49 protein-coding genes and 1 tRNA gene (2 of these 50 cut by a window edge) are annotated in these 57,671 nt (G+C 72.7%); 20 read left to right on the top strand and 30 right to left on the bottom strand.

Going from position 1 to position 57,671, the window contains the following annotated elements; translation table 11 throughout:
- The 7 genes from secD to R3E98_04030 all read right to left on the bottom strand — a co-directional run.
- Positions 1-604 carry the start of a protein translocase subunit SecD gene (gene secD / locus R3E98_04060; GenBank protein ID MEZ4422558.1) on the bottom strand. 1,016 nt of this gene lie to the left of the window's left edge, so only the first 604 of its 1,620 coding nucleotides appear in the window; its start codon is at positions 602-604; its stop codon lies off the left edge, out of view.
- Between the two features lie 161 nt (positions 605-765).
- Complete coding sequence (locus tag R3E98_04055) at positions 766-1,851, bottom strand: porin (protein ID MEZ4422557.1); 1,086 nt, start codon at positions 1,849-1,851, stop codon at positions 766-768.
- Between the two features lie 179 nt (positions 1,852-2,030).
- The gene (locus R3E98_04050) at positions 2,031-4,118 is read right to left on the bottom strand and encodes an ATPase, T2SS/T4P/T4SS family (protein ID MEZ4422556.1); all 2,088 of its coding nucleotides are present in this window, start codon (positions 4,116-4,118) and stop codon (positions 2,031-2,033) included.
- Positions 4,119-4,285: 167 nt separating this feature from the next.
- Positions 4,286-5,050: a HEAT repeat domain-containing protein gene (locus R3E98_04045; GenBank protein ID MEZ4422555.1), complete on the bottom strand. Its 765-nt coding sequence runs from the start codon at positions 5,048-5,050 to the stop codon at positions 4,286-4,288.
- Positions 5,047-6,444: a HEAT repeat domain-containing protein gene (locus R3E98_04040; GenBank protein MEZ4422554.1), complete on the bottom strand. Its 1,398-nt coding sequence runs from the start codon at positions 6,442-6,444 to the stop codon at positions 5,047-5,049. The genes R3E98_04045 and R3E98_04040 overlap by 4 nt, the downstream gene beginning before the upstream one ends.
- Before the next feature lie 30 nt (positions 6,445-6,474).
- Complete coding sequence (locus R3E98_04035) at positions 6,475-7,167, bottom strand: hypothetical protein (GenBank protein ID MEZ4422553.1); 693 nt, start codon at positions 7,165-7,167, stop codon at positions 6,475-6,477.
- Positions 7,164-7,703 carry a sigma-70 family RNA polymerase sigma factor gene (locus tag R3E98_04030; GenBank protein MEZ4422552.1) on the bottom strand — a complete coding sequence of 180 codons (540 nt, stop codon included), beginning with the start codon at positions 7,701-7,703 and terminating at the stop codon, positions 7,164-7,166. Before R3E98_04030 ends, R3E98_04035 begins: the two co-directional genes overlap by 4 nt.
- Before the next feature lie 239 nt (positions 7,704-7,942).
- Here R3E98_04030 and R3E98_04025 point away from each other — a divergent pair, with 239 nt between their 5' ends.
- The 5 genes from R3E98_04025 (at position 7,943) to murB (ending at position 14,217) form a co-directional block, all read left to right on the top strand.
- Positions 7,943-9,364 (top strand): FesM, encoded by a 1,422-nt coding sequence (locus R3E98_04025; protein MEZ4422551.1) that lies wholly within the window; start codon positions 7,943-7,945, stop codon positions 9,362-9,364.
- 168 nt (positions 9,365-9,532) lie between these two features.
- Positions 9,533-9,865 (top strand): PadR family transcriptional regulator, encoded by a 333-nt coding sequence (locus R3E98_04020; GenBank protein MEZ4422550.1) that lies wholly within the window; start codon positions 9,533-9,535, stop codon positions 9,863-9,865.
- Positions 9,866-9,867: 2 nt separating this feature from the next.
- The gene (locus R3E98_04015; GenBank protein ID MEZ4422549.1) at positions 9,868-12,540 is read left to right on the top strand and encodes an ABC transporter permease; all 2,673 of its coding nucleotides are present in this window, start codon (positions 9,868-9,870) and stop codon (positions 12,538-12,540) included.
- Positions 12,541-12,628: 88 nt separating this feature from the next.
- Complete coding sequence (locus tag R3E98_04010; protein MEZ4422548.1) at positions 12,629-13,153, top strand: hypothetical protein; 525 nt, start codon at positions 12,629-12,631, stop codon at positions 13,151-13,153.
- A 113-nt stretch (positions 13,154-13,266) separates the two neighbouring features.
- Complete coding sequence (gene murB / locus R3E98_04005; GenBank protein ID MEZ4422547.1) at positions 13,267-14,217, top strand: UDP-N-acetylmuramate dehydrogenase; 951 nt, start codon at positions 13,267-13,269, stop codon at positions 14,215-14,217.
- On the opposite strand, the gene R3E98_04000 is transcribed toward murB, so the two are convergent.
- From R3E98_04000 to R3E98_03975, 6 genes are all read right to left on the bottom strand, one after another.
- Positions 14,201-14,860, bottom strand: a complete 660-nt coding sequence (locus R3E98_04000; GenBank protein MEZ4422546.1) for a hypothetical protein — start codon at positions 14,858-14,860, stop codon at positions 14,201-14,203. The genes murB and R3E98_04000 overlap by 17 nt on opposite strands.
- Entirely contained in the window at positions 14,857-15,411 is a 555-nt protein-coding gene (gene rfbC / locus R3E98_03995) for a dTDP-4-dehydrorhamnose 3,5-epimerase (GenBank protein MEZ4422545.1), read from the bottom strand. The genes R3E98_04000 and rfbC overlap by 4 nt, the downstream gene beginning before the upstream one ends.
- A 13-nt stretch (positions 15,412-15,424) precedes the next feature.
- On the bottom strand, positions 15,425-16,030 hold the full coding sequence (locus R3E98_03990; protein MEZ4422544.1) for an LON peptidase substrate-binding domain-containing protein: 606 nt from the start codon (positions 16,028-16,030) through the stop codon (positions 15,425-15,427).
- Between the two features lie 154 nt (positions 16,031-16,184).
- A complete protein-coding gene (locus R3E98_03985) occupies positions 16,185-17,549 on the bottom strand; it encodes an MATE family efflux transporter (GenBank protein MEZ4422543.1) in 1,365 nt (454 codons plus the stop codon).
- 139 nt (positions 17,550-17,688) lie between these two features.
- Positions 17,689-18,117, bottom strand: a complete 429-nt coding sequence (locus R3E98_03980; protein ID MEZ4422542.1) for a hypothetical protein — start codon at positions 18,115-18,117, stop codon at positions 17,689-17,691.
- Entirely contained in the window at positions 18,087-19,220 is a 1,134-nt protein-coding gene (locus R3E98_03975) for a hypothetical protein (GenBank protein MEZ4422541.1), read from the bottom strand. The genes R3E98_03980 and R3E98_03975 overlap by 31 nt, the downstream gene beginning before the upstream one ends.
- Here R3E98_03975 and R3E98_03970 point away from each other — a divergent pair.
- Positions 19,215-20,915 (top strand): HAMP domain-containing sensor histidine kinase, encoded by a 1,701-nt coding sequence (locus R3E98_03970; GenBank protein ID MEZ4422540.1) that lies wholly within the window; start codon positions 19,215-19,217, stop codon positions 20,913-20,915. The two genes, R3E98_03975 and R3E98_03970, sit on opposite strands and share 6 nt — an antisense overlap.
- A complete protein-coding gene (locus R3E98_03965; protein ID MEZ4422539.1) occupies positions 20,912-22,246 on the top strand; it encodes a sigma-54 dependent transcriptional regulator in 1,335 nt (444 codons plus the stop codon). Before R3E98_03970 ends, R3E98_03965 begins: the two co-directional genes overlap by 4 nt.
- Before the next feature lie 11 nt (positions 22,247-22,257).
- Here the strand turns inward: R3E98_03965 and R3E98_03960 are convergent, their stop codons facing one another.
- From R3E98_03960 to R3E98_03935, 6 genes are all read right to left on the bottom strand, one after another.
- Entirely contained in the window at positions 22,258-22,704 is a 447-nt protein-coding gene (locus R3E98_03960) for a Rieske 2Fe-2S domain-containing protein (GenBank protein ID MEZ4422538.1), read from the bottom strand.
- Positions 22,705-22,788: 84 nt separating this feature from the next.
- Positions 22,789-23,256, bottom strand: coding sequence for a Rieske (2Fe-2S) protein (locus R3E98_03955; protein ID MEZ4422537.1), 468 nt, complete (start codon positions 23,254-23,256; stop codon positions 22,789-22,791).
- Between the two features lie 80 nt (positions 23,257-23,336).
- Positions 23,337-23,834: a hypothetical protein gene (locus R3E98_03950; GenBank protein ID MEZ4422536.1), complete on the bottom strand. Its 498-nt coding sequence runs from the start codon at positions 23,832-23,834 to the stop codon at positions 23,337-23,339.
- Between the two features lie 4 nt (positions 23,835-23,838).
- Positions 23,839-24,465 carry a hypothetical protein gene (locus tag R3E98_03945; GenBank protein ID MEZ4422535.1) on the bottom strand — a complete coding sequence of 209 codons (627 nt, stop codon included), beginning with the start codon at positions 24,463-24,465 and terminating at the stop codon, positions 23,839-23,841.
- Between the two features lie 215 nt (positions 24,466-24,680).
- Complete coding sequence (locus R3E98_03940; GenBank protein MEZ4422534.1) at positions 24,681-25,154, bottom strand: nuclear transport factor 2 family protein; 474 nt, start codon at positions 25,152-25,154, stop codon at positions 24,681-24,683.
- Positions 25,151-25,321 (bottom strand): hypothetical protein, encoded by a 171-nt coding sequence (locus tag R3E98_03935; protein ID MEZ4422533.1) that lies wholly within the window; start codon positions 25,319-25,321, stop codon positions 25,151-25,153. The genes R3E98_03940 and R3E98_03935 overlap by 4 nt, the downstream gene beginning before the upstream one ends.
- An 86-nt stretch (positions 25,322-25,407) precedes the next feature.
- On the opposite strand from R3E98_03935, the gene R3E98_03930 reads away from it, so the two are divergent.
- From R3E98_03930 to R3E98_03915, 4 genes are read left to right on the top strand one after another with little or no spacing between them, the layout of a single operon-like run.
- The gene (locus R3E98_03930) at positions 25,408-27,369 is read left to right on the top strand and encodes a PQQ-binding-like beta-propeller repeat protein (protein MEZ4422532.1); all 1,962 of its coding nucleotides are present in this window, start codon (positions 25,408-25,410) and stop codon (positions 27,367-27,369) included.
- Complete coding sequence (locus R3E98_03925; protein ID MEZ4422531.1) at positions 27,366-28,481, top strand: glycosyltransferase family 4 protein; 1,116 nt, start codon at positions 27,366-27,368, stop codon at positions 28,479-28,481. The genes R3E98_03930 and R3E98_03925 overlap by 4 nt, the downstream gene beginning before the upstream one ends.
- On the top strand, positions 28,481-28,963 hold the full coding sequence (locus tag R3E98_03920) for a DUF4442 domain-containing protein (GenBank protein MEZ4422530.1): 483 nt from the start codon (positions 28,481-28,483) through the stop codon (positions 28,961-28,963). The genes R3E98_03925 and R3E98_03920 overlap by 1 nt, the downstream gene beginning before the upstream one ends.
- 49 nt (positions 28,964-29,012) lie before the next feature.
- Positions 29,013-29,993, top strand: coding sequence for a nitronate monooxygenase (locus R3E98_03915; GenBank protein ID MEZ4422529.1), 981 nt, complete (start codon positions 29,013-29,015; stop codon positions 29,991-29,993).
- A 10-nt stretch (positions 29,994-30,003) separates the two neighbouring features.
- On the opposite strand, the gene R3E98_03910 is transcribed toward R3E98_03915, so the two are convergent.
- Both R3E98_03910 and R3E98_03905 read right to left on the bottom strand, forming a co-directional pair.
- Positions 30,004-30,540 (bottom strand): DUF1648 domain-containing protein, encoded by a 537-nt coding sequence (locus R3E98_03910; protein MEZ4422528.1) that lies wholly within the window; start codon positions 30,538-30,540, stop codon positions 30,004-30,006.
- The gene (locus tag R3E98_03905; GenBank protein MEZ4422527.1) at positions 30,537-31,088 is read right to left on the bottom strand and encodes an N-acetyltransferase family protein; all 552 of its coding nucleotides are present in this window, start codon (positions 31,086-31,088) and stop codon (positions 30,537-30,539) included. The genes R3E98_03910 and R3E98_03905 overlap by 4 nt, the downstream gene beginning before the upstream one ends.
- A gap of 196 nt (positions 31,089-31,284) precedes the next feature.
- Between R3E98_03905 and R3E98_03900 the strand changes: the two genes are divergently transcribed.
- Positions 31,285-32,904: a D-aminoacylase gene (locus R3E98_03900; GenBank protein ID MEZ4422526.1), complete on the top strand. Its 1,620-nt coding sequence runs from the start codon at positions 31,285-31,287 to the stop codon at positions 32,902-32,904.
- Between the two features lie 130 nt (positions 32,905-33,034).
- Positions 33,035-36,508, top strand: coding sequence for a peroxidase family protein (locus R3E98_03895; GenBank protein MEZ4422525.1), 3,474 nt, complete (start codon positions 33,035-33,037; stop codon positions 36,506-36,508).
- 5 nt (positions 36,509-36,513) lie between these two features.
- On the opposite strand, the gene R3E98_03890 is transcribed toward R3E98_03895, so the two are convergent.
- Complete coding sequence (locus tag R3E98_03890; GenBank protein ID MEZ4422524.1) at positions 36,514-37,521, bottom strand: hypothetical protein; 1,008 nt, start codon at positions 37,519-37,521, stop codon at positions 36,514-36,516.
- Positions 37,522-37,919: 398 nt separating this feature from the next.
- Positions 37,920-39,155, bottom strand: coding sequence for an endonuclease/exonuclease/phosphatase family protein (locus R3E98_03885; protein MEZ4422523.1), 1,236 nt, complete (start codon positions 39,153-39,155; stop codon positions 37,920-37,922).
- 249 nt (positions 39,156-39,404) lie between these two features.
- Here R3E98_03885 and R3E98_03880 point away from each other — a divergent pair, with 249 nt between their 5' ends.
- The 3 genes from R3E98_03880 to R3E98_03870 all read left to right on the top strand — a co-directional run bounded on the left by R3E98_03880 (position 39,405) and on the right by R3E98_03870 (position 43,027).
- Positions 39,405-40,037 (top strand): ECF-type sigma factor, encoded by a 633-nt coding sequence (locus tag R3E98_03880; GenBank protein MEZ4422522.1) that lies wholly within the window; start codon positions 39,405-39,407, stop codon positions 40,035-40,037.
- Between the two features lie 27 nt (positions 40,038-40,064).
- Positions 40,065-42,848, top strand: coding sequence for a protein kinase (locus R3E98_03875; protein ID MEZ4422521.1), 2,784 nt, complete (start codon positions 40,065-40,067; stop codon positions 42,846-42,848).
- Between the two features lie 106 nt (positions 42,849-42,954).
- Positions 42,955-43,027: transfer RNA gene (locus tag R3E98_03870), tRNA-Ala, on the top strand.
- Between the two features lie 32 nt (positions 43,028-43,059).
- Here the strand turns inward: R3E98_03870 and R3E98_03865 are convergent.
- Positions 43,060-43,353: a hypothetical protein gene (locus R3E98_03865; protein MEZ4422520.1), complete on the bottom strand. Its 294-nt coding sequence runs from the start codon at positions 43,351-43,353 to the stop codon at positions 43,060-43,062.
- 309 nt (positions 43,354-43,662) lie between these two features.
- Between R3E98_03865 and R3E98_03860 the strand changes: the two genes are divergently transcribed.
- The 3 genes from R3E98_03860 to R3E98_03850 all read left to right on the top strand — a co-directional run bounded on the left by R3E98_03860 (position 43,663) and on the right by R3E98_03850 (position 47,493).
- A complete protein-coding gene (locus R3E98_03860) occupies positions 43,663-44,256 on the top strand; it encodes a hypothetical protein (protein ID MEZ4422519.1) in 594 nt (197 codons plus the stop codon).
- A gap of 163 nt (positions 44,257-44,419) precedes the next feature.
- Entirely contained in the window at positions 44,420-44,764 is a 345-nt protein-coding gene (locus R3E98_03855; protein MEZ4422518.1) for a helix-turn-helix transcriptional regulator, read from the top strand.
- Positions 44,761-47,493, top strand: a complete 2,733-nt coding sequence (locus R3E98_03850) for an ABC transporter permease (protein ID MEZ4422517.1) — start codon at positions 44,761-44,763, stop codon at positions 47,491-47,493. The genes R3E98_03855 and R3E98_03850 overlap by 4 nt, the downstream gene beginning before the upstream one ends.
- Positions 47,494-47,742: 249 nt before the next feature.
- Here the strand turns inward: R3E98_03850 and R3E98_03845 are convergent, their stop codons facing one another.
- From R3E98_03845 to R3E98_03830, 4 genes are all read right to left on the bottom strand, one after another.
- Positions 47,743-49,035 carry a hypothetical protein gene (locus R3E98_03845; GenBank protein ID MEZ4422516.1) on the bottom strand — a complete coding sequence of 431 codons (1,293 nt, stop codon included), beginning with the start codon at positions 49,033-49,035 and terminating at the stop codon, positions 47,743-47,745.
- Positions 49,036-49,765: 730 nt separating this feature from the next.
- Positions 49,766-51,001: a DUF222 domain-containing protein gene (locus tag R3E98_03840; protein ID MEZ4422515.1), complete on the bottom strand. Its 1,236-nt coding sequence runs from the start codon at positions 50,999-51,001 to the stop codon at positions 49,766-49,768.
- A 1,294-nt stretch (positions 51,002-52,295) separates the two neighbouring features.
- A complete protein-coding gene (locus R3E98_03835) occupies positions 52,296-53,312 on the bottom strand; it encodes an acetamidase/formamidase family protein (protein ID MEZ4422514.1) in 1,017 nt (338 codons plus the stop codon).
- 107 nt (positions 53,313-53,419) lie between these two features.
- Positions 53,420-53,893 carry a hypothetical protein gene (locus R3E98_03830; GenBank protein MEZ4422513.1) on the bottom strand — a complete coding sequence of 158 codons (474 nt, stop codon included), beginning with the start codon at positions 53,891-53,893 and terminating at the stop codon, positions 53,420-53,422.
- A 520-nt stretch (positions 53,894-54,413) separates the two neighbouring features.
- On the opposite strand from R3E98_03830, the gene R3E98_03825 reads away from it, so the two are divergent.
- A complete protein-coding gene (locus tag R3E98_03825; protein MEZ4422512.1) occupies positions 54,414-55,622 on the top strand; it encodes a VCBS repeat-containing protein in 1,209 nt (402 codons plus the stop codon).
- Positions 55,623-55,724: 102 nt separating this feature from the next.
- Here R3E98_03825 and R3E98_03820 read toward each other — a convergent pair whose 3' ends face one another.
- Together R3E98_03820 and R3E98_03815 are read right to left on the bottom strand one after the other, a co-directional pair.
- A complete protein-coding gene (locus tag R3E98_03820; protein ID MEZ4422511.1) occupies positions 55,725-57,467 on the bottom strand; it encodes an amidase in 1,743 nt (580 codons plus the stop codon).
- A protein-coding gene (locus tag R3E98_03815; GenBank protein MEZ4422510.1) for a hypothetical protein crosses the window boundary here: on the bottom strand, positions 57,464-57,671 show its 3' portion. 47 nt of this gene lie beyond the right edge of the window; 208 of the gene's 255 nt are visible here — the last part of the coding sequence; its start codon lies beyond the right edge, outside the window — the gene reads right to left on this strand; the stop codon is at positions 57,464-57,466. Before R3E98_03815 ends, R3E98_03820 begins: the two co-directional genes overlap by 4 nt.

Here is a 57,671-nt window from a genome sequence, read left to right as displayed (position 1 = left end):
CGCCGCGCGCCAGGAGTGAGGTGAACGGGCGCAGATTGGGGGCCTGGTCGGCGGCAGCGGCCGTGTCCACGGCGGCGGCGGCGTCCGTGGCGGCCTGGGCGCCCGCGCTGTCCCCGCCGAACAGCAAGGACTCGATGGAGGAGGGCTCGTCCTCGACGGCCCGGCCCATCTCCCGCAGGGCGTCCTCCCCGAGCGCGGCCACGATCTGCCGATCGATCCGCGGCAGGGCCGCCTCGATCTCCTCGGTGCCCAGCACGAGCTTCCACTCGAGGAAGGCCGACTGCTGGATGATGTCCTTGGCCCGGTTCTCGTCGGAGATCCCCGCCAACTCGACGATCAGGCGCTCCTGGCCGACGCGCTGGATGAGGGGCTCCTCCACGCCGAACTCGTCGATCCGGGTGCGGATGATCCGCTCGGCCCGCTCGATCAGGTCGGCCTTGGCATCCGAGGAGAGCGTTCCGTCCGGGTCGTCCACCTCGAGGGCCAGGTGCATCCCCCCCTGGAGGTCGAGACCCAGCTTGAGCCCGCGCGTGAACAGGTAGCCCCCCGCGACGGCCAGCGCCGCCAGGATGACCAGGATCCGTGCCTGAAGCGTGTTGAACATTCGACGCCCGTCTCCCAGGACCCCGGCCCTGGGGCCCCCGAACGAGTGGTGGACCGACCGCTCCGGACGGCCTCGGGTCGACCGACCGGAGCCGGTTAAGCTCGCGGGGTTCCCGCGCGCGTGTCAACGCGAGCCGCCGAGCCCCGCGAGCCGGCCCCGGCTCAGAAGTACACGAAGCTCATGAGCTTGAAGGAGACTTCCGTGTCCCCGCCGCCGGGATGGTAGACATCCATGTTGACCGCCACCCGGTTGCGGCCGCAGGTGGACCCTCCGCAGCCGCTGTTCCGCAGGTAGAGCATCAGCCCCGGAGTCCACAGGGCTCCGCCGTCCTCGGGGTTGCCGCGGTCCGCGTCGGCCACGCTGATCCGGGCGGTCGGCTCGATCCCGGACAACAGGGCGTGCTCGTCCCCCAAGGCGATGTGGTACGCCGCCATGACCTGAGCGGTCCCGAAGCGGGGCCCCGCGCCCCCCGCCGGATCGGCCAGCTTCCAGTTGTCCCCCCAGGAGACCGCCGCCAGCAGGAGGGGCCCACCCCGGTAGCGTCCGAAGCGGGCGTCGATGGAGAGCGCGTCCGCATAGCGATCGTCGTCGTCGACCCGGAAGTCGTGGGCGGCCCCGGATACGCCCACCGTCCAGCCCCGGCCCGCGTTCACGGCCACGCGTCCCGACCAGGACTTGGCTCCGTTGATGTCGCGCGCGTTCAGGCCCTCCCCGTTGGTCATCGCCGCCTCCCAGCTCACGCGCTCCCCGATCCGCCCATCCACGTGGACGCCGACGTCGCGCGCGGCGAACTGGAGCTGCTCGGTCAGGCGACTCCACGTGCAGAGCCGCCCCACGCCCGGACAGAGGTCCAGGCCGGGGATGCGCCCGTCCCGCTCGACGATGGGCAGCTCCGTGCTCGACTCCAGCTCGAACAGGTCGAACGAGCGCTTGAACTGCCCCACGAGCACCCGCAGTCGCGGGGAGAGCGTGTAGCGGACCCAGGCGTCTTCGAGGTGGGTCGTGCCGCTGTACTCCGGCATGATGCGGGCGTCGATCCGGTCCCCCAGGCGGGCGTCCACCTCGATGCGGGCGCGGCGCAGGAAGAAATCGGCTTCGTCACCCTCGGCGACCGAGCTGGTGATCAGCTCGGTGTGGAGGCGGCCGCCGATGGTGAGATCACCGCCGCGGGCCTTGAGGGTCTGTGCGGAGAGAGGAGCGGGAACGAGGACGAGGAGCGCCAGGAGGGCCCGTCGTGCAGCGCGCATGGTGGATCCCGTGCGGGAGGACCGTGGGGGCGGCGCGGAACCTCCGTGCCGTCGCGACGGGCCGCACGTTACTGGACCGTGGTATCGATGTCACGACGTGGATACGTGTCCGTGACCATCCGTCACGGGTCTGTTACATGTGCGCCCCGTGGACGGAGCGCTCCGACCGAGAGGGGAGGCTAGAGCGCGCTACGCCGCAGCACGGCCCGCACCCGCGCCAGGAAGCGCGCGGCGTCCGCGGTCTTGTGGACGTAGTCGTCCGCACCCGCCTCCAGCAGCTCCGTCTCCAGGGCTTCGTCCCCTTCCCCGGTCCGCACGAGCACGGGGATGGCGCGCGTGTCGGCCGCCCCACGCACGCGCTCGAGCACCTCGCGGCCCCGCATCCGCGGCATCGCCAGGTCCAGGACGATGAGCGACCACGCGGCATCGCGCTTGAGGAGGTCCATGGCTTCCTGGCCGTCGGCCACCTCCTGCACCTGGGCCCCGCTCCCCTCCAGGAGCGCCCGCATCATCGTCCGGTCGGCGTCGTCGTCGTCCACCAGGAGGATCCGCGGAGGAGCGCTCGGCTCGTCGATGTCCTGATCCTCCATCCCCTGCCCCAGGACGCGCTCGACCTCCTCCAGCGTGGTGAGGCCCTGCGCCACCCACTCCAGGCCCACCGTGTGCATGGGCCGCATGCCCCCTTGTGTCGCCAGGTGCGTCAGGGTCGCCTGCCCCTTCCGCAGCTCGATCGCCTCCTGCATCCGGAGCCCGATGGACAGGACCTCCAGCACGGGAAGGCGGCCCCGGTAGCCGGTCTGGCCGCACTCCGAGCAGCCCACGGCACGCACCGTGGGCGCCACACCGTACCGGGACGCGAGCATGCGCTCCTCGTCGTCGATCTGGTCGGGCGCCAGGCGCCGGACGCAGTGCGGGCATACCCTCCGCAGCAGCCGCTGCGCCACGCAGCCCCGCACGGCGGAGGCGATGGTGGAGTAGTCGAGGCCCAGGTCCGCGAGTCGGGTGACGGCGCCCACGGCGTCGTTGGCGTGCACCGTGGCGAGCACCAGGTGCCCCGTCAGGGCGGCCTGGGCCGCCACCTCGGCCGTCTCCTTGTCGCGGATCTCCCCCACCAGGATGATGTCCGGGTCCTGGCGCAGGATGGCGCGCAGCGCGGACGCGAACGTGACGCCCTGCTTGACCTCGACCTGGGTCTGCGTGATCGAGGACAGCTCGTACTCGATGGGGTCCTCGACGGTCATGATGTTGACGGTGCCCTGGGCCAGCTCGCGGAGGACGCCGTAGAGCGTGGTCGTCTTGCCCGAGCCGGTGGGCCCGGTGACCACCACCACGCCGTCGCGCACGGCCATGAGCTGCCGTAGCCGCGCCAGCTCCGGCTTGGGCAGGGCCAGATCCTCGAGCGTGAACAGCCGGTTGGAGTCCAGGATACGGAGCACGCACTTCTCCGCCCCGCCCGCCGGGATGGTGGACACGCGCAGGTCGTAGACCTGGTTGCGGATCTGCACCCGGGCCTTGCCGTCCTGGGGGCGGAGCCGATCGGCGATGTCCAGCTTCGACAGGATCTTGATGCGCGAGATGACCCGGTTGAGCGGCGCCATCGGCAGATCCATGTGCTTGCGCAGGACGCCGTCCACCCGGTAGCGCACCGCACCGATGGTGCGACCGGGCTCGATGTGGATGTCGCTGGCCCCGAGCACGATGCCGTCGCGCAGGATGAGGTTGGTGAGCTTGACCACCGGGGTGGCGGTCGCGTCCTCCTCACTGATGAGCTCGGGGCTCGCGTCCTCCACCAGGCGGACCGAATCCTCCACGTCACCGTCGAGCGTCCCCAGGATCCCCTGCACCGCCCGGTTGGGGGAGAAGCGCTGGTCGATGGCGTCCTGGATGGCCGACGGCGGTGCGATCCGGAAGACGGGGGTGCGGCCGGAGCGGAAGCCCACGACCCGCTCGGCCTCGACGTCGGTGGGGTCGGCGGTGGCCACGACCAGGTGCCGATCGGTCTCCTCCAGCGGCAGGATCAGGTGCCGGCGGATCAACGCCTCGGGCAGCAGCGCGGCGGCGTGGGCCTCGGCCCGTTGCAGGGGCGCCGTCTGGAGGCGGAAGTAGTCGGCCACGTAGCCCGCCAACTGGTCGTCCGTGATCCCCAGCTGACGGGTGACGACCCGCCAGGCCTCCGCCGTGGGGACGGCAGGGGCGATCTCGAGCTGGTCCGTCCCGGCAATACGTTCCCGGCGGACAACCCGAAGGAGCCAGTGGCCTTCTTTCAACGTGACCAGAACAAAAGGGGGAGTTGCAGGTGCGCGACTGCGGGGGACGACCGTGCCCGGCCCGGGATGCGCGCTTCCCCGGGAGACCCCGACCGACCCGCGAACGTTACCCCCCAAGCAAAGAAAGCGCCACAGATCCGGGGCCCGGCGCGGTCCCCTCCGGACCCCTAGGGCCGGCCCAGCACGCGCTCGAAGACCTCGAGGACGCGGGGGTCGTCGATCTGGGCGAGCCAGAAGAACGCGGACGACCGCAGCTCGGGGTCGCCCTCCGCCAGGGCGATGTCGGAGAGCGGAGGGATGGCCTCGTCGGGGTCGCGTTGGGACAGCGCGAAGACCGCCGCCTTGCGCACCTCCAGCTCCGGATCGTCCGTGGCCAGGCCGGTGAGGCCGTCGAGGGCCGCGTCGGAGGCCTCCTGGCCGAGCCAGAAGACCGCGTCCTTCCGGACGGAGGAGGGGCGCTCCCGGTCCCGCGCGAAGGCGAGCAGCCGGGGCCAGGTCTCCACCCCGTCCGCGAGGACGGCCGCCTGCAGGGCCCTTCCCGCCTGCCGGGGGTCCACCCGGTCCACCAGGTCGAGCAGCCAGTCGGCGGCCTCCTGGGGTGGGAAATGCCCCAGGGCCCGGCCGCGCGCGGGCTCCCCGGCACCCTCGATCCCGGCCCGGAGGCGCACCACCCGCCCGTCCTCCAGGCGCAGCTCCACCTGGATGGGGCCCTGGACACAGCGACGCCGGTCGCCCCGGTCGCTCCAGTTCCAGCTCCAGCTCAGGTCGTCGCCCCGGCCGCAGCTGCGCACGCCCGGCCGCGCGTCGTAGCTGAAATGCACGTCCCCGTCCACGCCGCGCACCGCCTCCTCGAGGGACTGGGCTCCGGCCCCGGCTGGAACGAGCAGCACCGCGAGCGCGCACGCGCCCGTCCACCGCGGCGCGCCCCTCATCGCCGGATCAGCTCCAGCAGGAACTCCGGGATGCGGGGGTCGTCCATCTGTCCCAGCCAGAAGATGGCCTGCTCGCGCAGCTCGGGATCGTCCTCGGAGCGCGCGACGTCCATCAGCGCATCCACCGCTTCCGGACCCCGCTGCTGGGCGAGCCCGAAGATCACGGCCTCCCGGATCTCGGGATCGTCACTGCTCCTGAGGATGTCGACCAGCTCGCTGGCGGGGATGCCGCTCTGGGACGCCCAGAACAGCGCGTCCTTGCGCACTTCCGGCGGTTGCCGGCGGTCGAGCGCCACGTCCGTCAGGAACTCGCGCGCGCCCGGCTCGGACCGCTGCGACATGGCGAACAGCACGGCCTTCTTCAGCTCGGGATCGGCCATCTCGGCAAAGAGCTCCCGCAGCGCCCCGACGGCTTCGGGTCCACCGCTCTGCCCCATCCAGAAGATGGCCCGGCCCCGCGCCTCGGCCGGCACGTCGCTGCGCCGCGCGTACTCTCCCAGCACCTCGGCAGCGCGGGGATCGTCGTGCTGCGACAGCGCGAAGATCGCCTGCTCCAGGATCTCGGGATCGTCGGAGTCCTCCAGGAGGTCCAGCAGCGCGGTCACCGCCTCCGGGCGATCGACCTGGGAGAGCCAGAACACGGCGGCCTTGCGGACCTCGGGGTCGGGATCGGGATCGCGCGAGGCGAGGTCGAGCAGCGCGTCGACCGCCTCGTCGCCGCCGTGCTGCGCCAGGATGAAGATCGCCTGGGCCCGCAGCTCGGCACCGCAGGCGTCCCGGTTGGCGAGCACCTCCCGCAGGATCGGGAGCGCGCGCTCCTCGTCCATGTTCAGCAACGCGGACAGGGCGGCCGCGCGCAGCTCCTGGTCGGAGCGGTCGCACGCCTGCTGGGCGCGGTCGAGCACGGCGTCGCGTGAGCGGGCATCCCCGAGCCGCGCCAGCTCGCCCTGGATGCGGCCGCGCAGCGCACGGGCGTCGGGCAGCGTACCCGCAGATCCATGCTCCGCGGCCTGCCGGTCCAGCAGCTCCAGCGCCCGCTGGTGCGACTCGCGGGCACGGGCGCCGGAACGCTCCTGTCCCAACCGGTAGAGCGCGAAGGCTTCGTAGTAGTAGGTATCCGGCGTGAACGCCGACGATGGGAAGCGGCGGCGCAGCTCCTGGAACTGCGTGGCGGCCGCTTCGAACTCGCGCCGGTTGAGGGCGCTGCGGGCGCGCCGGTAGAGGCTGTCGCCGGGCACTTCCTGCGTGGTGCCGTACTCGACGAAGCGCACCTCCGCGGGCACAACCGGCCCCCGCCAGGCCTCGGCTTCCGGCTCCTGGGCCGCGATGCGCATCCCTCCGAGCAGGGTCCACCCGGCCAGCGCCATCGCGGTGCAGATCTGTCGTCCCATCATCGTCCGTCCCCTTCCTGGGTTCGATCTATGTCAGTCGTCCGCGCCGATCACCGGCGGGAGCAGTCGTCGGATGCGCGGCAGCACCTGTTGCTCGCGCAGTCCCTCGCGGAACGTCTCCACCTCCACACGCTCCACCGCTTCGCCCCGTGTGGCGGTGAGCTGCACCACCTGCGCGAGGACCAGCTCCAGGTCTTCCAGCAACCGCCGGAGCTCCGGATCCTCGGACGCCGGCGTGTCGAGCAGCAGACGCGTGTCGGTCAGCAGGCGCGTGCCCCAGGCGGAGACGTCTCCCCCCTCCACGGCCGTGGTGTCGAGCGCCGAAAGGAACTGCTGGGTCTCGGAGAGGTGCTCGAAGGCGGCGAAGCGGAGCACCCGCTCGGACGGCCCGGCCGGAGCGGCCCGGGGCGCCCCCGCCGCCGGCCCGACCCCGGCCACGGGGGCCGCCTGCGGCGGAGCCGTGCGTTGGACCGACCAGCGACCCAGCCCCACCCCCAGGGCCAGCACCACACTCGCGGCGAGGACGCGCCACACGAGCGAGGCGCCACGCCGTCCCGATGCGCGCGCAGGCGGCGCCGACGCGGGAGCGGCGGTCTCCTCCAGGCGCGCACGTACTCCCTCCCACATCGCCTCGCGAGGTGTCGGCGGCGGCGGGTGGTAGTCGGCCCGGGCCTCCTCCACCAGCGCCTCCAGCTCGGGATCCAGACCTTCATCGCGGTGCGTCACGTCACGTACTCCTTGGCGGCGTCGCCCAGCAGACCGCGCAGGGCGGCCCGGGCGCGCGAGAGCCGCGCCTTCGAGGTGCCGAGCGCGATCCCCAGCGCATCGGCGATGTCCTGGTGCGGATAGCCCTCCAGGTCGTGCATCAGGAAGACGGTCCGGTAGATCTCCGGCAACCCGTCGATCGCGCGGCGCAGACGCTCCCGCAGACCGGGATCGCCGACCCGCGCGCTCGTCCCGTGGCCGTGCGGATCCAGCTCCGTGTGGCGGGCGTCGAGGCGCTTCACCTTGCGTGCTCCGTTGATGGTCACCGAGACCGCGATCGAATGCAGCCACGTGGAGAACCGCGCGTCCCCGCGGAAGTCGTCCAGGCGTTGGAAGGCGCGCACGAACGTGTCCTGCGTGTATTCGCGCGCCTGTTGCTCGTCGCCCGCCATCCGGTACGTGAGCCGGAAGATCCGGTCCACGTGCGCGTCGTAGAGCGCCCGGTAGGCGCCCTCGTCTCCGTTCCTGGCCCGCTGGATGAGCAGCTGGTCGTCCACGTCCCGCTTCCGATGCGTCGGTCTTGTCCGTCCACCCGTGGGACAACGCGTCCCGCCGGAGGGTTGCGGGCGGTCCTCGGCGGGCGTCGTGGAACCGACGCCTCCGCTTGCCGGACCCGCCCCGACGCGTAGCATAGGCCCGGCGCCGGCGTCACGCCGCGCCCAGGAGCGCCGGGGGAGAGCCGGTCGCGGACCGAGGACGGGAGCGGATGGCGGGGCAGCGAGGACGAACGGACTTGATGGCGCTCCCCGTGTTGGGGCCGTTCCTGCGCTGGCGCCACGCCCGGACCGTGCTCCAGACCGCGCTCCTGCTCGTGGCGCTCCTCGTGGTGGTGGACGGCTTCACCGGGCCGGCGGACGCCAGCCGCAACGCGGCGGGCACGCTGCCCTGGGTGCAGTGGCGCGGCCTCGTGGTGGTGGCGCTGCTGGCCGTGGGCAACGTGTTCTGCATGGCCTGCCCCTTCATGCTCACCCGGCGTCTGGCCAAGCGGTGGAGCCGTCCCACCCGACCCGTCCCCTCCTGGCTCAAGGGCAAGGCCGTGGCCGTGGGCGTCCTGCTCCTCTTCTTCTGGTCCTACGAGGCGCTCGACCTGTGGGCCAGCCCGGTCTGGACGGCCTGGGTGGTGCTCGGCTACTTCGGCACCGCGTTCGCGGTCGACGGACTGTTCCGAGGCGCCGCCTTCTGCAAGCATGTGTGCCCGATCGGCCAGTTCCACTTCGTGCACGCGCCGCTCTCCCCGTTCGAGGTGACCGTCCGCGATCCGGGGCGCTGTGCGACCTGCGCGACCAAGGACTGCATCCGGGGCCGTTGGGCTCCGGGCACGGGACCGGGGGGAGGGTCGCTGCCGGTGCAGCGCGGCTGCGAGCTGTGGCTCTTCCAGCCCCGCAAGGTGGGCAACGTGGATTGCACGTTCTGCATGGAGTGCATCCACGCGTGTCCACACGACAACGTGGGCATCCTGGCGCGGCGTCCGGGGCTGGAGCTCGGGGGCGACCCCGTGCGCTCGGGCGTGGGTCGCCTCGGCGAACGCGGAGACCTGGCCGTGCTCGCCGTGGTCATGACCTTCGCGTCGCTGATCAACGCCCTGGGTATGGTGGCGCCCTTCGTGGCGCTGCAGCGGCGCTGGGCCGCCGCGTGGGGCGTGGCCCCCGGGCTCGTCCTGGCCGGTGCCCTGGTGCTGACGCTGGTCCTCGCGCCCCTCCTGCTGGTCGGCGCGGCGGCCGTCTGGGAACGCGCCCGCACGGGTCGGGCGTCCGCCTGGCGACGCTTCGTGTGGGGGTGGATCCCATTCGGTCTGTCCATGTGGGGCGCGCACCACTTCTTCCACGTGGTGCTGGGCACGTCCACGCTCGCGCCGCTGCTGGGCCGCTGGGTGCGAGCGGGGGCGATCGGAGGCGCCGGCGCGAGTCACGACCCGCTCTCCGTTGCGCACGTGGCCGCGTCCCCCGCCGCGTGGATCTTCCCGGTGCAGGTCCTCTTCCTCCTCGCCGGCTGTGCGTGGACCTGGCGCCTCCTGGGCCGGATCGGTGCCGACGTGCACGGACCGGCGCGCGCGGCCTCCGCGGCGCTCCCGTGGCGCGGGCTGGCCGTCCTCCTCCTCCTCGCCTCGATCTGGCTGTTGGCGCAGCCGATGGAGATGCGGGGGATGCTGGCGGGCTGAGGCAGGCTGCACCGGTCGCGCGCGCTACGCCCCGGCGTGCCGACGTCCGCTCCCGCCCCGGCGCTCCCGCGGACCGGCCCGTGCGGATCCGTCCCCCACCCTTTCATACCTTGACAGTCTAGGCATACGAGCCTCATTGTTACCCAGACCCTCTAGGCAAGGACGGAGATGACCACGGACGGACGCCGGCTCCTGCACGGCACGCTCGACACGCTCGTCCTCAAGACGCTCTCCCACGGACCGCTCCATGGCTACGCGATCGCGCGGTGGCTGGAGGAGCGCACCGGCGAAGCGATCGCGGTCGAAGAGGGGTCGCTGTACCCGGCCCTCTACCGCCTGGAGAAGAAGGGGTTGCTGCGCTCCGAGTGGGGCGTCTCCGAGCTGGAGCGCCGCGCGAAGTTCTACCACCTGACGGCCCGCGGCCGGGCGCGGCTCGCGACCGAGACCGAGGCGTGGCGGCAGTTCAGCCGGGCCGTCTCGTCGGTGCTCGAGACTCGCTGACGATGCGCGACGAGGGAGTGGGCCCGCCGGTCGAGCGCGAGGTGGACGAGGAGCTCGCGTTCCACATCGCGATGCGGGTGCGCGAGCTGACAGCACGCGGGTGGTCCGAGGAGGCCGCCCGCGCCGAGGCGCTGCGACGCTTCGGTGACATCGAGCGGGTGAAGTCGACCTGCCGTGACCTGGGACGGAGGAGGGACGGGCGGATGAGGCGGAAGCGGTGGTGGGATGAGACGACGCAGGACCTCCGGTTCGCCGTGCGCCAGTTCCGGCGCGACTGGAGCTTCGCCGGCGTGGCAGCGCTCACGCTCACGCTCGCCATCGGCGCCACGGTGGCCGCCTTCAGCGTCGCGTGGGGCGTCGCGGTGCAGCCGCTTCCCTATCCGGATGCCGACCGGATCGTGGACGTGTGGATGCGCTACCTGCCCCCGTCCGGCTTCGACATCCCGAAGTTCGATCTCTCCGGACCCGAGGCGCTGGACCTGGCGGAGGAGACGGGAAGCCTGGAGGCCGTGGCGTTCTATCGTGGGGGCACCCGCAGCCTCACCGGCGGGGACGCGGAACCGGAGCGCCTCGCGGTCGGTCGCGTCTCGGCGTCCCTGGTGCGAGTCCTCGGCGTCCCTCCCGCCCTGGGCCGGTGGTTCGAGGTGGAGGACGACCGGACCGGAGCCTCTCCCACGGTCGTCCTCGGACATGGATTGTGGACGGAGCGCTTCGGCGCCGACCCCGCGATCGTGGGACGCTCGGTGGAGTTGAACGGACAAGCCACCCGGGTGCTCGGCGTGATGCCCCGGGGCTTCGCGTTCCCGGACGAGGCCCGCGCCTGGGTGCCGCTCGGGCTGGACCGATCCACAGAGGGGACCCGAGGCGGTCACGGGGTACGGGTCGTGGCCCGACTGCGCCCCGATGCCACGCTGGCCGACCTGGATTCGGAGCTCACCGTCAGCAACGCGCGCTGGGCCGCGGCATACGAGCACAACGTCGCGCACTTCGCCTGGGCCACCTCGCTCAAGGCGGACCTGCTGGGCGATGCGCCGCGCATCCTGCGCATCCTGCTGGTCGCGGCAGGCCTGGTGCTGCTCATCGCCTGTGCGAACGTCGCCAACCTGCTGCTCGCGCGGGGCGAGCGTCGCTCGTTCGAGTTGACGCTGCGGACCGCGCTCGGGGCCGGACGGACCCGCATCGTCCGACAGCTCGTCACCGAGAGCCTGGTGCTGTCGGGCGGTGCCGCGCTGCTCGGCCTCCTCCTCGCGCACGGGGTCACGGACGCGCTCATCGCCATCGACCCCCGGGCGCTGCCCCGGCTCGACGAGGTGCGCATCAACGGCGCCGTCGTCGCGTTCGCCGTGGGGACGGGCGTCCTGACCGCCCTGCTCTTCAGCGTGCTGCCCGCCCTCGCGCTCACACGTCGTCGGGGGATCACTCCTGGCTCGGGCACCCGCGCGATCGGCAGCCGCGGTCGCTCCACGCTGCGCGACGGGCTCGTCGTCACCGAGGTCGGGCTGGGGCTCGTGGTCGTGATCCTCGCGGCGCTCGTCGGCCGCAGCCTGGAGCGCCTCGTGCGGACGGATCCCGGGTTCGACGCCGAGCGTCTCATGTCCTTCGAGCTCACGCTCCCCACGGCGCGGTATCCGAACGACGCGCAGACACCGATGGTCTTCGCGCGTCTCACCGAGCGTCTCGCCGCCGTGCCGGGGGTGACCGCAGTGGCGCTCGGCGATGCGCTCCCCTTCGGCGGCGCGGGCAATCGGTGGGACTTCGCCCTGGACGATCGGCCGCCCCGCGGGGAGGGAGATCTCGCGTGGAACGCGCGCGTGTCCATCGTCAGCACGGGGTTCTTCGAGACGCTGGGCATCCCGATCCTTGAGGGCCGGGGCTTCCTGCCCACGGATACGCCGGAGGGGGCGCTCGTGGGCGTCGTGAGCGAGACCATGGCGCGCACGTACTGGCCGGGCGAGAGCGCGGTGGGGAAACGCTGGGGCTACGAGAGGTCGGATGGCGACGGCACCCCGTACGTGAATTGGATCACCGTCGTCGGTGTGGCCCGCGAGCAGTACGCCAACCGCCTGGATGAGGAGACCGTCCCGGCCGTCTATCTGGCGCACCAGCAAGCGGCCCGTTCCGGATACTACTGGCCGCGCGGCCTCAGCGTGGTGTTGCGCGCACGAGAGGAGCCGCTGGCGCTCGTGCCGTCCGTGCGGGCTGCGATGGCGGAGATCGACCCCGATCTTCCGCTGGCCGATCTGCGCACCCTCGACGACCGCCTGCAGGCGTCCCTGGCGGCCCCGCGCCTGACCAGCCGTGTCTTGGGGATCTTCGGCGCGCTCGCCCTGCTGTTGGCGGCGGTCGGCATCTACGGGGTGGTGTCCTACGGCGTGTCCGGCCGGATCCGCGAGATCGGCGTTCGCGTCGCGTTGGGCGCGGGCCGCGCCCGCGTGACCGGCATGATCGTCCGGGAGGGGCTCGGGCCGGTCCTCCTCGGCGCCCTGGTGGGACTGGTCCTCGCGTTCTGGGCGACCCGTCTGGTGGAGGGGCTCCTCTACGGCGTCGCGCCCACCGATCCGGCCACCTTCATGCTGCTGCCGGTGGCGTTGCTGGGCGTGGGGGCACTCGCGTGCATCGTCCCGGCGCTGCGCGCGACCCGCGTCGATCCTGTCGAGGCGTTGCGCGAGGGCTGAGGGTCTCAGGCAGCCCTCTCCGGTAAGCGACGTGGCGCGGACCCCGTATCGCAGCACGGCGCTGACGCTCCCCTGCCCCGAGGTTCCGATGCCGTACGCGCGCTCGTTGCTCCCGACCCTCATCGCCGCGCTGCTGGTGCTCGCGGCCCCGGCCGCGGCGCAGCAGCCCGCGCCACCCACCTGCGCCGCGCCGGAGCACCGCCAGTTCGATTTCTGGGTGGGGACCTGGGAGGTGACGAACCCTGCCGGACAGGTGGTCGGCACCAACCGGGTCGACTCCATCCTGGCCGGATGCGCCGTGCAGGAGCACTGGGAAGGCGCCGGGGGGAACGTGGGCGAGAGCTACAACACCTGGGACCGGCGTCGCGGCGTATGGCACCAGACCTGGGTGGACAACGCGGGAACGCTGCTCCTGCTGGAAGGCGGTCTGGAAGGGGACGCCATGGTGCTCCGGGGCGAGACCCGGGGGCAGAACGGCGCAACGACGATGCAGCGCATCACGTGGCGCCGCGTCGACGGAGATCCCGACCGCGTGCGCCAGCACTGGGAGTCGTCCACCGATGGAGGCTCCACCTGGTCGACCCTCTTCGACGGGTTGTACACCCGCCGTTGAGTCCGGAGCGGCGTCTCCGCGCCGCGCTCGGGCGCCGCGCCACGGATCCTCGACGGCGGTCGCGGCCGGACCGCGCTCCCCAGGGCGGGTCGCGCCGCCTATCTTAGGCCGCCATGCCGACCCTCGCCCCCGACGCCGTCCAGCAGCTGAGCGCCGCGCTCGGCTCCGCCCGCCTGGAGCGGGACGTCCCGCTGGCACCGCTCACGACGTTCCGCATCGGCGGGCCCGCGGACCTGCTCTTCCGCGCGCGCACCGCCGACGACCTGGTCGACGCCGTGACGGCCGCGCGCGCCGCGGGCGTCCCGTGGTTCGTGCTCGGCAAGGGCGCCAACATCCTGGTGGGCGACCGCGGCTTCCGCGGCCTGGTCATCCGCAGCGAGGTGGGCGGCATCGAGTTCCTGGACGGGAACCGCGTGCGCGCCGGCAGCGGGGTGGAGACCTTCCCGGACCTCATCGACGCGACCGTGGCACGGGAGCTGGGCGGGCTGCACCACTTCGTGGGAATCCCCAGCACGGTGGGCGGGGCGCTGTGGCAGAACCTGCACTTCCTCTCCCCCGCCCCCGAGCGGGCGCGCACGGTGTTCATCGAGGAGGTGCTGGAGTCCGCGGATCTGCTGACCGAGGAGGGCGAGCGCCGCACGGTGGGGGTGGAGTACTTCGAGTTCGGCTATGACCAATCCGTGCTGCACCACCGCGCCGACATCGTGCTGAGCGCCACGTTCCGGCTGGAGCCGACGCCGCTGGAGACGCTACGGCAGGTGATGCGGGAGAACCTGATGTGGCGGGATGAACGACATCCCGATCTGTGGCTCTATCCCTGCGCGGGCTCGATCTTCCAGAAGATCGAAGGCATCGGCGCGGGCCGTCTGATCGACGAGTGCGGGCTCAAAGGCGTCGTGCATGGCGGCGCCGGCATCTTCCACAAGCACGCGAACATCATCGTCAATCTGGGCGGCGCCACGGCCGCGGACGTCCGCACGCTGATCGACCTCGCGCGCAACACGGTCCAGAAGCGCCTCGGCTACACGCTCGTGCCCGAGATCGCCTTCATCGGAGAGTTCTGAGCAGGTCGGCGTCGATGCGGTGACCGCCGGGATGCTCGAGTCGGCGGAACGCGATCCCCGCTCCGCGCAGACGTGCATCGTCGCGCGCCCGCCCGGCCTGCGGATGGGCCGGATCCGACGCCCCGTGGACCAGCACCACGTCCACCTCCCGCCACCGCGGCTGCACCGCGTCCAGGTCGAGGTCACCGGGAAGGCCTGCACCCCAGAGCACGAGCCGCGCGGGCGCGCCCCGGCCGAAGCTCAACCAGCGCGCCGCGGTGTGCACTCCCTGGGAGAAGCCGAGCACCGTCACGCGCTCCACCGCAGCCGGGAGGCGTTCCTGCCATACCCGGTCCAGGTACCGCACGTAGTCGCGGATCTCCGCGTCGCGATCCTCGCGCGTCATCCACGTGGCCCCGATGCGCGCCTCGGGGCCGTGCGGTCCGCCGTCGTCGTCCAGATAGAAGCGGGACAGCCCCTCCGGAGCGACGACGCGTACGCCCTGGTCGACCAGCGGCGCGAAGCGACGCAGGAAGCGGCCCGCGAGCTGACGGTAGCCGTGGAGCACGATCCAGGCGTCGCGCGCCTCCGCGGGACCCCACGTCCAGACGCGCGCGGTGCGCAGCACCTCGAGCGGAGCCGCGGAGGGTTCGCTCCCGCTCACGGCGTCGCCGGAACGTGCGCGGCGCTCGCGAGGTCCGGAAGGGCACGATCCCGGGACGACAGCTCCGGCTCGCCGTCCCACGGCCAATCGATGTCCACCGTGGGATCGTTCCAGACGAGGCCCCGCTCGAGCTCGGGCGCGTACTCCGCGGTGACCTTGTAGGTGAAGTCGGCGGACTCCGACAGCACCAGGTAGCCGTGCGCGAAGCCCGGCGGCACCCACAACAGGCGCGGCACGTCCTCCGACAGCTCCGCGCCCACCCAGCGCCCGAACGTCGAGGAGCCCGTGCGCAGATCGACCGCGACGTCGAACACGCGTCCGCGCGTCACGCGCACCAGCTTTCCCTGCGCGGCCGGCGGCAGCTGGTAGTGCAACCCGCGCAGGACACCCCGCGAGGAGCGTGCAAGGTTGTCCTGCACGAACTCGACATCCAGGCCCAACGCACGGAACCGGGACGCGCGCCAGCTCTCCTCGAAGAAGCCGCGCGCATCGCCGTGACGCACCAGGTCGATGAGCGCCACGTCGGGGATGGCCAGCCGGGTCAACCGCATCGCGCCGGCCCCGTCAGGCGCGCGAGGGAGGGCCGGCGTCGAGCACGGCCCGGAAGACGTGGTCCAGCCGGTCCAGGCGGGCGGCTTCCTCGCGCAGCTCGAGGAAGTCCTGCATCCAATCGGCATCGGCGTGCAGGGCCGCGGCCAGGCGGAACGAGACATCCGCGTCGGCGTCGAGGCCGTCGGGGCCGTCGGGTCCACTGGGGAGCCGCTCCAGCACCGCGCGGAACAGCTCCAGCGAGGTTTCGCGACGGCGCTTCAGGAACGCCGGCGCGACGCCGTCCACGTCCTCGTAGGGCTCCACGTCCGCCTCGTAGTACGGGGTGCCCGTCTCGACGCCGGCCACGATGCGGAACCGCTCGCTGCCGCGGGTGACGATCAGCGACCGGCCGTCCTCGAGCAGCTCGAAGGTCTCGATCTCGGCCACGCACCCCACCCGCCCCGGCTCGCTCAGGAAGGGCCCGCTGCGGTCGGGGTCGTGGAAGACGAGCCCGAAGCGGCGGTCGTACTCCAGGCAGCGTGCCACCATGCGGCGGTAGCGAGGCTCGAAGATGTGGAGGGGGAGCAGCCCCTCGGGCAGCAGCACGATCGGAAGCGGGAAGAGCGGAATCCGGGTCATTGCGTGGTGGTTGGGGTGGGCTGGCGCAACCTAGCGGGAAGGCGGGTGTGGAGGACAGCGTGCATCCGGGTTGCGTTCCCCGGCCCCTCGGGGCGGGGTCCGAACCCCACCGACGGCCGGTCCCGTTGCGGCGGCCCTGCGGGCGCCGCCGCACTCACCCGACCGACGGTGCCACCTCGTCGATCTCCAGGCGCTCCAGCGCGCCCCGGAAACGGATCCAGACCCGCAGGAGCAGGAACGCCGCCACCGCCCCGAGACCCACCGCCAGGCCCCACCACAGACCCGGTGCGCCCGCCGCTCCCTCGGTGCGGGACAGCGCGAAGCCGATGGGCAGGCCCACCGCGTAGAAGCCCAGCAGACCGGCGAACATCGGCACCGTGGTGTCGCCCACCCCGCGCAGCGTGCCGGCCGCGACGACCTGCAGGCCATCGACGATCTGGAACACCCCCGCGATAGGGATCAGGCGCACGGCGAGCGCCAGCACGCCGGGTTCGTCGGTGTAGGCGCGGGCCAGGAGGTCCGGCACGGCCAGGAAGAGGCCCGCGGAGACCACCATGAAGCCGGTCCCCACCGTGAGGCCGGCGCGCGCCGCGCGCCGGGCGCCGTCGGGGTCGCCCCGACCCACGGCCCGACCCACGAGGACCGCGGTGGCCTGGGACACGCCGAGGGGCACCATGAACGTGAGCGCCGCGAGGTTGAGCGTGATCTGGTGTGACGCCACCGCGATGGTCCCGAGCGTCCCCATCAGGAGGCCCGTGATGGCGAAAGCGCCGTATTCCGCGCCCATGTGGAGGCCCACGGGCAGTCCCAGTCGCACCATGCGCAGCACCGGCGCAGGCCGGAAGGCCTCCGGTCGACGCCGCAGCCAGGGCCCCACCTGCGGCCAGGCGAGGCCCACCACGCCGATCAGCATCACCCACCGGCTCGCGCTGGAGGCCCACCCGGTCCCGACGGCGCCCAGCGCCGGCGCACCGGCATGTCCGAAGACGAGCACCCAGTTGAGCGCCGCATTCAGGACGTTGGCCGCGAGCACGGTGACCACGATCGGACGCAGCACCCCCGCCGCCTGCAGCGCCTGGCGGAAGACCACGAACCCCAGGAACGGGAGGGTCCCACCCATCGCCGCCCGGCAATAGCCGGCTGCGATGGGCACGACGTCCGGAGGCTGATCGAGCGCGCGGAGCACCGGCTCGGCCAGGGCCAACAGGATCACGGCCACGGCCCCGAACACGAGCGCCAGGAGCAGTCCGCGCTGGACGGAGCGCGCCACGCCGGGCTCGTCGTCGGCCCCCACCGCCTGCGAGACCAGCGGATCGAGCGCGAACAGCGTCCCCTGACCGAAGATGACCGTGGAGAACCAGTACAGGTTGCCCAGCGCCACGGCTCCGAGATCGGCGGCCGAGACCCGCCCCACCATGAGGGTGTCCACGACGCCCATGGCCATCATCCCCACCTGCACCACCACCACCGGGGCGGAGAGACGGAGCAGCGATCGGTAGACCTCGGGCGTGGGCGACACGGGATCCGCAGCTCGGGTGACGTGCCCCTCGCCGGGGCGACGGGACCACGGGGAGTTTCCATCGACCGCGCGTGACGGCCCGCGGCGCATGGGGGAAGATCCGCCGTCGCTCGCGGGGGCGGTACCCCCCGGGGGAAGGTCAGAAGCAGCCCAGCACCCGGACGTCGGCCGGCAGGCCCCGGGTGCGCGCCTCCGCGACATAGCCTACGGCGCCGGACGTGCGTTCCACGAACAGCAGCACGGCCTCCTCGGAGGCCATGGTCGGAGGGGGCCGCGTGCCATGGAAGTAGCGGTCGTTCCAGTAGGCGGCCAGCGCCTGCACCGACTCGCCCAGCACGGCGCGGGAGAAGCGCTCCCGCAGCGGGGAGGACGCCGGGAGGTTGACCGGATGGGCACGGGTCCCATCCGGCCAGCTCCGCTGCCGCAACAGGAAGATGCGCCGCAGCAGCTCGGGGTCCGGCGCGACGTCCAGCGCGCCCGGGCGCGCGACCGCGCAGACCCGGGGCGCCTCCTGCCGGGGTCCGCCCGGAGGGACGCCTAGAAGAGCGAGGAGAAGGACAGGAACCATCCGTCCGGGATCCGGGTGGAGGGCCGCCGGGTGAACTGGCGCCCGAGCTTGACCACCAGACGGCGGTCGGGGCGGGCGGTGAGCCCGACGTAGCCCACGTCGGCGGTGCGACCGTCGATGGGGCGGTAGGACTCGACCCGCGCCACGGCCCACAGCGGGCCTCCGATCCGGACCGCCAGGCGCGCGAACGCTCCCCCTTCGGCGACCTCCTCCGCCGCTGCCCGCAGCCAGGTCCCCTCCAGTGCGAGCTGCGCCCGGGCCGACTCCCAGCGCAGATCGGCCCCGACCAGGGTGCGGCCTTCGGCCTCCTCTTCCCGTTCGGGGTCGTCACGGCGGAGCGCGTCGGCCCGCGTGCTCCACTGCGGACCTCCGCCCGCGTCCTCCTCCGGCGGCAGCGACCGCCGCAACCGAGCGATGCTGCCCCCCACCGTGAGTCCGGGGCTCACCTCCATGGCGACACGGCCTCCGGCGGCCCGCGCGAACGTGTTCTCCTCGTCCTCCTCCAGGTCGCCGTCGAGATCGACACCGGGCGCCCAGAACGTGGCCCAGCCCCAGTCGCGCCCCGCGATCACGCCTTCGCCGGCGAGCAACACGCCGGTCGTGCTCTTGGCGAAGGGTCGATACGTGGTCAGCGGACGCGTCGGGCTCCACGTGAGCGGGTCGGCATGCAGCTCGTTCCACTGTCCCACCGGCGTCAGGAAGCGGCCCACGCGCAGCCGCAGGGATTCGCGCGCGGAGAGCTCCACGTAGAGGCGCACCGGGGACAACCAGGCGTCGGCTTCGCGCCCGGTCCAGGTGGACGTGGTGCGCTTGGCCATGTCGAGCTCGACCAGATAGCTTGCGCGCCGCGACACCTGGCCCCAGCCGATGAGCGCGGCCACCAGCTCGCTGACCTCCGGCCGCTCGACCTCCTCGGGGTGCTCGGGGCGACTGAGCGTGAGGGCCGCCCATCCGCCCAGCTGCAGCGGGCCGTCTCCGACGACGGGTGGGGCCGGGAGTTGCGCGTGGAGCGGCGGGGCCCCGCACAGCGCGGCCCACGCGGCGCATCCGACCAGAGCCCGCCGGATGCGGCGGAGGACGGAGGGCTCGAAGCGGCGGTGCACGATCTGGATACCTCGGACAGTCGGGTGGCGAACGGGTCGCCCTGGATGACCTCGCTCGGTGGCCGGCTCGCGATCCTGCTCGCGGGCTTCATCGTCCTCGCTACGGTCGGCGTGGTCGCCCGCGAATATCGCGTCGGTCAGGAACGCCTGGTAGCCGAGACCCACCGCGCGCTCGAGTCCGTGGTCGACGTGGCCGCCGAGCGCCTGACCGCGTCGCTCCGCCAGCGTGAGCGGCTGGCGCGGCTCTGGGCCGAGATGGAGACGTCGCAGGATCTCGCCGTGGACGACATCGACAAGCGGGTCGCCGAATCGCTCGCCGAGCTCGCCGCGACGCTGGGGGGCGGGACCGAGGCAGCGGCCGTCGACGTCCGGGGCGCCCGCGTGCTCGCCGCGTCCGATCCCGGGCGCCTCGACCCGGCCACCCGCACCCCGTTGCCGGGCTGGGTGCGCGCCACGCTCGGCACCGTCCCGGCCGGCGTGCACCTGCGCTCCGACGGCGTCGTCGCCACCGCCGACGTCCGCTCGCGTGTCGATGCCACCCCGCTCGGCCGCATCGTGCTGTGGACCCCCTTGCCGGCCTTCCTGAGGGCCGAGCTGCCGCTGGACCTGTCCACCACCCGTCTCGAGGACGAAGAGGACCACGTCCTGTACCGCGGAGACGCGCTCGACGACGACCCGTCGGCCTGGCTGTGGGGAACGCGAACCGCGGCCACCGCGGCCGGTCCGCTCCGGATCTCCACGGGCCGCGCCCGCGCCGACGTCGTCCGTGCCCTGGCCGCATCCGGACGACAGCTGCTCACGCTCGCCGCGCTCTTCCTCCTGCTGGCGCTGCCGGCCGCCCTCCTCGTGAGCCGCTCCGCTACCTCCAGCCTGGGGCGTCTGACGGTCGCCGCCCGCGAGCTCGACGCGCAGCGGCCCGGCCCCCTCCCCACGCCCTCGCGCTGGGCTCCGGCCGAGGTCCGGGTCCTCGCCGATGCCATGGGCCAGATGCTCGAGCGGCTCGAGGGCGCGCGCGCAGAGCTGGCCCGCACGGAGTCGCTCGCCGCCATGGGTGTCCTGACCAAGAGCCTCGCACACGAGATCCGCACGCCCCTGTCCGTCTTGAAGGCCGGGACGGAGATGCTGGACCGCTCCGCGGGCACGGGTCCTCGTGAGCGGGAGGTGACGCAGATGCTGCAGGCCGAGGTCGGGCGCCTGGCCCGCCTCGCGGACGACCTGTTGGTCTTCGGCCGCCCCTCCACGCCCGCGCCCCGCGCCGTCGACCTCGAAGGCGTGGCCTCCGCGGCGCTCGCCGTCCTGGCGTCCGATGCCGAGGAGAAGGGCGTGCGCCTCGCGCTGTCCGGCGGTCCGACGCCGGCGCACGCCGACCCCGACCTGCTGCGACAGGTCGTGGTGAACCTCGTGAGCAACGCCATCCGCGCCTGCAGCGCCGGCGGCTCCGTCACGGTCCACGTCACGTCCGACCCGGCCGGCGCGCGGTTGGTCGTCGAAGACGATGGCGCGGGCATCGCACCCGACCGGCTCGACGAGATCTGGAAGCCGCTCGTCACCACCCACAGAGCCGGATCGGGGCTGGGCCTTCCCATCGTGCGTCAGCTCGTTGAAGCTCATGGCGGTCGGGTGGAGGTGCGGAGCACGCTCGGCCGAGGGACCCGCATGATCGTGACCCTGCCGCACGAAGGGACCAACGCATGAACGAGACCGTTCTGGTCGTCGACGACGAGCCGCGCATCCGCCGGATCGTGGAGATGGGGCTCGGCGACCGTGGCTACCGGGTGCTCACGGCCACGAGCGCCGAGGAGGCCGAACGGATCTTCGCCGCCGAGAGGATCGAGGCCGTGGTCACGGACCTCCAGCTGCCAGGCCGCACCGGGCTCGAGCTGCTGGCCTGGGTGCGCGAGCGCAACCCCGGCGTGCCCGTCATCCTGATCACGGCGTTCGGCACGGTCGAGACCGCGGTCGAGGCCCTGAAGGCCGGAGCGTTCGACTACGTGCTCAAGCCCTTCGGCATGGAGGAGATGGAGGCGCTCGTGGGCCGGGCGCTGGACGCACGTGGCGGAGCGCCTCCCGCACCGGCGCCGGAGGCGGACGGGATCGTGGCCGCGAGCGCCGGGATGCAGCGCGTGCTCGCGCTCGTGCGGCAGGTCGCTCCGGCGCCCACCACCGTGCTCGTCACCGGCGAGACCGGAGTCGGCAAGGAAGTGGTGGCGCGCGCGGTCCACCGCGCCTCCCCCCGCCGCGACCGCTCGTTCGTGGCCGTCAACTGTGCGGCCATCCCGAGCGAGCTGCTCGAGGCCGAGCTGTTCGGCGTCGCCCGGGGCGCCTACACCGGCGCCGTGAAGGACCGCCCCGGGAAGCTCGAGGTCGCCGATGGCGGCACGCTCTTCCTGGACGAGATCGGCGACATGCCATCGACGCTGCAGCCGAAGCTGCTGCGGGTCCTGCAGGAGGGTTCGGTGGAGCGCCTGGGGTCGAACCAGCCCCGGTCCGTGGACGTGCGCATCGTGGCCGCCACCCACCAGGATCTCGCGCAACGCGTCCGGGACGGGACCTTCCGCGAGGATCTCTACTACCGCATCAACGTCTTCCCCATCCACGTTCCGCCGCTGCGCGAGCGGCCGGAGGACATCGCGGCGCTGGCCCCACGCGCGGTCGAGGCGTTCGCCGCGCGGATCGGCGCGCGCCACGCGACGCTCGCCCCCGACGTCCTCGCCCGCCTGCAGGGCTACCGCTGGCCGGGCAACGTGCGGGAGCTGCTCAATGTCCTCGAGCGTGCCGTGCTCCTGACGGGCGAGGGGCGCATCGAGCACGTCGAGCTCCCGGAGGATGCCGGGACGCAGCCGGGCGAGCCCGGGGACGGCCGCGTCGAGCCCTTGACCGACGCGGTCGCCCGCGCGGAGCGCGCGGCGATCGAAGCGGCGTTGGCGCGGACCCGGGACAACAAGGCCCAGGCGGCACGCCTCCTCGGCATCAGCGTGCGCACGCTCTTCTACAAGCTGGAGAAGCTGGGCCTCAAGCAGCCGTAGGGCCGCGGGCTTCACGCGGACGGGAAGATGGTGAGCGTGTCCGTGGCTGCATCGTACTCCGTCCGCCAGGTGTGCAGCCCCGACGTCCGTCGCCCGCCCTGCCACGTGCCCCCGACGCCGAAGCGCGCTCCGTGCTCGGCGCAGACGAACTCCGCTCCCGTCCAGTCCACCCGCCCTCCCTGGTGAGGGCACACCAGAGACAGCGCAGCGTACGCGCCCGGGCCGAGGTGCACGACCGCCAGCGGCGGGCTCACGCCCGCGATGCGCGCGACCCCTCCCTGCACCGCGAGCGCGGGGTAGGCACCGAGCTGGACCGCCACCTCCACGGCCAGCTCGGCACCCGTGATGGAGCCATCACGGCAGGCGCCCGCCAACAGCGCCAACGCCGCGAGCCGCACACCTTCCTCGAGGAAGGCGCGTCGGCCAGGGCCCGACCCCCGTCCGGCTCCACCCCACATCTGCACGTCCGGGTCCTCCGCTCCGTCCGTCTCCGGCGAGCATCCCCTGCCTCGATCCCCCCTCTCCATCCCTCTTCCACCTCCTCAGGCGATGCGGACCACGGCTGCGGCCCATCCGGCCGCGTCTTCGTCGCTCTTGTAGACGGTGGCCGGGTCCACCACGACTTCGGCTCCTTCGAGACGGATCCCCAGCCGATCCATGTTGCGCGTGGCGCGCCCCTGCAGGAACGCGCCATCGGGCGAGTATTCCGAACCGTGCTTCGTGCACCGGAAGATGCCGTCCTTCTCCCGCCACTTGAGCATCGAACGTTGGTGCGGACAGGAGAGCGCGAACGCCGCGACCAGGCCGGCGTGCCGCACGACGATCAGCTCGTTTCCGCGATCGACCTGCACGCCGTCGTCCGCCGGCACCGGGTAGCGGATCCCGTCGCCCTCCGTGCGGCCCTCCAGCCAGCCGATGGGGCTGGCTGCGGCCGCGCGCGGGAGCGCGCTCCACACACCCGCCAGGAGCGCCGTGCCGAGCCCGCGCAACACGAAGTCACGTCGCGCCATGCAGGAGCCACAGGCACTGCACGGCTGGGCCGCGCCGGTGGCGGGCACGGTGCCGGACGGGCGCTCGCGCGTGCCCTTCCTCATGCGTAGAGGGTGATGGCCACACCCCCGAGCAACGAGATCATCCAAAGGGCGGCGCTGCGCAGCGCCGCACTCCGTAACCCGCCGAACGCACGCGCATCGAGCGGGTCCCGACGAAGCCGGTCTCCCGACCGCTTGAGGAACACGCCGTTCACCAGGAGCGCACCGACCGCGACCATCTTGGCCCAGTAGACCCTCGACTCCAGGAACACCGAGGGGTCCGCCAGCGTGAGCAGCACGCCGCTGGCGGTGATGACCGCCAGTCCGACGAGCACGGCGCGATGCGCGTCGTGCAGGGTGTCGGCCAGGCGGGCACGACCCTCGGGATCGGACGGCGCGCGCAGGACGGCCCGATCGAGCGTGAAGGCGAGTCCACCCGCGGCCAGCAACGCCCCCAGGTGCAGGAACATCACGACGGTCTCCGTGAGCGCCGAGCCTCCGTAGAAGTCGATCCAGGGCTCCATGACGGCGCTCAGCCAGTCCACGAACGCATGCATGGCTCTAGTCCCTCCGGAAGATCGGGAGCATGATGGAGTAGCCCACGAGCGCGGTGCCCATCGAGGCGATGGCCATGGCCCGGTGGCTGGAGTTGTCGGCCCGCTCTCCGGGGCCCGCATGCTCGTTCTCGTTGGCCAGCGCTCCGGTGGCCACGAAGCCCGCATCGGCGAGCAGCATCAGCACGGTGTGCAGCGTGCGCCGGGTGCGGTCCTCGGGGTCCTTCCACGCCTCGATGGCGTTCCAGCCGCCGGTGACGGTGTTGACCACGAAGAGGCCCGCGACGCCCCCGGCGAGGGCGCCGTGCAGCGAGCGCAGCCCGGACGAGCCGTCCCCGTCGATGAGCTTCTGCCCCACGACATACTGCCCGACGAAGAGGGGGACGGTGAGGTAGCTGGCCCAGCGATGGATCTTCAGCCGCGTGCCGTAGCCGTCGCTGTATTCGACGATCTGGTCGGCCGGGCCCGGGTCCGCGGGATCCGCGGGATCCGACGTCGTCGCGGACGGCAGGCCGGTCCAGCGCGCCGCCTCGAAGGCGGCTGCTGCCGACGGGTCCGCAGCGGCAGGGGCGTGGGAGAGCGTATCGGGGAACGGCGCGCTCAGGACGGCAAGGAGCGCCAGGGAAGCCAACATGGGATCGTGCTCCAGACGGACGGTTCGAGGACGTGTACGGCCTCCACCGGGGGGCAAGCGGTGGACCGCCCCTGGACCGGATCCCTCAACGCGATGCGGGACAGCGGGTTACGCGAACGGGGCCCGACGCGCTCCAGCGTCGGACCCCGTGCAGGATCGTGCACGCCCGTGCGAACGCCTGCGCGGGTCGGGCGTGCACTTCGCTGCGTCGTGCCCTAGGACGGCGGCATCCAGCACTCCTGGCGCCGCTGCGTGTCGGCGATCTGGAAGATCTTCCAGCCGTCCGCGCCCCTGAAGAGCTGGAAGGCATCCACCCCGCAGTGGCTGAACTGCTGGTCCACGAACAGGGCGTACTTGACCCAGACCGTGGCCAGGTTGTCGTGGATGCGGACCTCCTCGTCCCAGATCTGCTCGTCCAGGTAGGCCGTGGCGCTCCCGATGTTGGTGGCGAAGTCCGCCATGGGCACCACGCGGGCCCGGGCCCGTCCTTCGGCGTCCGTGCCGGTGCTGACCAGCCGGGCATCCTCCGTGAACAGGGCCCGGAGCGCGTCGGCATCCTTGGCGCGCATCGCGTCGAACATGCCCTCCACGACCGCCATCACGGCCGCCTCGTCCCCGCTCTGGGCCCGGGCCGGGCTCGCGCCCATCCCCGTCACCAGCACCGCCGCCCCCAGCGTCGTCCACCTCATCCGCGCTCCTCCTCCAGCCGGGCCTCGATCCGCTCCAGCCGGCGCTGGATGTCGTCGAGCCTGTGCAGGATCATGATATGGGTCTTCTTGGCGTCGATGCCCACCGGGCTCTCGTCGCTCGCGATCTCCCGTGCGATCGCCTCCCAGGCCGCCCGAGGCACTTCCATCCGTCCCGCTCCCGTCCGAGGTTACCGCTCGAGGGCCGCCCGGTCGGGCGGATCCCGCACGATAGCCGGAGCGATGGCCGCCCGCGATGCACATCCTCGTCCGATCCCTGCTCCTGGCCGGCGCGTTGCCCGTGCTGGCCTCGCCGCTGGCCGCGCAACGCGGCACGAACGGCAGCTGGCCCTTCTACGCCGGCGACGCCGGCTCCACCCGCTACTCCGCACTCTCCCTCATCGACGCGCGCAACGTCGGTACGCTGCAGACGGCCTGGCGCTGGTCCAGCACCGCGCTCGGGGGTGAGCCCGAGTACAACAGCCGCGTGACGCCGCTGTTCGTCGACGGCGTGCTCTACGCGACGGCCGGATGGGACCGCACGGTCGTGGCGCTGGATGCGGGCACCGGCGCGCTCCTGTGGCGCTACACGCACGACGAAGGCGAGCGCGCGGGGAGCGCACCCCGCCGCAACTCGGGCCGGGGCGTGGCGTGGTGGGCGGACGGAGACGATCGCCGCGTCCTCCTGGTCACGCCCGCCTTCTTCCTCGTCGCGCTGGACGCGCGCACCGGACAGCCCGTGCCGGGCTTCGGGACCGGCGGCGTCGTGGATCTGCGGGAGGGCCTGGGCCGCGAGGTCGACGCGGTGCACGAGCGCATCGGCTCCAGCTCGCCGCCCATCGTGGTGGGCGACGTCGTGGTGGTGGGATCGGCCCACCCGGGCGGCGGGGCGCCCGACCGTCCCGACCAGGCGCCAGGGCCCGTGCGCGGCTACGACGTGCGGACCGGCGCGCTCCGGTGGACCTTCCACACGCTTCCCCGGCCCGGAGAGGCGGGCTACGACACCTGGGCGGAGGGCACCGCGGAGCGGACCGGGAACACGGCCGCCTGGGCGCCGCTGACGGCCGATCCCGAGCTGGGGTACGTGTACCTGCCGGTCGAGGCGTCCACGGGCGACTACTACGGAGGGCACCGTCCGGGCGACAACCTCTTCTCGCAGAGCCTGGTGTGCCTGGATGCGCGCACGGGCGAGCGCGTCTGGCACTTCCAGACCGTGCACCACGGGATCTGGGACTACGACCCACCCGCCGCTCCCATCCTGGCGGACCTGACGGTGGACGGGCAGCCGGTGCGGGCCGTCGTGCAGCTCACCAAGCAGGGCTTCGCGTTCGTGTTCGATCGGGTGAGCGGCGCGCCGGTGTGGCCGATCGAGGAGCGCGCCGTGCCTCAGAGCGACGTGCCCGGCGAGGTGACGTCCCCCACGCAGCCCTTCCCGACGCGACCGGCCCCGTTCGACCGGCAGGGCGTGACCGAGGACGACCTGCTCGACCTGACCCCCGCGCTGAAGCAGGAGGCCCTGGCGCTGGCGCGGCAGTTCCGCATGGGCCCGCTGTTCACGCCGCCTTCGTTGCGCGAGGAGGGCGGGACGCAGGGTACGCTCACGCTGCCGGGCAGCCTGGGCGGCGCCAACTGGCCCGGCGGCGCGCTGGACGTGGCGACCGGCATCCTGTACGTCTCCTCGGCCACCTCCCCGTCGGTGCTGGCGCTGGGCACGTCGGATGCGTCCACGATGCGCTACGTGTCCGTCCGCTCCGGCGTGCGGCTGGAGCGGGGCGGTGGGCCGCAGGGACTGCCGTTGATCAAGCCGCCGTGGGGGCGGATCACGGCCATCGACCTGAACACGGGTGAGCACGTCTGGATGAGGCCGAACGGCGAAGCTCCCGACTACGTGCGCGACCACCCGGCCCTCGCGGGTCGGGAGATCGGATATTGGGGCCGCCCCGACCGTGGCGGGCTGCTGGTTACCGCCACGCTGTTGCTCGCGGGTGAGGGGGGCGGGATGTACGCCGGCTACGGCTCGGGCGGCACGCGGCTCCGGGCCCACGACAAGGCCACGGGACGGACGCTCGCGGAGCTGGAGCTCCCCGCCCGTCAGTCCGGTGTCCCCATGACCTACCTGCACGAGGGCCGCCAGTACGTGCTGGTCACCGTGGGCGCGCCCGACCACCCGGCCGAGCTGGTGGCGCTGACCCTGCCGGCCGGACCGGAACGGCCGTGAGCGACCGCGCGGCTCCGCTCCACGTCCTGCTGGTCGCGACGTCGCTCGACATCGTGGGCGGGCAGGCCGTACAGGCGGAGTACCTGCGACGGGGCCTGGAGGCCGAGCCCGGCGTACGGCTGGACTTCCTGGCCATCAATCCCCGCCTGCCCGGCCCCCTGCAGGCGCTGCAGCGCATCAAGTACGTGCGCACGCTCACCACGTTCGTGTGGTTCGGGCTGCTCCTGCTCTGGAAGGCGCCGCGCGCGGACGTCCTGCACGTCTTCGCGGGCTCGTACTGGAGCTTCCTGCTGGCCCCGGCCCCCGCGCTGCTCGTCGCTCGCGTCCTCGGCAAGCCTTCCGTGCTGCACTTCCACGACGGACGGGCCCGCCACTTCCTCGCCACCTGGCGCCTGGCGGTGCCGCTGGTGCGCCTGGCCGACGTGATCATCGCGCCGTCGGGCTACCTGGTGGACGTGTTCGGTGAATTCGACGTGCCGGCGCGCTGCATCCACAACATCGTGGCGCTCGACGACCTCGAGTTCCGCCTGCGCGCCCGGCCCGAGCCCCGCTTCCTGCACAACCGGGGGCTGGAGCCGCTGTACGACGTGGAGACCACGCTGCGCGCGTTCCGTCTCGTGCAGGACCGCTTCCCCGACGCCACGTTGGTCGTGGCCAACGACGGCTCCGCACGCGCCGGGCTCGAAGCGCTGGCCGCCGAGCTGGGACTGCGCGCGACCTTCGTGGGAATGGTGCCGCCGGAGCGCCTGGCGTCCATGTACGAAGACGCGGACGTCTACATCATGAGCCCCACGATCGACAACATGCCGGGCTCGATCCTCGAGTGCTACGCGACGGGGGTTCCCATCGTCTCGACGGACGCGGGCGGCGTGCCCTACATCGTGCACCAGGGGCGCACGGGGCTGCTCGTCCCCGTGGGCGACGTGGACGCGCTGGCCGCCGCGGCCCTGCGCATCCTGGAAGAGCCCGGTCTGGCCGAGCGGCTCACGCGCGCGGGCCAGGCGGAGCTGGACCAGTACCGCTGGCCGCCGGTGCGCGATGCCTGGCTGGGGCTCTATGGCGAACTCACCGGCCGCAGGGTCGCGGCGACTCCGGCGGCGGCCACGTCCTGATGGCGGACGTGCCCGAGGCCCGGCTGCTGGCGCTGTGGCGGCGCGTCTCCCGCCTCCCGTTGGGGACGCGCATCTTCGACGTGCTGCTGGCGCGGGCCGTCCCCTACAGCGGCACGGTCCGTCCCCACGTGCGGGTGCTCGAGCCCGGGCGGGTGGAGATCCTGATGCGCGACCGACGCCGGGTGCGCAACCACCTGCGCTCCGTGCACGCCATCGCCCTCGCCAACGTCGGCGAGCTGGCGTCCGGCCTGGCCATGACGGCGGCGCTTCCCTCCTCCGTGCGCGGCATCGTCGTCCGCCTGGAGGTCGAGTACTTCAAGAAGGCGCGCGGTCCGATCCTGGCGCGCAGCGAGGCCCGTCCGCCGGCCGAGGTCACCGGCCCCCTGGATCACGCGGTCACTGCGGACCTGCTCGATGCCTCCGGCGAGCGCGTGGCCCAGGTGACCGTGCACTGGCGACTGGCGCCCCGGCCCGCGGCGTGAGCGTCGTCGGAGCCGGCGCCGGTCCGCACCTCCGTTCGGAGCGCAGCCCATGAGCCTGGAGACCGCGCTCACCCGGGACGCCGGGACCGAGGTGCCACTGATCTGCGGACCCATGTATCCGTGCTCCAACCCGGAGCTCGTCGCGGCGGTCTCCGAGGCGGGCGGGCTGGGCGTGCTGCAGCCGGTGTCCCTCACGTACGTGCACGGCTACGACTTCCGCGAGGGCATCCGGCGCATCCGCGCGCTGACGTCGAAGCCCATCGGCATGAACGCGCTGATCGAGGGCTCGTCGAAGACGTACCAGGACCGCATGCGCGCCTGGATCGACATCGCGCTGGAGGAGGGCGTTCGGTTCTTCATCACGTCGCTGGGAAAGCCCCGCTGGGTCGTCGATGCGGTCGGCGCGCACGGCGGCGTGGTCTACCACGACGTGACGGAGCGCAAATGGGCGCTGAAAGCGGTGGAAAGCGGCGTACAGGGTCTGATCGCCGTGAACCGGCGGGCGGGGGGGCACGCCGGTCCACTGGGCGTCGAAGCGCTCCTGGACGAGCTCGCCGACCTGGGGCTCCCGGTCGTGTGCGCCGGAGGCATCGGCGCGCCCGAGCAGTTCGTCGAGGCCCTGCGGCTGGGCTATGCGGGCGCGCAGCTCGGCACGCGCTTCATCGCCACGACCGAGTGCACCGCCAGTGACGCCTACAAGCAGGCCATCCTGGACGCCGACGAGGACGACGTCGTGCTCTCCGAGCGCATCACCGGCGTGCCCGTGGCGGTCCTCGCGACTCCGTACATCCGGCGCATGGGCCTGAAGGCCGGTCCCTTCGCGCGCTGGATGCTGAAGGGCCGCCGCACCAAGCACTGGATGCGCACGTTCTACGCGCTGTCCTCCGCGGTACGGCTCAAGCGCTCGCTGAAGGACGAGCACAGCGACTTCTGGCAGGCGGGCAAGAGCGTGGCGTCGATCGACCGCATCCGCCCCGCGGGTGAGATCGTGCGCGAGTTCGCCGACGCGCTGGAGCGGGAACGGCGCTGAGGCGCAGCGTCTAGCGAGCCGCCCGCTCGACCCCCAGCGGCGGCGCCGGCACGGCGAAGTCGTGGAACGCCCAGACGATCAGCACGAACACGCCACCCCCCGCGGTGCCCAACAGGAGAGGTCCGGTGAGCGCGGCCGGGATGCGGACGAGCACGCGCGCGCCGTTCCACTGCGCCACCAGGTGCAGGCAGAGCAGCAGGAGCGTGTTGGCGAAGACGGCCGAGCGAGCCAGGAATGGACACATGCGGCGGAGCGCCTCGGTCCGGCGCTCCGGCGTGGCCAGCCAGTAGTCCCGGTTGGGCACGTTGAAGCGGGTGGCCCCGGTCCGGCGCAGCACCTCCGGGATGCCCCCCAGGAACAGCAGGTTGATCAGGGCCGCCACCAGCCCGAACGCCACGATGAACTGGGGTCGCGGCGTCCAGCGCACGGGTGTGCCGTCGAACGTGAACTGCGTGCCCATGGGGTCGGGCAGGTCCGGATAGACCCAGGCCAGCAGCCCGAGCGTCCCCACCAACATCGCCACCGCCGTCCACCGCCACCCGCTCACCCCGCAGCCTCCTCGCTCTCCGTCCCCACCGTCGTGCTGCGCCGCTCGAGCAGCAGCACGTCCCGCCAGACGCCGTGCAGGCGCCCGATGCGCTCCCTGCGTCCCACCGTGCGGAAACCGGCCCGCGCGTGCAGCGCCAGGCTGGCTTCGTTCTCCGGGAAGATGCCTGCCTGCAGGGTCCAGAACCCCGCCGCCTCGGCACGTTCCACCAGCGCGTCCAGCAGCCGCGTGCCCACCCCCTGTCCGCGCGCCGCCGCCGTGACGTAGACGCTCACCTCGGCCACGCCGGCGTAGACGGCCCGGGTCGACACTGCGCTGAGCGCGGCGAAGCCGTGGAGCTCCGGGCTGGATATCCGGGATACGGCCACGAGTCTCGGATCCTTCACGTGGCGTGCGTCCCACTCCGCCCAGGAGGGGACGGCGGTCTCGAAGGTGGCGTGACCGGTGGCCATGCCTTCGCCGTAGATCCGGGCGACGGCAGCCCAGTCCTCCGGTGCCAAGCCCCGGACGCTGTGCGTCGGATCGGTGCGGGGGTGCCGTGCGCGCATGGAGGAGCCGTCCGTGGACATGCGGGAGAAGCTGACGCCGCGGTCGCCGGCCCGGCAACGGCCGCGTCAGCCGAGCGGATGCGGCGTCCGCGTACGGTCCGTAGCTTGGGCGTTCCGTCGTGCGCCGGGTCCGGGCTGTCCCCCTCGGCGGGATGGGGCCCAACGTCCCGCAGTCCCCTTCGACCGGAGCTGCCGCATGCATCCGTCGTCGCACCGCTCTCGCCGCGCGCGCCTCGGCGCCGCTGCGCTCCTGTTCGTCGCCGCCTGTTCGACCGGGGAGAGCCCGGAGTACGACCTCGTCATCCGCAACGCGGACGTGCTCGACGGGACCGGCACGGAGGCGGTGCGCGCGGACGTCGCGGTGCGCGGGGACCGGATCGTGGCGGTGGTCCCGGACGGCGTCCCCGCCTCCTCCGCCGGGCGTTCGGTGGACGGGACGGGCCTCGTGCTGGCCCCCGGCTTCATCGACCTGCACGCCCACCTGGATCCCCTGTTGCGTCTACCGGCCTCGGAGAGCATGGCGCGGCAGGGGGTGACCACCGCGCTGGGCGGTCCCGACGGCGGGGGCCCCTTTCCCTTCGGCGAGGCCCTGGCCGAGATCGAAGACACGACCGTGGGGATCAACGTGGGCTTCCTGGCCGGCCACAACACGATCCGCCGGGCCGTCATGGATCTCGACAATCGGGCTCCCACGCCGGATGAGCTGGAGCGCATGAAGTCCATGGTGCAGCAAGCGATGGACGAAGGCGCCTTCGGCATCTCCACCGGCCTGCGCTACCTGCCGGGCGCGTTCTCCGACGTGGACGAGGTGGTGGCGCTGTCGGAGGTGGCCGCCCGCGCGGGAGGCTTCTACACGTCCCACCTGCGCGAGGAGGGCCTGGGGCTTCTGGACGGGGTGGGCGAGGCGCTGGAGATCGGGCGTCGCGCCCGGATCCCCATCGTGCTGACCCACCACAAGGCGGTCGGGGCGCCCACCTGGGGCTCCTCGGTCACCACCCTGGCGATGGTCGACTCGGCCCGGGCGGCCGGGACGGACGCCATGATCGATCAGTACCCCTACGACGCCTCCTATACCGGGATCTCCATCCTCGTGCCGCCGTGGGCCCTGGAGGGCGGGGACGACGCGTTCCTGGCGCGCATGGAGGACCCGGTGCTGGCCGACTCCATCCGGAAGGGGATCGTCTTCAACATCATCAACGACCGGGGCGGCAACGACCTGGCCCGGGTGCAGCTCGCGCTGGTCGAATGGGACCGCAGCCTGGAGGGCCAGACCCTGGCGGACTGGGCCCGGCGCGAAGGCAGGCCCACCACGCCCGAGGTGGGCGCGGAGCTCGTCATCGAGGCCATCCGGCGCGGGGGCGCGTCCGGGATCTACCACGCCATGGACGAAGCGGACGTGGAGCGCATCATGGCGCACCCGCAGACGATGATCGCCTCCGACGGACGGCTCACCCAGCCCGGAGAGGGCCATCCGCACCCCCGCTGGTACGGCACGTTCCCGCGCGTGCTCGGGGTCTACGTGCGCGAGAAGGGCGTGCTCGGTCTGCCCGAGGCCGTGCACAAGATGACCGGCATGCCGGCCGCCCGGATGGGCCTCACGGACCGGGGCCGGGTCGCGGAAGGCGCCTACGCCGACCTGGTGCTGTTCGACCCCGCCGCGGTGATCGACCGCGCCACGTTCGAGGAACCGCACCAGTACCCGGACGGCATCCGCATGGTCGTGGTCAACGGGCGGGTGGTCTTCGACGAGGACGGCTTCCACGACGTGCGCGCGGGCCGGGTGCTGCGCGGGCCGGCGTGGAAGGGAGCGAACTGACGAGGGCGACGGGCACGCCGCGAACGGACGGCGGGATCGAGGGCAACGGCGCGGGATGATCCCAGCCCGGGCCCGCGGGATGATCCCCGCCCGGGCCCGCGTGCGCGTGGAGGCACAAGGAGGTGCTTCCATGTCCACCGACCCCCACGGGACCCCCGGACCGGCGACGCGCACGACGCGCGGCGACTGGATCCCCTCGTTGCTCTGGACGTTCGCCGTGCTGGGCGGCGTCGTCGCCCTGGTGCTCCCGCGCGGCGCCGCCGACGAAGGCATGGCGCGCTCGCTGTCCACCGTCTGGGTGACGCTGCTGCTCCTGGCCGCTGCGTTCGCGCTCGCGCCGGTGCGCACGAAGAGCGCACGCGACTGGGCGCGCTGGCGCGCCGCCTGGACCAGCGCCTGGCTGCTCTTCGGCGTGCACTGCGTGGTCTCCATCCTGGGACCGCTCGGGGGCAGCGTCAGCGCGATGTTCGACACACCGCTGGTCTCCTCTCCCGGATTCAATCTCCTGCTCTCGGCCTGGTGGACCGTGGACGTGGCCCTGGCCTGGGTCGTGGCCGATCCCACGGAGTCCCGGCGCGCCGTCCACGTGCAGCGCTCCGGGCTGCTCGTGCTGCTGTGGATCGCGTTCCTGGTGGCCTCCGTGGTCCAGGGCACCACGACCGCCCGTTTCCTGGGCGGAGCGGTGGGTACGGCCGCGCTCGCCGCGCTGGCCCTGCGTCGGACGCGGCGACCGGTGCTGGGCGCCACGGCCGTCACCGCGGCGCTGGGGCTCGGCGTCCTGGCGGCCTTCCCGTCCTCGCGCGCAGAGGTGCTGTCGCTCGCGAGCTGCGCGGCGCTCGCCTCGGAGGGCTTCCGGCCCGTCGCCACCGGCGCCACCGATCGCTTCACCGGCAAGGTGCAGGACATCACGGCCCGCTGCCGCGGCGGACGCAACGCGGTCGCGCACCGGGACGCACCCTGGGTGGACTGGTCCAACTACTGGGGGGCGGGCGACTCCGCCTCGCTGGGACCGGGATCTCCGCTCCGGCTGCTCTCACCCGCCCGGCGCGGCGTGGACGGCGCGCTGCTGGACCTGGAATACCAGCGCATCGAGCTGATCCGGAACAACCTGTACGACAACGGCGGCACGTTCGACGACTACGTGCGCGGCCGCGACGGGACCCCTGGGCGGGCGTTGGATCGCTGGCCCGAGCTGCGACTGCCGCCGTCGCATCCGGCGTTCGCCCGCGTCGGCGGAGAGGGCGAACAGGTGTGCGGCGGCGAGCTGATCCGCTGGCGCACGCTGACCGGCATCTGCAACGACCTCTTCAATCCGGCGATGGGCTCGAGTGGGATGCTGTTCGCGCGCAACGTGCCGTTCGAGGAGACGTTCCCCGAGCGCGGGCTGACCGAGTTGACGCGCAACCGGCACCAGGGCCGGATCGACCTGCTCACGCCCGACCCGCAGCGCGTGAGCCGCACGCTGTTCACACGCGAGCAGTCGGACGCGGAATCGTGCGGCGGAGGGTTCGGGTCCGCGGAAGGCGCATCCGTCTCCGGCGCTCGCGTCGGTTCGTCCGCCGGCGGGGCGGGCTCCGACGCCGGCGCGACCTCCGCGGAGTCGGCCGTCGCCGGCGGCGGTGCGGACCCCGTGCGTTGCGACTACCAGCCCGCCCCCTTCTTCAATGTGCTGGCAGCGTTCTGGATCCAGTTCATGACCCACGACTGGTTCTCGCACCTCGCCGAGGGACGCAACGCCGACGCGTCGCTGCCGCTCGGATGCACGGACCCATCCATGGGGTGTGATCCCGCCGCGCGGATGGAAGCCGCCCGCATCGCCGAGGACGGCGCGCCACCGACGTTCGATGCGGGGACCGGGACACGCTGGAACCGCGCGCCCGCCGTGACCCGCAACGCGGTCACCGCCTGGTGGGACGGCTCGCAGATCTACGGCTGGGACAGCGTCTCGGTGCGGCGCGTCAAGCGTGATCCCGCCGACCCTGCCCGCCTGTGGCTCCCGGCCGGCACGGATCCCCAGGGGCTGCTGCCCCTGCTCGGCGCGGCGGACCCGCAGGTGCCGGAGTGGCGGGGGCAGGAAGCCACCGCCTTCCCCGACAACTGGTCCATCGGGCTCTCGTTCCTGCACAACGTCTTCGCCCGCGAGCACAACCAGTTCGTGGACGCGTTCCGGGCGCGCACGGCGTCGCACCCCGACGCGGACTCCGGTCTGCGCGATCCGGCCCGACCGGACTCGGTCCTCCGGTACCGGGACGTCGGCGACGAGGCGCTCTTCCAGGTGGCGCGCCTCGTGGTCAGCGCGGAGATCGCCAAGATCCACACGATCGAGTGGACCACGCAGCTGCTCTACAACGAGCCGCTCTACCGCGCCATGAACGCGAACTGGAGCGGGCTCTTCCAGAGCGACCTGCTGGCGCGCGCCACCGAGCGCGTGGTGCGCCGCCTGGTCCGCTCCGACGACGAGGTCGACACCACGCAGTGGTACTCCGTGTTCGCGTCGGGCTCGGGCATCTTCGGGCTGGGCAGCCGCCGCTTCGACCTGACCGAGAACCGGGACGTGTGGAGCCTCGCCGATCCCGAGGACGTCAACGGCGGGGTGAACCACTTCGGCTCGCCGTTCAACTTCCCCGAGGAGTTCGTCACGGTCTACCGTCTGCACCCGCTGGTGCCGGACGTGCTGGAGCTGCGCACGCTGTCGGCGCCGGACCGCATCGGGGAGCGTCTACCCGTGGTGCGCGCGTTCCGGCAGGAGGCCACGGCGGTCCGGGACCGCGTGGGGCTCGGAGACCTGGGCCTGAGCATGGGTCGGCAGCGTCTGGGCCTGCTCACGCTCAAGAACCACCCGGCGTTCCTGCAGAACCTGCCCATGCCGATCGAACGTACGGGAACGGGCCGGCTGGACGTGGCCGCGCTCGACCTGATCCGGGACCGCGAGCGTGGCATCCCTCGCTTCAACGAGTTCCGACGGCAGTACGGGCTGCAGTCGGTCACGAGCTTCGACGACTTCGTGGACGGTCGGCTGCCGCTGGACAGCTCCACCCGCGCGTTCCAGATGCGCCTGGTCGAGGACCTGCGCGCCGTCTACGGTCAGCACACCTGCGACGACACCCTGCCGATCACCGCCGCCGAGGAGCGCGACGGTCGCCCGCTCACGGACTGCCTGGGCCACCCGGACGGCACGGTCGTGGACAATGTCGAGGACCTGGACATGGTGGTGGGCTTCCTGGCCGAGTCCGCCCGTCCGCACGGCTTCGCGATCTCGGAGACCCAGTTCGTGGTCTTCATCCTGAACGCGTCCCGCCGGCTGTTCTCCGATCGCTTCTTCACCTCCAGCTTCCGGCCCGAGTTCTACACACACCTGGGGGTGGAGTGGGTCGAGCACAACGGGCCGGACGGTCCCCAGTGGGAGCCCGAGCTGGTCAACGGCCACCCGCAAGAGGTCTCGCCGTTCAAGCGCGTGCTGCTGCGGACGGTCCCCACGCTCGCGCCCGAGCTGGACGGCGTGGTGAACGCCTTCGATCCGTGGGCGCGCGACCGGGGTGGTTACTACTCCCTGGCGTGGCGGCCCCGGTCGGGGAGAGAGGCGGACGAGGCGTTCCGGCGGTAGGGGGTTCAGATCCCGAGTTGCCCGCGATTGCCCTCCCCCCAGCAGTACACGGCACCGGACAGGGTGAGGGCGCAGGCGTGGTTCGCCCCGACCGATATGGCGGTCACCGGCTCGGAGGGGCCGACCGCCAGGCGCCGCAGTCCACCGTTGGCTTCCTGGCCGTTGCAGTGGAGTTCCGCCGTCAAGGTGATCGCGCAGAAAGATGTCGAGAAAGCGCTCGGTACGGGGAACTGCGAGCTCAGCGATCGATAGCGCTCGCTCCCGCCGGGATAGGTGAGCGGAAGCCCGGGCCCACTGCCCCAACAAACGATCTCTCCATCGCTCGTGGCGCCGCAGTTCCTGTCCAGGCTGTCGAGCGTGAGGCCCGGCGCGACGAGCTGGGGATCCAGTCCCCAGGCACCGCCCCAGCAGTAGGGGGATCCAAGCAGATCCAAGGCGCATACCTGGCTGCCGACCGCGGAGATCGTCCGGACGGCCAGGCCCGCTGCCACGAGAACGGGGGTTCGACTACAAGGAAGGTCGACGAGGTTGCCGAGGATTCCCACCGTGCACTGCTCGGGACCCGGGTCCGTGCCCAAGGCTCCCTCCGTGTTGCGACCCCAGCACCACACCTCCTGCGCCTCCGTTCGCCCACACGTCGCGGCGTCCACCGTGATCTGGGTGAACAGGAGATCGCCGGCGACGGTGTCGGTCGGCGTGACGCGATCCTCGTCCGTGCCGATGCCCAGGACGCCGAGCTGATTCCATCCCCAACACGACGCCTCCCCGCTGTCGCGGAGAAGGCATGCGTGTCGGGCACTTCCCTCGCCACTGACGTTCACTGCGGATACGCCCGTCGTGATCACACGCGGCAGCCAGTGGATCCGTCCCTCGTCAGGGGCGCCTCTGGGGCGCTCCAGCTGCAGCCCCCAGCAGTACAGCGTGCCGCTCTCGCCGACGGCGCAGGTGGACCGGTTCCCCGCGGACACGGCCCGGGCGGGCTCGGGGAGGGCCACGAGGGAGGGGGTCGACACCAATCCGGGGACGACCTCCAGCGTTCCGCTCGCATCACGTCCACAGGGAACGGAGAGGGGGGCACTGCTGCGCCACGCCACATCGTGCACGTCGACCCTCAAGGACGGCCCGTTGCATGGAAAGGATCGGAGCCTGAAGGCGAAGTGCCCGGAAGCGTCGGAGCTCGTCCGGCGAAGGACGTCGAACGACACGGAGGGCGGGAGATCGAACCCGACGCTGGTGACGGCCTTCTGAAGGACGACCACGGCCCCCGCGACAGGGCCGCCGCCTGCCCGTCTCACCTCGCCCGCCACCTCGAAGGTGCTCGCCACGGGCTCCGGGTCGGTGCCGAGGTCGCACGCGTACACGCCGAGACCGCCCAACGCCATCGACAGACGCCCCCACCAACGCATCCGTCTCACGGCTGGGCCAGCAGACCGGGCGGGAACCGCAGCGCAGCCACCAGACCGGCGTGATCGGACGGCCACAGGCCGCCCGGCGTGCGGTCGCGGCGCTCCTCGCCCACGATGTCCGTGCGGATGGCGCCGAGCAGCGCGCCGTGCGGGTTGGTGGGCGCGCCTCGCACCAGGATGAAGTCGATGCGCTCGTCCAGCAGCCCGGGCGGATTCGAGAGATCGGGCAGGTGGCAGCAGGTGAAGCCGCCGCGGGGACGCCGACCCTGCGACTCGAGCCAGACGTCGGCGAAGCCCGCGTCGCGCAGCACGTCGTACGTGGGCGTCCACGACGGAGCGCCGGGATCCGCGGCGGCGTCCGAGTTGAGGTCACCCAGGACGTAGGTGGGCCCGCTCCCACCGGCCAGCATGGCCAGCAGCTCGGCCGTCTGTCCGGCCTGCACCGGGGCGAGCGCCTGCCCTTCGAGGTGGGTGTTCACCAGCTCGAAGGGCCGGTCGCGGTCGGCGGCCCGAAGGCGGATCCAGCCCCGCTTCAGGGTCACGCCCGGCGCCAGCGTGATGGTGGTGGCGTAGTTGCCCTGCGTGACCACGACGTCGTCGAGGTCACGGTCCACCAGGAGCGCGATCCGGTCCGTGAACCGCAGCAGACCGGTCACGGCACCCGCCTGCAGATCCAGCTCGATCGGCAGGACGACATCGGTGTTCTCCTGCACCCAGAGGTCGTACTCGAGACCGCGGGCGGTGAGCGCGCTCTCCAGGAGGGCGACGTAATCCAACACGCCCGTCGGCTGGAATGCGGCGTCGAGCGTGATGAAGCGGGCGACCTCCTGCAGGCCCACCACCTCCGGCCGATTGCGGGCGATCTCCTCGGCGATCTCGGCCGCCCTCGCGGCGAAATCGTTGGCCTGCACCGACGCCCACACCGTGGCCGCCGCCCCGGTGACGGCCGCGATGTCGCTGAAGTCGACGGCCAGGACCGGGGCCACGTCCCCTCCGAGGTAGACATTGCGCGTCATGAGACGGAGGGCCCGTCCCGGTCCGCCACTCCCGTGCTCCGCGACCTCGAGCGCCGGTGCCTCCGAGACGGACGTGGGAGGGTGCTCACAGGCGGCGATCGCGGCGGCCACGAAGAGGAGGGGCGTCAGGCGGTACGGCCGGGCCCGCGGCGGGCGGTCGGATCGCCCTGGAAGACGGAGGAACGCGAGAACGGAAGCATGCCGGAGGGTGCGGGGTCGCTGCATCGGTGACGCTCCAGTCGCGGGTGGACCACGTCCCGGTTACGGAAACGGAGGCGGGAGTGGACCATCCCGGGCCGGCTACGTAGGCTGGGCGTCCTTCCTACGTCATCCGGGGCGGGCGCATAGGCTGCCGGACCGCTGTCGGGGCCCAGCGCGGGAGCGCATCATACGGGCAAGCAGCGAACCGGGGCGGTCCCGGGAGCTCGGGCGGCTCCGCCCGGGACCGCACCGCTGGCCCCCAGGAGGTGCGCGATGACCCCGTTGCGGCAACCCGTTCCCGAACCCGACGCCGAGCGGACCGATCCGCTCTTCGACCGCTTCGGCGAGGACGACCGGGCCGCGCTCGACCGGACGGCCGATCTGCTCTATCTGGAGCTGTTGCGGTTGGCCCGCGCCCAGCGCGCACGCTGGCAGGGCGACGAGACGCTCGGCACCACGGCGCTCTGTCACGAAGCCTACCTCAAGCTGGCGGGCGTGCAGGCCAGCGACTGGCGCAGCCGGGCCCACTTCCTCAGCGTCGCGGCGCGCGCGATGCGGCAGATCCTCATCGATTACTCGCGGGCGCGGCGCACCGGCAAGCGCGGGGGGGAGTGTGCGCACCTGTCCCTGGAGGACGTGGAGGCCCTGCTCCCTTCGGGGTGGAGCGCGGAGGAGGACCGCTGGGATGCGCTCCTGACCCTGGAGGAAGCGCTGCGGAGGTTGGAGGTCGAGAGCCCGCGCCATGCGCGGGTCGTGGAGTGCAAGTTCTTCGGTGGGATGACCATCCGCGAGACGAGCGAGGCGCTCGGCATCGCCCCCACGTCGGTCAAGCGCAGCTGGACCCTCGCCCAGGCCTGGCTCCACCGCTATCTCGCGCGGGCGGGGCACGAGTCCGAGCCGAGTTGACGCAGGCGTCCGGCGCCGCCTCCGACGATGGCCACCGGGAAGTGGGACCGGCTGGAAGCGCTTTTCCACGAGCTCTCCGGACTGCCCGCAGACGAGCAGCGCCGCCGACTGGCCGCGCTCGCGCGCACGGCCCCGGCCGACGCCGCCGAGCTGACCGCGCTGCTCGCACACCAGGCCCGTGCGTCGGAGTGGTTCCGGGCCTCGGCCCCCTGGATCGGCTCGGACGACGAGATGCCGGGCATCGAAGCCGGCCCGGACCCGCTCGTGGGGCGCCAGGTCCTCCACTACCGCGTGGACGCCCCGCTCGGGCGCGGCGGCATGGGCGTGGTCTACCGCGCGACCGACGTGCGCCTCGGCCGGGCCGTGGCGCTCAAGTTCCTGCACCCCGGACGTATCGGGGACGAGGACGCCCGCGCTGCGCTGCTCGGGGAAGCGCGGGCCGCCGCCGCCCTCGACCACCCCCACCTGTGCACGATCCACGACGTGGGGGAGACCGAGGACGGGCTGCTGTTCATCGCCATGGCCTACTACGAGGGGCGGACGCTCAAGACCGTCCTGAAGGCCGAGGGCGCGCTTGCGCCGGAGCGGGCGCTGACCATCGCCCACGCGGTCGCGAGCGGGCTGGCCGCCGCGCATGCGGCGGGCGTGGTGCACCGCGACGTCAAACCCGCCAACGTGCTGCTCACGGCCGCCGGCGATGCGGTCAAGCTGCTCGACTTCGGCATCGCGCACCGCTCCCGCACCACCACCCGGTCCGGACCCACGACCGCCGGCACGCTGGCGTACATGTCTCCGGAGCAGCTGGCGGGCGGCGGCACCGACGCCCGCACCGATCTGTGGGGTCTGGGCGTCACCTTGTGGGAGATGCTGACCGGGCAGCGCCCCTTCCGCGCAGCCTCCCGCCTCGAGCTGGTGGACACCATCGAGCTGGACGCGCCTGCGCTGTCGCCCATCCCGGCCGACGTGCCTGCGGGAGCGGTGACGCTGGTTGCGTCGCTGCTGCGCAAGGACGCGGCGGAGCGGCCCGCGAGCGCCGGGGAGGTGCGCGACGCGCTCGCCGCTCTTCTGGCCCCCCCGCCGCCCCCCGCCGAGAGCGCGGCCGAGGCGCGCAGCCGCCGGATTCCTGTGGCGGCGTTGAACGTTGCGCTGATCGTCCTGGCGCTGGCCGCCGCGGTGGTGCTGGTCCGGGTGGCGCGCGACCCGACGGTCCCCCGCGACGCCCCGACCCACAGCTTCCGGATCCCGGCCCCGGGTCCCCTCCTGTCGTGGTCCTGGATCGATCTGTCGCCGGACGGGCACCTGCTCGTGCACGCCGCGCCCGGCACGGGTGCCCTCGGGATCCAGGACCTACGCACGGGCGAGCATCGCACGCTCGTGGGCAGCGAGGGGGCGCTCAATCCCTTCTTCCATCCGGACGGCCGCCGCGTCGCCTATCAGCGGGGCACCGGGCTGGCGCTGGAGCTGGCGGACGTCTCCGGCGCGCATCCGGCGCGTCCGCTGGGTGCCCTTCCCTTCCAGGCGGAGGGCATGACGTTCGTGGACACTGCCCGTCTGGTGGTCGCGGATCGCGCCGTCGGGCTGAGGGTCGCCCCGGTCGGGCCCGCCGGCACACTGGGGCCACTCCGCTCCCTGACGTCCACGACCGCGCTCGGGCACCTCGGGCATGCCCACCCCCACGCCATCCCGGGACGCGACGCGGTCCTGTTCGAGATCCGCCGCTCCGATGGCATCCGACTCGGCGTCGTCGACCTGCGGGACGGGCGCGTGCACGAGCTGGACGTCCCGGGCCAGACGCCGCGCTGGGCGGAAGGTCAGGTGATCTACACCGCGTTCGCGGAGCTGCATGCCCTCCCGTTCGACACGGCGACGCTCCGGCCCACGGGGCCGCCCCGTGCGCTCGGGCTTCCGGTCAACGCCCGCAGCAACGCGCGGGACTTCGCGCTGGCGGGCCGGCGCCTCGCCTATCTGGCTCCGCTCTCGGACGATCGCCGCCTCGTGGAGGTGGACCCGGCCGGGCAGCCTCGACCGCTCGTGCGGCGCTGGCAGACGTTCCTGCATCCGCAGTGGTCCCCGGACGGGCGTTCCCTCGTCTACGTCAACCGCGTCGCACCCCGGCCCCTGGAGATGTTCGTGCTCGACCCCGCGTCGGGTCGGCTCACCGGTTTCCAGCGCGAGCGGCAGGCGCAACGCCCGCTCTGGAGCGACGACGGCGACTCCCTCGTGTTCACCGGGATCGACCCCGCGCGGGGGGGCGCCGCCGTCTTCAAGCGGGCCTCCGACGGCGGCGGCGCGGAGCGCGTCGTCGTGGGGGGCGGCAAGGTGGCCGTGGCCACCTCCCGCGATGGGCGCTGGGTGGTGTTCCGCGAGCTCGCCACGGACCGCACGCGCGCCCTGGACCTGCGGACGGAGGATACGCTGGAACTGTCGCCGTACGGAATCGACGGCTACGTCTCGTTCGCGCCGGACGGTCGGAGGGTCGCGTACACCCGTACGGTGGCGGGAAACACGACGGTCTTTGTCCGCAGCTTTCCCGCTCTCGCGGATCCGGTCGTGGTCTCGTCCACGACCGGTCGAGATCCTCGGTGGGGACGGGACGGCACCGAGCTGTTCTACCGCTCAGGTCCGGACGTCGTGCGCGCACGGCTGGTCTCCGAGCCCGGACTGGCCGTCGCCGAGCGCACCACCCTCTTCTCGGCACCGTACGATGTCGAGAGCGGTTGGGACGTCCACCCCGGTGGGCAGCGCTTCCTGTTCGTGGAGGCGCGCCAGGACAGCGCCACGGTGGTGGTGCGCCCGCTCCCCGCGGGATGAGTCGGCGGGTGCGGCGCGCGTCGATCCCCACGTGCCGCACCCCCCCCCACGGATCCGCCCGCGGCCGTTCCGCCCTTCCCCGTGCGGGGCTAGCTTATGCCCGCACGGGGCCATAGCTCAGCTGGGAGAGCGCCGGCTTTGCAAGCCGGAGGTCGTGGGTTCGATCCCCACTGGCTCCATTGGGGGAGAGCGCCACGACCCCCCTGTCCGATCAGATCAGCGTGAGCGTACCGCACGCCACCACCGCGCGGCCTCCACCGGTCAGGGCATAGACTCCCTCGCGGTGCCGGTGCTCCACGAACCCGGCCCAGTAGCTCGACTCCCACGGGTTGCCCCGCTGCTCCCAGATCCAGGTCGAGCGCCACCGGTCGGCGATCAGCGTCCCGGAGAACCCTCCCCCGCTGAGGGTCCTGGGGCAGTCGGCCCACTCCTGCGCCTCGAGGCGCGCGGAGCTGCCGGCGAGGCCGAACAGCGTACAGGCGAGAATCAGGGCGAAGCGTAGCATCGGGAGTCCTCCGGTGGGGCCGGTCGGCGCCGGCATGATTCGATGCCGGAAGCTCGACGGCGGCCCCGGGCCCTCCGATGGCGGCATGCGCCTTTCGCGCGACCCGACCGGACGCGACGCGCGGATCCCAGCGGAGGGCGTTCGTGCCCGGTCTACCGCACCGCCCGATCGTTGGGAAACGGGCTCGAGCGGGGTACCGGGCTTCCGGGCCGCCGGACCCCGTCTCCCACGGACGCGGTACAGGGAAGCAGGTCCCCCGCGGGTCACGACGCGCCCCGCTCCATCGCCGCGTCCTGTCGAGGAGGACCCTTGGCCGCCCCCACGTCTCCGCGCCGTCCCTCCCGGTCCCACACGAAGGAAGTCCGCCTGCGCTGTCCGGGCCGGTCGTCGCTCGCCGGCACGCCCCGTCCAGGACGCAGGGCCTTCGGGCTTGCGACGGCCGCTCTTCTGGGCATCGTCGCCGCGCCGCTCGCCGCCCAGACCGGTGTCACGCTCTCCGGTGCGGTCGTGCCCTACGACCTGTCCGGCACGGGCGTCAGCGCCTCGGGCGCGCTCCGGGTGGACGTCCCGGTGCGGCGCATGCTGTTCGTCCAGGCGGGAGCGGCGTACTTCAACTACGAGACGCAGGCCGACGAGCGTGTCGGGCTCCTCATCCCCGAGGTGGGTGTGGTGGTGCGACCGTCGACCCTCCCCCTCTATGTCGCGGGGGGTCTGGGCTACGCCGTCGGGGTGCGCGGCAACGCCGGGGACGATCCCACCCTCTGGGCCGCGGTCGGCCTCCAATACGGCGTGGCGGACGGGTGGACGGTGCGGCCCGAGGCCCGCATCCGCGTGGTGGACCCATGGGTCGGGTCGATGGTGGAGCTGTCGGTCGGCCTCCAGCGCTGGTTGAGCCCGGCCTGATGACCGAGGCGCGCGGCCGGCGACGCCGGACCACCGGTCCGCTCCCGCCCCCTTCGGCTACCGTCCCGTGGCCGCGTCCTCCGACCGTCCCGTGTGCCGGGCCTTGCGATCTATCCGCGCTGGATATATCCATGATGGACACATCCAGCCTGGACGGTCCTCGATGCAGTCCCCGGACGACGCGCTCCCCCTCCGCCCCGCGGCCTTCCACATCCTGCTGGCGCTGACCGCCGGCGACCTGCACGGGCTCGGCATCGGCGACGAGGTCGAACGGGTCTCCGGCGGGGCGCTGACCCTGGGGCCCGGCACGCTCTACCGCACGCTCGACGAGATGCGCGGCGACGGATGGATCGAGCGCGCGGAGGTCTCCGGAGCGGACGAAGACCCCCGGCGCAAGCACTATCGCCTCACCCGTGTGGGTCGCCGGGTCCTCGAGGCCGAAGCGGCGCGGCTCGATCGACTCCTCGCGCACGCACGCGCCCGACAGGTGCTTCCGGAGCGCGCATGAGCCCCGCATCACGTCCGTCGTCCCGCCTGCTGCGCGCCTGGCTGCGTCTGTACCCGCGCCGCCTGCGCACCGAGTACGGCGACGAGATGGTGGCGCACCTGGAGGCGCGGCTGCAGCGGGCCCGCTCCGAAGGCCGCGCAGCGGTGGCCCGCGTCTGGACCGGCGCACTCGCGGACGCAGCGCGTACGCGGGCGCGCGACGTCGTGGACCGCACGCTCCGCCGCAGCCCGATCCACGCTCCGGTGCCGCGCCGCACCCGACTCCACACCCGTCCCACTCCGGGAGAACGCATGGAATCGCTGCTCAAGGACGTCCGCTACGCGGTCCGGCGCCTCGCGCGCACACCCACGTTCACGCTGGGCGCGCTCGCGCTCATGACGCTCGCCATCGGCGCCACCACGGCCGTCTTCGCGCTCGTGGATCAGCTGTTGCTCAAGCCACCGCCCTTCGCCGAGCACGAGCGCGTGGTCCGCGTCTACCAGGACTCGGACGAAGGCGACCCGTCCTCCAGCTCCTATCCCGCCTACCTGGACATGGCCGCGACCGAGGGGCTGTTCACGTCGGTTGCCGCAACCACCCCCGCCACCGTCCAGATGGAAGTGGGCGACGTCACCGAAGCGCTCGCCATCGAGTTCACGACGAGCACCTACCTGGAGACGGTGGGGTTGGCGCCGGCGGAAGGACGTTGGTTCGATCGGGACATGGACCAGGTGGGTGCGGGCAACTTCGCCGTGGTGAGCCACCGCGCCTGGCGCACCCGCTTCGGCTCGGCGCCCGACGTGGTCGGGCGGACGCTGCGCCTGAACGGACAGCCGACGCTCGTGGTGGGCATCGGCCCCGAGGGGTTCAACGGCGCGCTGGGGCTCGTGACGGATGCGTGGCTGTCCATCTCCTCCGTGGCCGTGGGCGGCCCCTACCGCGTCACCAACCTGGAGCGGCGGGAGGACCACTGGTACCAGGTGCTGGCGCGTCTGGCCGACGGCGTCTCCCTCGACCAGGCGCAGACCGCCATGACCGCACTGTCGACCCGGCTGGCGGAGGCGTTCCCCGAGCTGAATCGCGGACGCGACATCACGGTCTTCGCGGCCGCGGACGTGCGCATGCATCCCCAGGGCGATGGTGAGCTGCGCCGCATCGGCACGCTGCTCATGGCGGTGGTGCTGCTGGTGCTCCTCCTGGCCACGTCCAACCTGGGCGGCCTGCTGCTCACGCGCGCCGTCGCGCGCAGTCCGGAGGTGGCCGTGCGCCGCGCGCTGGGGGCGTCGCAGGCACGGGTTGCGCGTCTGCTGCTGGTCGAGGCCGTCCTCCTGACCTGCGCCGGTGGATTGGCCGGCTTGGGCTTTGCCGCCTGGCTGCTGTCACTGCTCCCCACCACGGACTTCGCGGGCGCGCTGCCCGGCACCGTCACCGCGCCGCTGGATCTGCGCGTGCTGTTGTTCGCGCTTCTGCTCATGGCCGGGACGGGGCTGTTCTTCGGCGGCATCCCTGCCCTGCAGGTCCGGCGCGGCGATCTGGCGCACGCGTTCCGCTCCGGTCGCTCCGGCGCCAACACGGGGCGCTCCCGCTTCCGGGACGCGCTGATCACCGTGCAGGTGGCCGTATCCCTGGTGCTCGTGGTCGGCGCCGGCGTCATGGTGCGGAGCTTGTCGAGCTACGCGCGCATCGACCCCGGTGTCGACGCCGAGCAGCTGGCGTTCCTGAGCACCGACTTCGCGCGCGCCGGGATCGGCGACGACGCCCGGGCGGCGGCGCTCCTCGATCTGACCGAGCGCTTCACCGCTCTTCCCGGGATCGAGTCGGTGGCGTTCGCCAACGCGCTCCCCGTCCGCGGGGGTCCCTCCACCACGACCGTCGTGGAGGGCTATCAGCCCGCCGCCGGCACGGGATCGGTGGAACTGCCCTTCGTGCTGGTCAGCCCGGCCTACTTCTCCACGCTCGGCATCGCCGTGCGGGAGGGTCGCGTCTACACCACCGAGGACGTCGGCGCCGGCGCGCCCATCGTGGTGGTCAATCAGGCCGCGGCGGACCGGTTCTGGCCGGGCCAATCCGCGCTGGGCCGCCGCCTGCGCCCCCAGGGCTCTCCGGACGCCTGGCGGCGGGTGATCGGCGTGGTGGCGGACGCCAAGGTGGCCTCGATGTCCGAGCCGGCCACGCCGCAGATCTACTACGTGCTCGGCGAGTCCGGGCTCAACACGCCGTACGTGTTCGCACGCACGACCGGCGCACCGGAGGCCGCGCTGGGTGTCCTGCGGAGCGGGCTGCGCGAGCTCAACCCCGCCTTGCCGGTGCTGGCCCTGAGCACCATGGAGGAGCACGTGGGCGCGTCGCTCCAGGGCTCACGGATGACGGCGAGCGCGCTCGGCGCCTTCTCGTTGCTCGCCATCCTGCTGGCCTGCATCGGCGTGTACGGTGTGGTGTCCGTGGCGGTGGCCAGCCGTCGTGCCGAGATCGGCATCCGGATGGCGCTCGGTGCCGCCCGTGGTCGCGTGGTCGGCATGATGATGCGCCAGACGGCGCTCACGGTGGGGCTGGGGCTGCTGCTCGGCGGTGTGCTCGTGATCCTCGCGGCCGGGCGGATCCAGCCCTTGCTGTTCGGGGTGCGCATCCTGAGCGCGGGTACGCTCCTGCCCGCCCTGTCGGTCCTGCTGGTCGCGGTGGGGCTGGCCTCCTGGCTGCCCGCGCGCGGCGCGGCCCGTGTGGACCCCTCGGAGGCGCTCAGGGCACAGTAGGCCGGCGCCAACCCTCGCGGAGCCGCACGGCTTCGCTGGAGCCGGGCCGGTCGGGGTGTCCTCCCGGTCGGGGTGTCCTCCCGGTTGGGTGTCCTCCCGGTTGGGGTGTCCTCCCGGTTGGGGTGTCCTCCCGGTTGGTCCATCGGGGCCCGAGCGGCATCTTCGTGCCCGCCGGTGGTATCCGACGACTTCGGGCTCGGGGCGGGAGCCCGGCCTCCTCGCGCCTCGGCCGAGACGGCGGCTCCCTGCTCAGGGCCGGAGCCGCGCCACCTTGGACGGCACGCCCGGCGAGGCCCCGTACGCGGCCCACACCTCGCCCCGCTCCTCGTCGATGTCCAGGTGGCGGACCAACGCGCCTTCCGTCGGGAGCGGGTAGGCGCTGAAGCGCTCGCGGACGGGATCGAAGGACAGCAGCACATCGCCGTGCCCGGTGCCGAGCCACACGATGCCGGTGCGCTGATCGACCCGTACGACGTAGGGCAGCGCGTCCGAAACCGGCACGTCCCACTCCGTGAACGTCTCGGTGCGCGGATCGAAGCGCGCGAGCTTGCCGGCGGAGTACTCCGGGATCCACACGGTCCCGTCGGGCGCCACGTCGGGGCGACGCGGGCCTGCGTGCGGCGTGGGGAGCTGCCACTGCCGGACCGCGCCGGATTCCGGATCGAGCCGGATCAGTCCCCCGCCGCGGAGCTGCGTCGCCCACACGATCCCGTCCGGAGCGACCCGCAGGCCGTACGGGATCGTGCTCTCACCGGCCGGCGTGTCCGAGTCGCGCGCCCGTGGCACCGTGTAGCGCCGGATGTCGCCCGTCGCGGGATCGAGCGAGCCGATGACCTCGGGATCGACGGTGAAGTGCCCGTTCCACCAGACGAGTCCGTCCGCGGCCGCCACGATCGAATGCGGGTAGGCGCCGAACCGCCACGATTGCCACTGCTCGGTACGCGGATCGTAGCGGGCGACACCGCCCGGCGCGCCGAGGAGCGCGAGCCACCGTCCCTCGGCATCGATGTCCAGCGCGCGCGGATTGGCGTTGGTCACCGGGATCGGCACAGTCGCGAACGTGCCCTGCTCCGGATCCAGGCGATACATGCGGTGCGTGAACATCCCCGTGATCAGCACCGATCCGTCCGGATGCACCATGAGGTCATGCGGGAGGTCTCCGGGCTCCGGCACCGGGTACTCGCGCAGGTCGCCCGGACGCGCGGGCCGCAGCGCCGGGTCGAGCGTCGGCATGCCGGGAGGCGCTGCGAACGCGCGCTCGAGCCACGCACCGAGCACGGCCGGCTCCGGCCAGGACGAGATGATGGGAAAGCCGGTGCCCTGCCCGAAGAGACCCAGCATCTTCTCGATGGAGGCGCCCCAGGCGGCTGCGTTCCTGGGCCGACCCTCGGCGTCGCGCACCCACCGCTCGTTCCACACGTGGCATCCGGTGCAGTCCAGGATGAAGCGGCGCTTGATCTCGCCGTCCGGCAGCAGACCCAGCCAGGCGGAGCCCGGTAGCGCTGCGCGCGTCGCGCCTGGTGGTGTCGCGTGCGCGGACACGGACAGGCCCGGGGGAGCGGCCGCGGACGGAAGCGTGTGGGCCACTGCCGCCCGTCCCGGGGGAGCGGTATCGGAAACTGAGGCGTCAGCGATTGCCGCCCGTCCCGGGGGAGCGGCGTCGGAAACTGAGGCATCAGCGATTGCCGCCCGTCCCGGGGGAGCGGCGTCGGACGAGGGTGTGCGGGCAGTCGCCGACGGTGCCGCCTGCGCGGCGGCGGACGCGGTTGCGTGCGCGGTGTCGGGCAGCGACACGTCCCCATCCATGGTCGCGCCCGCGTTCACCGTCTCCGGCAGCACGCTCCCGACCGCGGCGGTCGCCACCAGCGCGCACGCCAACGCCCCGCTTCGCATCCCTGGACGCATCCGCACCCCCAACCGAGAAGTAGACCGCTACGAATCACCCGAGAGCCGTCCTCGGAGGCCCGCGGCGCGTACCTGGAGCGCCCGGATCCGGCGACCCGGAGACGCACTGCGTCCAAGCTCAGATGGGTGCCGACAGGCCACGGGTTGCTTCAGCGCCGGCTCGCCCGGCCGCTTCGGCACCCGCAGGCGGGCAGCGCGTGGATCCGCCGCGATCTGGCGCTTCGTTGCGTTCATACCGGCAGGCGGCGGCTTGCTGCGCCACAGGCCGTCGGCCGCTTGCTTCGGTTCGGGCGACGAGGTGTCCAATCGCCCTGTCCCCTCCCGACGGCGGGTGCCACGCCAGAGCAGAGCACGACCCACCGGGCCATCATGGGTCGTGGCGGACGTCGCGGATGCCGAGGGCCTCCTTCATCCGTCGCAGCTCCTCCTCCGTTCGGCGCTTGAGCGGAGGGAGCTGGGGCAGCACATGACCGCGGGGGTCGTAGAAGACAGCCCGCCGTGCACCGTCCAGCTCGACGCGGAAGCCCTCCTCGTGTAGCAGCCGGTGATGCACCCGGCACAGCAGCAGGAGATTGTCCAGCGCGGTGGGTCCGCCCTGCGCCCAGTGCCGGACATGATGCGCGTCGGTGAAGCGGCGCCCACAGCCAGGAAAGCGACACCCACCGTCGCGGATCTCGAGAGCACGGCGCAGCGCGGGTGGAATGGTGCGTGTGCGACGCCCCACATCCAGTACGTTTCCGCGCGCATCGGTGGCGAGGCGGACCAGGCCGGCATCGCAGGCCAGGCGCTGCGCAGTGGCGGGCGTGAGTCGGGTGCCGTCTGCCAGCTCGGCCAGCGGCACGCCCGGATCGGCACCGGACCGCCCCGACACCTCCGCGGCAACGTGGGGGCGCGGGTCGGCCGACAGTTCCGCGGCAACGTGGCGTGCGTCGGCGGACATCTCCACGGCAACGCGGGGGCGCACGTCGGCATGCACTTCCGCGGCAACGCGGGGGCGCGCGTCGTCGTACCCTTCCGCGGCAACGTTGGGGCGCACGTCGACCGACACCTCCGCGGCAACGTGGGGGCGCGGGTCGGCCGACACTTCCGCGGCAACGCTGGGGCGCACTTCGCTCTCTATTGCCCCGGTCTCCCCCGGGACCGCGTCGGCCCGCAACGCGGGCCCCTCCACGTGCAGCACCACCTGGTAGCGCTCCGCCCGCGTCCCGCTGATCGGTGCGTCCGGTCCCCCTCCCTCCAGGTCCAGGCCCGCGGCCAACGCCCGCTCACACAGCAACCCCATGGCGTCCGCCCGCCGCTGCTCCGGTGTGGCCGGCTCGGTGTCCGCGACGTCCGGTCCCTTCCAGTACAGCGCGTCGGCCGCCGCCTCCAGCGCACGCATCAGCAGCGCCGCGACCTCCGGCTCCAGCCGGCCACGCACCAGATACATCCCCTCCTCGTCCGGGAAGACCGACAGACACCGGCTGCGGTGGCGGAGCCGCTCGCGCTCCGCATCGTCCCGGCAGCGCTGACCGGCCCAGCGCCGCAGGGCACGCTCCAGCTGGTGCGCGGTGCGGGTGTGCGCCAGCGCCAACAGCTCCTCCTCGTCGTCCACACTCGCCACGCGCGTCAGCGCGCACCTTGCTGAAGGACAGCTCGCCCTGCGCCATCGCAGCGCCGATGGCCGGCAGATCCTCGAGGGCGCGCGCCGCGCCACCTTCCCGCGCGGCGCCCAGATCGATGCCGGTGCGCCACGCCAGCCAGTGCGCGCACGTGGGGTGACCGCCCAGCTCCCAGCCGCGCCGTCGGTCGAACTCCGCCACCAGCACCAGCAGACGATGCGTCGCCGAATGGATCGCGGACGCGAGATCCGCGATCTGGTCGCCCAGATCCTCGAGCGTGTCCAGCTCGCTGGTGGACAATGCGAAGGGAGAGGGAGCGGGCACCGCGCCCGACCGATCCGCATCGAGCGACGCTGTGATCGGCTCGTCGCTGTCGAACGAGGGCGTCGCGCACGGCTTGTCGGTGTCGAACGGAGGGGACGCGAGGTGTCCGTCGTGGTCGCACGGAGGGGACGCGAACGGTCCGTCGTTGTCGCACGAACGCGGCGTGAGCGGGGCGGGAAGAACCATGGGCGGCACCTCGAGCGAAGAGCGGAGATCAGGCGCGAGTCCTGCTCTTCAAAGATACGTGCCGCTTCATCGGCCCTCTGGCGAGCCGCAGGACCCACGAGATCGTCACGCGACACCATTCGGGCCGCGAACCCCTGCCCACGTGCGGGCACGCGCCCGCCGCACGCGTCTACGACCGCTTGTGCACCCCACCGGGGACGGCGACCGCGTCGCACTGCCCAAAGTCGTCCATGGCAGGATGGGACGATGTGAGCAACTGATGCGTGCTACACGAGCGCGAGTGGGTAGGCGGTACTCGCCGCCCGCGCACACCTGCCTATGGCAGGATGGGACGATGAGACGGCCCGTTCGCCCACCGAACGCTCTGCAAGAATGAACCCGTCCACGCCGCCTGGCACACCCACCCATCGCGACATGGGATGATGTGATCCGGCCGCGGTCATCGCCCACCGATCACGCTGCGGGACCAAACCCATCCACGCCGTCCGCGCACACCCGCCTACTGCAACATGGGACGATCCGATGCGGCCGCGGTCATCGCATCCGATCACGCGGAAGGACGGGACCGGCCCGCCTTGCCGCGTCCGCAGTCGTCCATCGCGGAATGGGACGACAGGATGAGCCGCGGTCCCCACGTGACATCGGTGACGCGGGAGGGATCACGTTCGCGAGCGGCCACGAGAGGTCGGACCCGCCGGTCGATGACCTCCTTCGCTCCCCATCCCACCAGACCCGGCTCAGCCCGTGAGGACCCCGATCCCCGCGGCACGCCGCGGCCCGATCGCCCTACCGGAAGATGGACTTGGGCAGCATGGCGTGGATGCCCTTGGTGCCGTCCACGACCTGCGTGACGCGCAGATCCACCACCAGCGAGCACAGGATGTAGGCGTCCTCGCGGGTAAGGCCGCGCTCCTCGACGAGGTACTTCACCATCTCGCGTGTTGCGAGGCGCGCCGCCTCGTCGAGGTCGGGATCCAGTCCCATGGTGATGACGTGGGTCGACGTCTCGGCGCGCGGCCACGTCAGATCCAGGTCCTTGCGCACCCGCACGCGCATGCGGCCCGACAGCGACGTCTCGATGGCCGTGCCGCTCACCTCCCCGTCGCCCTGGAGCGCGTGTCCGTCGCCGATGGAGAGCAGCGCTCCCGGCACGTGCACCGGCAGGTAGACGACGGAGCCGACGCCGAGCTCCTTGTTGTCGAGATTGCCCACATGATATCCGGGGGCGCGGCTGGAGACGCGACCGCTGAGCACGGGCGGTGCCACCCCGATCGAGCCGAAGAACGGCGCGAGCGTGAGACGGACCCCGGGGCTGAAGGCAGCGGTCCCTTCGTCGTCGAACCGGATGAGCTTGAGACCTGCATAGGGGAAGTCGTCCGGTAGCGTGCCGCCGCCCGGCGCGAACGCGCCCACTCCGAACGGGTGCATGTACCCGATGTCCTCGATGTGGACCTCGAGCACGTCCCCGGGCTCCGCGCCCTCCACGAAGATGGGACCCGTCATCGGGTGGGCGCCCGGGCCCCGGTCGGTCACCGCGCGCTCCACGGCCGCGAGCGCCTCGGGGATCTCGTCGGCACGCGCTCCCGCCATGCGCATCCGCTCGACGCCGCGCGCCACCATCGTCTCGAAGGTCACCGCGTCCCCCGAGCGGATCCGCAACACCGGAGCCAATGACGCGTCGTAGTAGCCCCAGTGCACGTTCGCCGGAACGAGCGGCAGATCGTGGACGCGCGACTGCTGTGCGCCGAGCGGGCGCGACGACAGCGGCGAAGCCTGGAGCGCGGCCGCCGCAAGGCCCGCCACCAGGATCCGATGCGGGGATCGACGCGATGCGACGCGGCGGGGCGCCCCTTCACGCGCCCCCGACGAGGCGAGCCGCAAGAACGAACCTGACATCCGGTACTCCTCCCTCATTCCCGTTGCAGGAACCACGGTTGCAGATCGAGACCCACGCGGACGTTGAATCCGAACGCGCCATAGTGGGAGAAGCCCGCTCCCCCGTACAGGTTCGGACCCCAGCGGTTCTCGCCCCCGACCGGTACCCCGACGAGCGCGGTCGCGGAGAGCCCCGTCGTGGACTCCGTCACGTCCATGCCGTTGAACGCGTAGTGGGTGCGCAGAACCGAGAGGGTGCCTTCGGCTCCGACCCATGCATCACGGTCCGCTCCCAGCAGCGCGGTCGAGCGGCGCACCTGGGCGCCGGCCTCCCACAGGCCGTCGTGACCGCCGTCGAAGCTGAGGTACGTGTAGCCGGCCACCGGGTGCAGCGTGGTCTCGTCGTCGAGGGACCACAGGCCCGGCGCGACGCGCACGCCGCCGCCGAACTCCCAGGGGCTCGAGGTGTGGGCCCAGGCGGCGCAGCCGCCGCCGGCGGACGCACCCACGAGGGCAAGCGCGAATCCGATGAAGCGGACTCCGCGGGTCGCACGTGTGGCACGGGACGTCCGGGTGGGGCAGGCCGTGGCGTGCCGACGGGACGCAGAATCAGGACGAGGGGAATCCATGGAACGCTCCGGTGAGGGGGACGCGCCGCGCGGGCAGCCCCGCAGCGACGCCGCCGAATGCGTCGAAGTGGGGAGAGTGTACGCCGCAGGAGCCGGAGCCGCCACGGGTTCGCCCCACCGACCCTCCCGCTCTAGCTTCCCCCGTGCGCGGGCAGAGCCGCACACGCGGGCGAACCCCGGCGGACCCCGGCGGACCCCGGCGGACTCAGCGGTCTCGCGCGCGCGGGCCAGCGCGCGGACGCCGCACGGTCTCGCGCGCGGGCCAGCGGGCGGACTCCGCGCGGTCTCCCGTGCACGGGCCAGCGGGCGGACTCCGCGCGATCTCCCGTGCGCGGGCCAGCGGGCGGAACTCCGCGCGGTCTCCCGTGCGCGAACCGGACGCGATGAACGAGAGGGAGCCATGTCGAGACGAGGATCCGTCGGAAGCGTGCTGTGGGTGGCGTTGGTACTCGGCGCCTGCGGGCCGGCCGCGGACGGCGGCGCCGACCCGCCGGACACGGCGGCCTCCGCGCGAACGGGTGTGGCGTCGTCGCCCCCACCGCTCCGCTTCGCACCGGCGGTCGCACTCGAAGACAGTGCCGAGACCACCGCAAACGCCAGCCTGGGGGATCTCGACGGCGACGGCGACCTCGACCTCGTGCTGGCCAAAGGTCGGCACTGGCCGCTCGTGGACCTGGTGCTCCTGAACGACGGGTCTGGAGGGTTCGCCGAGCGGCATGCGGTCGGGCCCAACCCCGATCGGACCTATACGGCTGCGCTGTCCGACCTGGACGGCGACGGCGACCTGGACCTGGTCGTAGGCAACGACCGACCCGACGCGAAGGTCCTGCATCGCAACGACGGGACGGGTCGGTTCACCGACGGCGGGACGTTCGGACAGGCCGAATGGTCGACGCGCAACGTGACCGTGGCCGACCTGGACGGCGACCGGAGACCGGACGTGATCGTGGCCAACCGCGGTGGCCCCGACAACAGGGCCGAGAACCATGTGTGCCTGAACGACGGAACCGGCCGCGTCCCCGACTGCACGGTGCTGTCGGGCAATTCGGCCACGACCATCGCGGCGGGGGACCTGGACGGGGACGGGGACATCGACCTCGTGGTGCCGCACCGCGACGGCGGGCAGAGCGAGGTGTTCCTCAACGACGGTCGGGGCCGCTTCGCGGCGCCGCTTCCGCTCGGCCCGCCCGATGCCGCCACGCGCGCGGTGGCCATCGGCGACATCACCGGCGACGGACGTCCGGACCTGGTCCTCGGCGACGGCTCGCGCGGCGGGGCGTTGCTCTACACGAACGCGGGCGCGGGAGGGTTCACCGGGCCGGAACCGATCGGCGACGAAGCCGACACGCCGTACGCGATCGCCATCGCCGACCTGAACGGGGACGGCACCCTGGACGTGATCCTGGGCAACCGGGAGACCCCCGGCCTCGTGCTCGTGAACCGTGGTCTACAGGACGGGTTCGCGTACGACACCGTGCGCTTCGGCGATGCCGCCGGCGCGGTGTACGGACTCGCGGTCGGGGACGTGGACGGCGACGGCTGTCCGGATGTGGTGGCAGCGCGCTCGGAGGCGCTCAGCATGCTGCACCGCAACGCCTGCACGCGCTGAGCGTGCGGCCACGTGGACGGGGGGGCTGACGGCGGAAGAGCCTCAGGGGCGGAGGTGTCCCTGGCTGACCGATGTCGATCGCGCGCTGCCCGGGCGTCGGCGCTACTCGCCGAGTTCCATCACGTCGCGCACGTCGATCCGTCCCCGATCGGGGCGCTCGTCGTCCCGGCGCTGCACGGGGGTGGGATCGGCCGGCTTCCTCCGATGCCACTCCGTCACGTCCTGATAGGCTGCGGCCACCGACAGCAGCCGCTCCTCGCCGAACGGTCGAGCGCCCAGCATCCCACCGATGGGCGTATCGGATCCGGTCGAATCCTCGAAGCCGATGGGGAACGCGATCAGCGGCAGGCCCACCATGTCGAAGGGGAAGGGCTCGGTCTGCACCACGACGTCGCACTGGGTGAAGAGCTGATCGAGGACGCGTCGGAGCAGCAGCATCTTGGCCCGCTGACCCCGCAGGTACTCGACACCCGGCAGCAGCATCCCGTTGATCCAGGGCGACAGCGACACCCCGAACAGCCGCACGTCCTTCTGCAGGTACTCGAGGAAGGGCTCGGTGCGCTCCGGAAGGCGCACGTTGTTCAGGTCCGAGCTGGTCAGCGCATCCCACGCCTCGGGCATCTGCACCTCCACGACCCGTGCGCCCAGCCGCTCCAGCTCCTGGAGCATGGCGGCGCGCGCGCGGGCTTCGGCCGCGGCGCGGCGCGCGCGCTGCTGCGCCCGCTCCTCGCGGCGTCGGCGCTGCTCCTCCGTCTCGTCCTGGGGCGGCTCGCCCTGGTCGGTGTCCGGCGTCGTGTAGTCGGGGATCACACCCACGGTCGTGGGCCAGCGCAACCGCGTGCGGCCGCCCGAACGCACCGGGGTGGCCGCTTGCGCGTAGTCCGGCACGGGGGGCAGCCCCAGCGTGCGGGGATCGTGGGGATCGGGACCGGCCATCACCTGGAGCATCAGTGCCGCGTCCAACGCGTCGCGCGCGATCGGCCCCGGGTGATCCCGCGTGTACGTGAGCGGGATGATCCCGTAGAGGGAGACCCGGCCCATCGTGGGCTTCAACCCGGTCAGCCCCTGCGCCGACGATGGCGACGTGATGGACCCGCCCGTCTGGGTTCCCGTGGACGACGAAGCCAGGCGGGCCGCGACCGCGGTGGCCGATCCGCTCGAGGAGCCGCCGGGGCTCACGTCCTCGTTCGTGGGAGCCCAGGCGTTGACCGTCGTGCGATCGCCGTCGGGCGTGGTGGCCGCGGTGGTGGCCAGCGGCCCCATCTGGGTCTTCCCGAGCACGATGCCGCCCGCCTCCTTGAGGCGCGCGACGGCCGTCGCGTCGTACTCCGGGATGAAGTCGGCGAAGATGTGCGAGTTGGCCGTCGTGGGGATGCCGGCCGTGTAGTAGTTGTCCTTGATCGCCAGGGGAATCCCGTGCAGCGCGCCGCGCCACGGCGCCCGCCCCAGGCGCTCGGCTTCGGCGCGCGCCTCGTCCGCGCGCACCAGGTTGAACGCATCGAGCGCGCCTTCGAAGCGGTCGATGCGCGCCAGATGGCTGTCCACCACGTCCAGCGGGCTCAGGCGCCCGTCCCGGATGAGGGTGGAGGCCTCGGCGAGCGTCAGCTCGGCGGTCTCGGCCACCTGCGTCAGACGCGTCAGGGCCTCGGCGCGCAGGTGCTCGGGCAGACGCACGGGTGCGCGCGAGCGCTCCCCGTCCCGGAGGCGGACGGCGGGCAGGGGCGCGCCCAAGGCCGCTCCGGGCGCGAGCGCGCCCCCCGCCGCAGCCAGCGACGTCAGCACGCCCATGCGCTCCAGGAAGGAGCGCCGGTCGAGGCGGGCGTCCTGCGGCTCGTGCGCGCTCATGGCATTCTCCCTTCCGTCTGCCCGAAGTCCGTGGACGGGTAGAGGATGGGCGGCACGGCCTGCGGATCGAGCGTCAGCGCGCGGATGGCCGCGGGCGTCCGGCGCAGGAAGCGTCGGGCCGACGACAGGATGCGGCGGCGGTCCGCGGGAGCCTCCTCGTCGTCCTCGGGAAGGACGCTCAGATCGATCCCCGCCTCCTTGAGG

The sequence above is a fragment of the Gemmatimonadota bacterium genome (assembly GCA_041390125.1).
In the GTDB taxonomy this organism is placed as follows: domain Bacteria; phylum Gemmatimonadota; class Gemmatimonadetes; order Longimicrobiales; family Gaopeijiaceae; genus JAGQIF01.
The sequence above is the reverse complement of the archived record's forward strand: the minus strand, read 5'-3'. Positions and strand labels throughout refer to the sequence as shown.

What these genes read in the sequence shown, in the direction of transcription:
- R3E98_04055 (MEZ4422557.1), bottom strand. Translation starts at nt 1,851, where the DNA reads ATGCGCGCTGCACGACGGGCCCTCCTGGCGCTCCTCGTCCTCGTTCCC.
- R3E98_04045 (MEZ4422555.1), bottom strand. Translation starts at nt 5,050, where the DNA reads ATGAGGGGCGCGCCGCGGTGGACGGGCGCGTGCGCGCTCGCGGTGCTG.
- R3E98_04040 (MEZ4422554.1), bottom strand. Translation starts at nt 6,444, where the DNA reads ATGATGGGACGACAGATCTGCACCGCGATGGCGCTGGCCGGGTGGACC.
- R3E98_04025 (MEZ4422551.1), top strand. Translation starts at nt 7,943, where the DNA reads ATGGCGCTCCCCGTGTTGGGGCCGTTCCTGCGCTGGCGCCACGCCCGG.
- R3E98_04020 (MEZ4422550.1), top strand. Translation starts at nt 9,533, where the DNA reads ATGACCACGGACGGACGCCGGCTCCTGCACGGCACGCTCGACACGCTC.
- R3E98_04015 (MEZ4422549.1), top strand. Translation starts at nt 9,868, where the DNA reads ATGCGCGACGAGGGAGTGGGCCCGCCGGTCGAGCGCGAGGTGGACGAG.
- R3E98_04010 (MEZ4422548.1), top strand. Translation starts at nt 12,629, where the DNA reads ATGCCGTACGCGCGCTCGTTGCTCCCGACCCTCATCGCCGCGCTGCTG.
- murB (MEZ4422547.1), top strand. Translation starts at nt 13,267, where the DNA reads ATGCCGACCCTCGCCCCCGACGCCGTCCAGCAGCTGAGCGCCGCGCTC.
- rfbC (MEZ4422545.1), bottom strand. Translation starts at nt 15,411, where the DNA reads ATGCGGTTGACCCGGCTGGCCATCCCCGACGTGGCGCTCATCGACCTG.
- R3E98_03990 (MEZ4422544.1), bottom strand. Translation starts at nt 16,030, where the DNA reads ATGACCCGGATTCCGCTCTTCCCGCTTCCGATCGTGCTGCTGCCCGAG.
- R3E98_03980 (MEZ4422542.1), bottom strand. Translation starts at nt 18,117, where the DNA reads ATGGTTCCTGTCCTTCTCCTCGCTCTTCTAGGCGTCCCTCCGGGCGGA.
- R3E98_03965 (MEZ4422539.1), top strand. Translation starts at nt 20,912, where the DNA reads ATGAACGAGACCGTTCTGGTCGTCGACGACGAGCCGCGCATCCGCCGG.
- R3E98_03960 (MEZ4422538.1), bottom strand. Translation starts at nt 22,704, where the DNA reads ATGTGGGGTGGAGCCGGACGGGGGTCGGGCCCTGGCCGACGCGCCTTC.
- R3E98_03955 (MEZ4422537.1), bottom strand. Translation starts at nt 23,256, where the DNA reads ATGGCGCGACGTGACTTCGTGTTGCGCGGGCTCGGCACGGCGCTCCTG.
- R3E98_03950 (MEZ4422536.1), bottom strand. Translation starts at nt 23,834, where the DNA reads ATGCATGCGTTCGTGGACTGGCTGAGCGCCGTCATGGAGCCCTGGATC.
- R3E98_03945 (MEZ4422535.1), bottom strand. Translation starts at nt 24,465, where the DNA reads ATGTTGGCTTCCCTGGCGCTCCTTGCCGTCCTGAGCGCGCCGTTCCCC.
- R3E98_03940 (MEZ4422534.1), bottom strand. Translation starts at nt 25,154, where the DNA reads ATGAGGTGGACGACGCTGGGGGCGGCGGTGCTGGTGACGGGGATGGGC.
- R3E98_03935 (MEZ4422533.1), bottom strand. Translation starts at nt 25,321, where the DNA reads ATGGAAGTGCCTCGGGCGGCCTGGGAGGCGATCGCACGGGAGATCGCG.
- R3E98_03930 (MEZ4422532.1), top strand. Translation starts at nt 25,408, where the DNA reads ATGCACATCCTCGTCCGATCCCTGCTCCTGGCCGGCGCGTTGCCCGTG.
- R3E98_03920 (MEZ4422530.1), top strand. Translation starts at nt 28,481, where the DNA reads ATGGCGGACGTGCCCGAGGCCCGGCTGCTGGCGCTGTGGCGGCGCGTC.
- R3E98_03915 (MEZ4422529.1), top strand. Translation starts at nt 29,013, where the DNA reads ATGAGCCTGGAGACCGCGCTCACCCGGGACGCCGGGACCGAGGTGCCA.
- R3E98_03905 (MEZ4422527.1), bottom strand. Translation starts at nt 31,088, where the DNA reads ATGCGCGCACGGCACCCCCGCACCGATCCGACGCACAGCGTCCGGGGC.
- R3E98_03900 (MEZ4422526.1), top strand. Translation starts at nt 31,285, where the DNA reads ATGCATCCGTCGTCGCACCGCTCTCGCCGCGCGCGCCTCGGCGCCGCT.
- R3E98_03895 (MEZ4422525.1), top strand. Translation starts at nt 33,035, where the DNA reads ATGTCCACCGACCCCCACGGGACCCCCGGACCGGCGACGCGCACGACG.
- R3E98_03885 (MEZ4422523.1), bottom strand. Translation starts at nt 39,155, where the DNA reads ATGCAGCGACCCCGCACCCTCCGGCATGCTTCCGTTCTCGCGTTCCTC.
- R3E98_03880 (MEZ4422522.1), top strand. Translation starts at nt 39,405, where the DNA reads ATGACCCCGTTGCGGCAACCCGTTCCCGAACCCGACGCCGAGCGGACC.
- R3E98_03875 (MEZ4422521.1), top strand. Translation starts at nt 40,065, where the DNA reads ATGGCCACCGGGAAGTGGGACCGGCTGGAAGCGCTTTTCCACGAGCTC.
- R3E98_03865 (MEZ4422520.1), bottom strand. Translation starts at nt 43,353, where the DNA reads ATGCTACGCTTCGCCCTGATTCTCGCCTGTACGCTGTTCGGCCTCGCC.
- R3E98_03855 (MEZ4422518.1), top strand. Translation starts at nt 44,420, where the DNA reads ATGCAGTCCCCGGACGACGCGCTCCCCCTCCGCCCCGCGGCCTTCCAC.
- R3E98_03850 (MEZ4422517.1), top strand. Translation starts at nt 44,761, where the DNA reads ATGAGCCCCGCATCACGTCCGTCGTCCCGCCTGCTGCGCGCCTGGCTG.
- R3E98_03825 (MEZ4422512.1), top strand. Translation starts at nt 54,414, where the DNA reads ATGTCGAGACGAGGATCCGTCGGAAGCGTGCTGTGGGTGGCGTTGGTA.
- R3E98_03820 (MEZ4422511.1), bottom strand. Translation starts at nt 57,467, where the DNA reads ATGAGCGCGCACGAGCCGCAGGACGCCCGCCTCGACCGGCGCTCCTTC.